The organism is Mycolicibacterium bacteremicum, from assembly GCF_002086115.1.
In the GTDB taxonomy this organism is placed as follows: Bacteria; Actinomycetota; Actinomycetes; order Mycobacteriales; family Mycobacteriaceae; genus Mycobacterium; species Mycobacterium bacteremicum.
The window spans coordinates 1-52,552 of record NZ_MVHJ01000032.1 but is presented as its reverse complement, the minus strand read 5'-3'; the positions used below and the strand labels follow the sequence as shown (position 1 = coordinate 52,552).

General features: G+C 68.6%; 55 protein-coding genes. 22 read left to right on the top strand and 33 right to left on the bottom strand.

From position 1 onward, the window contains the following. Both BST17_RS29750 and BST17_RS24720 read right to left on the bottom strand, forming a co-directional pair. A partial coding sequence (locus BST17_RS29750) for a hypothetical protein (protein WP_234807810.1) occupies nucleotides 1-100 on the bottom strand: 100 nt, incomplete at its 3' end. Next, nucleotides 97-1,323 carry an amidohydrolase family protein gene (locus tag BST17_RS24720; RefSeq protein WP_083061546.1) on the bottom strand — a complete coding sequence of 409 codons (1,227 nt, stop codon included), beginning with the start codon at nucleotides 1,321-1,323 and terminating at the stop codon, nucleotides 97-99. The genes BST17_RS29750 and BST17_RS24720, both read right to left, overlap by 4 nt. Before the next feature lie 86 nt (nucleotides 1,324-1,409). Here BST17_RS24720 and hglS point away from each other — a divergent pair, with 86 nt between their 5' ends. Further along, complete coding sequence (gene hglS / locus BST17_RS24715) at nucleotides 1,410-2,807, top strand: 2-oxoadipate dioxygenase/decarboxylase (protein ID WP_083061545.1); 1,398 nt, start codon at nucleotides 1,410-1,412, stop codon at nucleotides 2,805-2,807. On the opposite strand, the gene BST17_RS24710 is transcribed toward hglS, so the two are convergent. The 10 genes from BST17_RS24710 to BST17_RS24665 all read right to left on the bottom strand — a co-directional run bounded on the left by BST17_RS24710 (nucleotide 2,785) and on the right by BST17_RS24665 (nucleotide 12,254). Continuing rightward, a complete protein-coding gene (locus BST17_RS24710; protein ID WP_083061544.1) occupies nucleotides 2,785-3,771 on the bottom strand; it encodes an FUSC family protein in 987 nt (328 codons plus the stop codon). The genes hglS and BST17_RS24710 overlap by 23 nt on opposite strands. 6 nt (nucleotides 3,772-3,777) lie before the next feature. After that, the gene (locus BST17_RS24705) at nucleotides 3,778-4,266 is read right to left on the bottom strand and encodes a (2Fe-2S)-binding protein (RefSeq protein ID WP_083061543.1); all 489 of its coding nucleotides are present in this window, start codon (nucleotides 4,264-4,266) and stop codon (nucleotides 3,778-3,780) included. Further along, a complete protein-coding gene (locus BST17_RS24700; RefSeq protein WP_083061552.1) occupies nucleotides 4,266-5,147 on the bottom strand; it encodes an FAD binding domain-containing protein in 882 nt (293 codons plus the stop codon). Before BST17_RS24700 ends, BST17_RS24705 begins: the two co-directional genes overlap by 1 nt. Further along, on the bottom strand, nucleotides 5,144-7,477 hold the full coding sequence (locus BST17_RS24695; RefSeq protein WP_083061542.1) for a xanthine dehydrogenase family protein molybdopterin-binding subunit: 2,334 nt from the start codon (nucleotides 7,475-7,477) through the stop codon (nucleotides 5,144-5,146). The genes BST17_RS24700 and BST17_RS24695 overlap by 4 nt, the downstream gene beginning before the upstream one ends. Beyond that, nucleotides 7,474-8,265, bottom strand: a complete 792-nt coding sequence (locus BST17_RS24690) for an ABC transporter permease (RefSeq protein ID WP_234807809.1) — start codon at nucleotides 8,263-8,265, stop codon at nucleotides 7,474-7,476. The genes BST17_RS24695 and BST17_RS24690 overlap by 4 nt, the downstream gene beginning before the upstream one ends. Further along, the gene (locus BST17_RS24685) at nucleotides 8,262-9,107 is read right to left on the bottom strand and encodes an ABC transporter permease (RefSeq protein ID WP_083061541.1); all 846 of its coding nucleotides are present in this window, start codon (nucleotides 9,105-9,107) and stop codon (nucleotides 8,262-8,264) included. The genes BST17_RS24690 and BST17_RS24685 overlap by 4 nt, the downstream gene beginning before the upstream one ends. Further along, nucleotides 9,104-9,883, bottom strand: coding sequence for an ABC transporter ATP-binding protein (locus BST17_RS24680; RefSeq protein WP_407937767.1), 780 nt, complete (start codon nucleotides 9,881-9,883; stop codon nucleotides 9,104-9,106). The genes BST17_RS24685 and BST17_RS24680 overlap by 4 nt, the downstream gene beginning before the upstream one ends. 67 nt (nucleotides 9,884-9,950) lie before the next feature. Next, a complete protein-coding gene (locus BST17_RS24675; RefSeq protein ID WP_083061539.1) occupies nucleotides 9,951-10,934 on the bottom strand; it encodes an ABC transporter substrate-binding protein in 984 nt (327 codons plus the stop codon). A 65-nt stretch (nucleotides 10,935-10,999) separates the two neighbouring features. After that, entirely contained in the window at nucleotides 11,000-11,305 is a 306-nt protein-coding gene (locus BST17_RS24670; protein WP_083061538.1) for a hypothetical protein, read from the bottom strand. Nucleotides 11,306-11,309: 4 nt separating this feature from the next. After that, complete coding sequence (locus BST17_RS24665; RefSeq protein ID WP_083061537.1) at nucleotides 11,310-12,254, bottom strand: LLM class flavin-dependent oxidoreductase; 945 nt, start codon at nucleotides 12,252-12,254, stop codon at nucleotides 11,310-11,312. A 201-nt stretch (nucleotides 12,255-12,455) separates the two neighbouring features. Here BST17_RS24665 and BST17_RS24660 point away from each other — a divergent pair, with 201 nt between their 5' ends. After that, nucleotides 12,456-13,061: an SRPBCC family protein gene (locus tag BST17_RS24660; RefSeq protein ID WP_083061536.1), complete on the top strand. Its 606-nt coding sequence runs from the start codon at nucleotides 12,456-12,458 to the stop codon at nucleotides 13,059-13,061. Nucleotides 13,062-13,068: 7 nt separating this feature from the next. Here the strand turns inward: BST17_RS24660 and BST17_RS24655 are convergent, their stop codons facing one another. Together BST17_RS24655 and BST17_RS24650 are read right to left on the bottom strand one after the other, a co-directional pair. Beyond that, nucleotides 13,069-13,533 carry a RidA family protein gene (locus BST17_RS24655; RefSeq protein ID WP_083061535.1) on the bottom strand — a complete coding sequence of 155 codons (465 nt, stop codon included), beginning with the start codon at nucleotides 13,531-13,533 and terminating at the stop codon, nucleotides 13,069-13,071. Next, a complete protein-coding gene (locus tag BST17_RS24650; RefSeq protein ID WP_083061534.1) occupies nucleotides 13,530-14,267 on the bottom strand; it encodes a GntR family transcriptional regulator in 738 nt (245 codons plus the stop codon). The genes BST17_RS24655 and BST17_RS24650 overlap by 4 nt, the downstream gene beginning before the upstream one ends. A gap of 118 nt (nucleotides 14,268-14,385) precedes the next feature. On the opposite strand from BST17_RS24650, the gene BST17_RS24645 reads away from it, so the two are divergent. The 9 genes from BST17_RS24645 (at nucleotide 14,386) to BST17_RS24605 (ending at nucleotide 23,317) form a co-directional block, all read left to right on the top strand. Then, entirely contained in the window at nucleotides 14,386-15,600 is a 1,215-nt protein-coding gene (locus tag BST17_RS24645) for a cytochrome P450 (protein ID WP_083061533.1), read from the top strand. A 60-nt stretch (nucleotides 15,601-15,660) separates the two neighbouring features. Next, on the top strand, nucleotides 15,661-17,139 hold the full coding sequence (locus tag BST17_RS24640) for an aldehyde dehydrogenase family protein (RefSeq protein WP_083061532.1): 1,479 nt from the start codon (nucleotides 15,661-15,663) through the stop codon (nucleotides 17,137-17,139). A gap of 47 nt (nucleotides 17,140-17,186) precedes the next feature. Next, nucleotides 17,187-17,972, top strand: coding sequence for an acyl-CoA thioesterase (locus tag BST17_RS24635; protein ID WP_083061531.1), 786 nt, complete (start codon nucleotides 17,187-17,189; stop codon nucleotides 17,970-17,972). A 121-nt stretch (nucleotides 17,973-18,093) separates the two neighbouring features. Beyond that, entirely contained in the window at nucleotides 18,094-18,249 is a 156-nt protein-coding gene (locus BST17_RS24630; protein WP_234807808.1) for a three-helix bundle dimerization domain-containing protein, read from the top strand. A gap of 31 nt (nucleotides 18,250-18,280) precedes the next feature. Then, on the top strand, nucleotides 18,281-19,333 hold the full coding sequence (locus BST17_RS24625) for a DUF7847 domain-containing protein (RefSeq protein ID WP_083061529.1): 1,053 nt from the start codon (nucleotides 18,281-18,283) through the stop codon (nucleotides 19,331-19,333). A 3-nt stretch (nucleotides 19,334-19,336) separates the two neighbouring features. Then, nucleotides 19,337-19,936, top strand: a complete 600-nt coding sequence (locus BST17_RS24620) for a DUF4129 domain-containing protein (RefSeq protein ID WP_083061528.1) — start codon at nucleotides 19,337-19,339, stop codon at nucleotides 19,934-19,936. Then, nucleotides 19,933-21,045 carry a DUF4350 domain-containing protein gene (locus BST17_RS24615; RefSeq protein ID WP_083061527.1) on the top strand — a complete coding sequence of 371 codons (1,113 nt, stop codon included), beginning with the start codon at nucleotides 19,933-19,935 and terminating at the stop codon, nucleotides 21,043-21,045. Before BST17_RS24620 ends, BST17_RS24615 begins: the two co-directional genes overlap by 4 nt. Continuing rightward, nucleotides 21,042-21,995, top strand: a complete 954-nt coding sequence (locus BST17_RS24610; protein WP_083061526.1) for an AAA family ATPase — start codon at nucleotides 21,042-21,044, stop codon at nucleotides 21,993-21,995. Before BST17_RS24615 ends, BST17_RS24610 begins: the two co-directional genes overlap by 4 nt. Further along, nucleotides 21,995-23,317 (top strand): DUF58 domain-containing protein, encoded by a 1,323-nt coding sequence (locus tag BST17_RS24605; RefSeq protein WP_083061525.1) that lies wholly within the window; start codon nucleotides 21,995-21,997, stop codon nucleotides 23,315-23,317. Before BST17_RS24610 ends, BST17_RS24605 begins: the two co-directional genes overlap by 1 nt. On the opposite strand, the gene BST17_RS24600 is transcribed toward BST17_RS24605, so the two are convergent. Then, nucleotides 23,314-24,306 (bottom strand): stage II sporulation protein M, encoded by a 993-nt coding sequence (locus tag BST17_RS24600; RefSeq protein ID WP_083061524.1) that lies wholly within the window; start codon nucleotides 24,304-24,306, stop codon nucleotides 23,314-23,316. The two genes, BST17_RS24605 and BST17_RS24600, sit on opposite strands and share 4 nt — an antisense overlap. Nucleotides 24,307-24,333: 27 nt before the next feature. Here BST17_RS24600 and BST17_RS24595 point away from each other — a divergent pair, with 27 nt between their 5' ends. The 3 genes from BST17_RS24595 to lfrA are packed head-to-tail and all read left to right on the top strand — an operon-like array spanning nucleotide 24,334 to nucleotide 27,353. After that, nucleotides 24,334-25,167: an RDD family protein gene (locus BST17_RS24595; protein WP_083061523.1), complete on the top strand. Its 834-nt coding sequence runs from the start codon at nucleotides 24,334-24,336 to the stop codon at nucleotides 25,165-25,167. A 51-nt stretch (nucleotides 25,168-25,218) separates the two neighbouring features. Beyond that, entirely contained in the window at nucleotides 25,219-25,788 is a 570-nt protein-coding gene (locus BST17_RS24590; protein ID WP_083061522.1) for a TetR/AcrR family transcriptional regulator, read from the top strand. Nucleotides 25,789-25,799: 11 nt separating this feature from the next. Then, nucleotides 25,800-27,353 carry an efflux MFS transporter LfrA gene (gene lfrA, locus BST17_RS24585; protein ID WP_083061521.1) on the top strand — a complete coding sequence of 518 codons (1,554 nt, stop codon included), beginning with the start codon at nucleotides 25,800-25,802 and terminating at the stop codon, nucleotides 27,351-27,353. Here lfrA and BST17_RS24580 read toward each other — a convergent pair. From BST17_RS24580 to BST17_RS24570, 3 genes are all read right to left on the bottom strand, one after another. Beyond that, complete coding sequence (locus BST17_RS24580) at nucleotides 27,301-27,747, bottom strand: anthrone oxygenase family protein (protein WP_234807807.1); 447 nt, start codon at nucleotides 27,745-27,747, stop codon at nucleotides 27,301-27,303. The genes lfrA and BST17_RS24580 overlap by 53 nt on opposite strands. A gap of 59 nt (nucleotides 27,748-27,806) precedes the next feature. Next, complete coding sequence (locus BST17_RS24575; protein ID WP_133053579.1) at nucleotides 27,807-29,117, bottom strand: ICP22 family protein; 1,311 nt, start codon at nucleotides 29,115-29,117, stop codon at nucleotides 27,807-27,809. Nucleotides 29,118-29,620: 503 nt separating this feature from the next. Beyond that, the gene (locus tag BST17_RS24570; RefSeq protein ID WP_083061519.1) at nucleotides 29,621-30,934 is read right to left on the bottom strand and encodes a carotenoid oxygenase family protein; all 1,314 of its coding nucleotides are present in this window, start codon (nucleotides 30,932-30,934) and stop codon (nucleotides 29,621-29,623) included. A 66-nt stretch (nucleotides 30,935-31,000) separates the two neighbouring features. Here BST17_RS24570 and BST17_RS24565 point away from each other — a divergent pair, with 66 nt between their 5' ends. The 7 genes from BST17_RS24565 to mftM all read left to right on the top strand — a co-directional run bounded on the left by BST17_RS24565 (nucleotide 31,001) and on the right by mftM (nucleotide 36,829). Beyond that, nucleotides 31,001-31,519 carry a PadR family transcriptional regulator gene (locus BST17_RS24565; RefSeq protein ID WP_083061549.1) on the top strand — a complete coding sequence of 173 codons (519 nt, stop codon included), beginning with the start codon at nucleotides 31,001-31,003 and terminating at the stop codon, nucleotides 31,517-31,519. Between the two features lie 81 nt (nucleotides 31,520-31,600). Then, nucleotides 31,601-32,254, top strand: a complete 654-nt coding sequence (locus BST17_RS24560) for a PadR family transcriptional regulator (RefSeq protein WP_083061518.1) — start codon at nucleotides 31,601-31,603, stop codon at nucleotides 32,252-32,254. 20 nt (nucleotides 32,255-32,274) lie between these two features. Further along, nucleotides 32,275-32,952, top strand: coding sequence for a hypothetical protein (locus BST17_RS24555; protein ID WP_083061517.1), 678 nt, complete (start codon nucleotides 32,275-32,277; stop codon nucleotides 32,950-32,952). Continuing rightward, nucleotides 32,949-33,683 carry a class I SAM-dependent methyltransferase gene (locus BST17_RS24550; RefSeq protein ID WP_083061516.1) on the top strand — a complete coding sequence of 245 codons (735 nt, stop codon included), beginning with the start codon at nucleotides 32,949-32,951 and terminating at the stop codon, nucleotides 33,681-33,683. The genes BST17_RS24555 and BST17_RS24550 overlap by 4 nt, the downstream gene beginning before the upstream one ends. Before the next feature lie 10 nt (nucleotides 33,684-33,693). Further along, nucleotides 33,694-35,187 (top strand): glutamate-cysteine ligase family protein, encoded by a 1,494-nt coding sequence (locus BST17_RS24545; RefSeq protein ID WP_083061515.1) that lies wholly within the window; start codon nucleotides 33,694-33,696, stop codon nucleotides 35,185-35,187. Between the two features lie 20 nt (nucleotides 35,188-35,207). After that, nucleotides 35,208-35,879 (top strand): class I SAM-dependent methyltransferase, encoded by a 672-nt coding sequence (locus BST17_RS24540; RefSeq protein WP_083061514.1) that lies wholly within the window; start codon nucleotides 35,208-35,210, stop codon nucleotides 35,877-35,879. 74 nt (nucleotides 35,880-35,953) lie between these two features. Further along, nucleotides 35,954-36,829, top strand: a complete 876-nt coding sequence (mftM, locus tag BST17_RS24535) for a mycofactocin oligosaccharide methyltransferase MftM (protein WP_083061513.1) — start codon at nucleotides 35,954-35,956, stop codon at nucleotides 36,827-36,829. On the opposite strand, the gene mnoR is transcribed toward mftM, so the two are convergent. The 7 genes from mnoR to BST17_RS24500 all read right to left on the bottom strand — a co-directional run bounded on the left by mnoR (nucleotide 36,826) and on the right by BST17_RS24500 (nucleotide 44,941). Then, complete coding sequence (mnoR, locus tag BST17_RS24530; protein WP_083061512.1) at nucleotides 36,826-37,473, bottom strand: two-component system response regulator MnoR; 648 nt, start codon at nucleotides 37,471-37,473, stop codon at nucleotides 36,826-36,828. The genes mftM and mnoR overlap by 4 nt on opposite strands. After that, a complete protein-coding gene (locus BST17_RS24525; protein WP_234807806.1) occupies nucleotides 37,470-38,786 on the bottom strand; it encodes a MadS family sensor histidine kinase in 1,317 nt (438 codons plus the stop codon). Before BST17_RS24525 ends, mnoR begins: the two co-directional genes overlap by 4 nt. A gap of 8 nt (nucleotides 38,787-38,794) precedes the next feature. Beyond that, complete coding sequence (locus BST17_RS24520; RefSeq protein WP_083061510.1) at nucleotides 38,795-39,991, bottom strand: iron-containing alcohol dehydrogenase; 1,197 nt, start codon at nucleotides 39,989-39,991, stop codon at nucleotides 38,795-38,797. Nucleotides 39,992-40,072: 81 nt separating this feature from the next. Then, nucleotides 40,073-41,566 carry a MadC family VWA domain-containing protein gene (gene madC / locus BST17_RS24515; RefSeq protein WP_083061509.1) on the bottom strand — a complete coding sequence of 498 codons (1,494 nt, stop codon included), beginning with the start codon at nucleotides 41,564-41,566 and terminating at the stop codon, nucleotides 40,073-40,075. After that, a complete protein-coding gene (locus tag BST17_RS24510; RefSeq protein ID WP_083061508.1) occupies nucleotides 41,563-42,516 on the bottom strand; it encodes an AAA family ATPase in 954 nt (317 codons plus the stop codon). Before BST17_RS24510 ends, madC begins: the two co-directional genes overlap by 4 nt. Before the next feature lie 73 nt (nucleotides 42,517-42,589). After that, on the bottom strand, nucleotides 42,590-43,861 hold the full coding sequence (gene mdo / locus BST17_RS24505) for an NDMA-dependent methanol dehydrogenase (RefSeq protein WP_083061507.1): 1,272 nt from the start codon (nucleotides 43,859-43,861) through the stop codon (nucleotides 42,590-42,592). Nucleotides 43,862-44,059: 198 nt separating this feature from the next. Then, the gene (locus tag BST17_RS24500) at nucleotides 44,060-44,941 is read right to left on the bottom strand and encodes an alpha/beta fold hydrolase (protein WP_083061506.1); all 882 of its coding nucleotides are present in this window, start codon (nucleotides 44,939-44,941) and stop codon (nucleotides 44,060-44,062) included. 51 nt (nucleotides 44,942-44,992) lie between these two features. Between BST17_RS24500 and BST17_RS24495 the strand changes: the two genes are divergently transcribed. Further along, nucleotides 44,993-45,610: a winged helix-turn-helix transcriptional regulator gene (locus BST17_RS24495; protein ID WP_083061505.1), complete on the top strand. Its 618-nt coding sequence runs from the start codon at nucleotides 44,993-44,995 to the stop codon at nucleotides 45,608-45,610. On the opposite strand, the gene egtE is transcribed toward BST17_RS24495, so the two are convergent. The 8 genes from egtE to BST17_RS24455 all read right to left on the bottom strand — a co-directional run. Then, a complete protein-coding gene (gene egtE / locus BST17_RS24490; RefSeq protein ID WP_083061504.1) occupies nucleotides 45,600-46,682 on the bottom strand; it encodes an ergothioneine biosynthesis PLP-dependent enzyme EgtE in 1,083 nt (360 codons plus the stop codon). The two genes, BST17_RS24495 and egtE, sit on opposite strands and share 11 nt — an antisense overlap. Then, on the bottom strand, nucleotides 46,679-47,629 hold the full coding sequence (gene egtD / locus BST17_RS24485; RefSeq protein ID WP_234807805.1) for an L-histidine N(alpha)-methyltransferase: 951 nt from the start codon (nucleotides 47,627-47,629) through the stop codon (nucleotides 46,679-46,681). Before egtD ends, egtE begins: the two co-directional genes overlap by 4 nt. Beyond that, nucleotides 47,629-48,315, bottom strand: a complete 687-nt coding sequence (gene egtC, locus BST17_RS24480; RefSeq protein WP_083061502.1) for an ergothioneine biosynthesis protein EgtC — start codon at nucleotides 48,313-48,315, stop codon at nucleotides 47,629-47,631. The genes egtD and egtC overlap by 1 nt, the downstream gene beginning before the upstream one ends. Next, on the bottom strand, nucleotides 48,308-49,588 hold the full coding sequence (gene egtB / locus BST17_RS24475; protein WP_083061501.1) for an ergothioneine biosynthesis protein EgtB: 1,281 nt from the start codon (nucleotides 49,586-49,588) through the stop codon (nucleotides 48,308-48,310). Before egtB ends, egtC begins: the two co-directional genes overlap by 8 nt. Further along, nucleotides 49,585-50,835: an ergothioneine biosynthesis glutamate--cysteine ligase EgtA gene (gene egtA, locus BST17_RS24470; protein ID WP_083061500.1), complete on the bottom strand. Its 1,251-nt coding sequence runs from the start codon at nucleotides 50,833-50,835 to the stop codon at nucleotides 49,585-49,587. The genes egtB and egtA overlap by 4 nt, the downstream gene beginning before the upstream one ends. Nucleotides 50,836-50,918: 83 nt before the next feature. Further along, nucleotides 50,919-51,575, bottom strand: a complete 657-nt coding sequence (locus BST17_RS24465; protein ID WP_083061548.1) for a sensor domain-containing protein — start codon at nucleotides 51,573-51,575, stop codon at nucleotides 50,919-50,921. A gap of 21 nt (nucleotides 51,576-51,596) precedes the next feature. After that, a complete protein-coding gene (locus BST17_RS24460; RefSeq protein ID WP_083061499.1) occupies nucleotides 51,597-52,121 on the bottom strand; it encodes a hypothetical protein in 525 nt (174 codons plus the stop codon). 63 nt (nucleotides 52,122-52,184) lie between these two features. Then, nucleotides 52,185-52,552: hypothetical protein (locus BST17_RS24455; RefSeq protein ID WP_083061547.1), on the bottom strand; the 368-nt coding region annotated here is incomplete at its 5' end.

The following is a 52,552-nucleotide window of genomic DNA, read 5'->3' as shown; positions in this document are numbered from 1 at the left end:
TGTCCATACCGTGTTCCTCGGCAGCAACAGCAAGTTCGACCAACTCCCGAGGCGCAAACTGCTCCGCCGACGCCTTAAAGCCCAGTTTCAGTTCCATCAGCAGCAGCCACTGCGGATGGGGGCAGGGGCCGGCACCGCGGGCTGGGGTGCGCCACCGTGCCAGGTCACCTGACGGGACGGTGGTGGCGTCTGCTCACTGCGGCTCTCGACCAGGGCGACCCCGTCCACGACCACCGCTGCGATGCCCGGAAGGTCGCCGAGGGCAAAGCATTCCAGTCCGTCGCGGGCCGTCGACCCGGTGATCGGCCCCAGCACCACGAAGTCGGCGGGCCTGCCGACCGCGAGTACTCCGGTGTCGAGGCCGTGCGCGGCAGCCGTCTGACCCGTGCCCGCCGCGACGGCGGTCGCGGGGTCCAGTCCGCACACCGATGACAGGAAGCAGATGTTGCGCAGCATCCCGCGCGGGATCACCCCGGTACCGCCCGGTGTATCGGTGCCCAACGTCAACCGATCGATCTGATTGCGCGAGACGAGCTCGTCGACAACGAGTTTGGTCGCCCGGTAGTTCATCGAACTACACACCTCGAGCTTCGCCTCGGGCAGCTCCTCGATGATCGCGACGATATCGGCGTCGGGTGCCGGGATGGGCCCGCCCGAGATGTGGCCGACGATGTCGGGACGCACCGCCGTGACGACATCGCGGCCGGCGACCCTGCTGGACCCGGACCGCGAGACGCCGCCGGAGTGCATCTTGACGGTCATGCCCCGCTCGTGTGCCCACGACATGTACCGCTGAGCTTCGCCGTCTCCCAACCGGTTCCAGTCGTAGAAGATGAACTTCAGTTGGTCGATGCCCTCACGCCGGGCGCGGTCGAAGTGGTCTTCGGTCATCCCGGGCACCAGCAGCACGGTGCCGGCGTTCACCTTGATCCCGGACGGGCGCATCCGCCCGGTGGTGTGCTTGGACGTGATCGCGATGCTCAACACCAGTTCCGGTGTCAGCGCGGTGAAGTCCAGACCGGGAATGTGCAGTTCACCCGCCGAGACCATCGACGTCGACCCACCGTGCAGGTAGTTGTGGAACCAGCCCACCGCGTTCTGCGCCGGAGTCCACTCCCCGAAGGTGGGATGGATGTGGCCGTCGACGAGGCCGGGGATGACGGTGAGACCGCCGGCCGACAGCACCCGATCGGGGTGGGGATGCTCGGCGCCGATGCCGGTGATGATGCCGTCCTCCACCACCAAACTGGTGTCGCGCAGCGGTTCCCGGGAGCGGTCTCCCGGAACGAGCAGACCGATATCGGTGACGAGAAGCGTTGCCATGTTCCCACTTTTCTATCGATTGGATCCAGTATACGATACAGCGATGGTGCCGATTGCGCCGTCGAAACTACGAGGAGGACGCGCCGATGTCCGTCGTCAGCTCATGGGAGATGCGGGCCGAGTTCGCCCGGTCGCTGTCCCGGATGTACGGCGCCGAGGTGCCCGCCTACCTCGACCTCGTCGAGGTAGCCGCCCAGGTCAACCACGATGTGCTCGCCCGCAATGGTGCCGATGCCGAAACCCTGGGTAGCGCAGGCAGAGTGGCCGAGGAACGGCATGGCGCGATCCGGGTCGGCACGCCTGCGGAGATGCGTCAGGTCGCCACCATCTTCGGCGGCTTCGGCATGCATCCGGTCGGCTTCTACGACCTGCGCGACGCGGCGGCCAGCGCGGTCCCGGTGGTCTCCACCGCATTCCGGCCGGTCGATCCGGAAGAATTGGCGCTCAACCCCTTCCGGGTGTTCACCTCGATGCTCGTCATCGACGATCGCCGCTTCTTCTCCCCGGACATCACCGCGCGGCTTGCCGAGTTCCTGGACGCACGCGTGCTTTTCACCGATGAGCTCGTTGCCCTGGGGGCGCGGGCACGATCCGACGGGTGCCTGCCGCGCTCGGAAGCCGACCGCTTCATCGGGCTGGCGACCGCCGCATTCGAGCTGTCCGACGATCCGGTGGACCGATCGTGGTATGCCGAACTCGACGCCATCTCCTCGGTCGCCGCCGACATCGGTGGGGTGAGCACCACCCATATCAACCACCTCACCCCGCGGGTACTGGACATCGACGACCTCTACCAGCGCATGGCTGCACGCGGTATCACGATGATTGATGCCATCCAGGGCCCGCCGCGCTGGGCGGGTCCTGATGTCCTGCTGCGCCAGACATCGTTCAAGGCACTCGCCGAACCGCGTCGCTTCCGTGCCGACGATGGCACGGTGCACACCGATTCGCTGCGAGTCCGGTTCGGTGAGGTCGAGGCCCGCGGGGTGGCGCTGACTAGGTCGGGGCGTGACCTCTACGACACGATGATGGCCGAGGTCGACGCCCGGTGCGCTGCGCAGCCCGATGCCGCCCGGCCCGATATCGCCCAGCAGGTGTGGTGCGAAAACCTGCCCACCTCCTATCGCGAGCTGGCCCTGCGCGATCTGGCCTACTTCACCTTCAGCGTGGCACCCGAAGCGGACCGGCGTGAGCCCGCCGGCCGGGATCTGCCCAGCCTCCTCGGAGCCGGTTGGCTGGTACCGCATCCGATCGTGTACGAGGATTTCCTGCCCCGCTCGGCGGCCGGGATCTTCCAGTCCAACCTGTCCTCGCAGGGCCGCAAGGACACCTCGGTCGCCGGCGCCGATCGCAGCATCGACTGGATGTCGGACATCCTCGGCGTCCCGGTCGCCGATCCGTACCGACTCTATGCCGAGCAACGGCAACGCTCCCTCGACGAGGTATCGCAACACCTGGGGTTCACCGTCGCCGCGCCGGCCTGAGCATCCCTGCGGCCCAGGGCGGCCCGAAGATCACCACGGCCACGATGCCGGCGCCCGCGATGTTCATCAGTAGCCGGACCCCGCCCTCGTACCAGGGGAAGATGGCCGGATACTCGCTGGTGAGCAGTAATACCGGCGGGCCGGTGACGGCCCACCACGTGTAGTTGACCGGGCGCAGCGCCATCGCCAGCAGGAACAGCACGATGATGAGCGCGATGACGACCGGTTGGGCCGGGGTGGCCGCCAGGATCGCCGCCGCCAGCACCGCGCCGATCAGATTGCCCGACAACCGTTGCGCCAGCCGGATGCCTGTGGCGGTGGTGTCGCCCTGGATGGAGAGCACCACACCGGTGACCAACCAGTGGGCGCCGATCACGTCATCGGGCACCGCCGCGGCGGCCGCGGTCGCTGCCGCCACCGCAGTACCGAGTCCGGCCACATGACCCCACGTCGGCAGTGCAGACGACCGTGCGGGTACCGACGGGGCGCGGGATTTGCCGATGGCGGTGACGCCGATGTGGGCCGCGGCCGCCACGGACACCACCGCGGAGCCGACCAGGTACAACGCCGCGGGTGATCCCGCCGTCCGCTCCATGTGCATGGCCACCAGCACCACCGTCAGCGCAGCGGTCGGCCCCAGCCGCGGCACCACCGCTCCGAGCATCGCGGAAAGCACGGTGGCACAGGACAACAGCAGCTCATTGCCGTTGCAGGCGAGCACCGTCACGGTCCCCAGTCCGACCGCCGCGGTGCGCACGCCGATCACCTTGACGGCCTCGTCGACGGCCGCCGGGATTCCCGGCACCGCGGTCAGCACCACTCCCAGGGCGATCGCCGCACCGGAAGCAGACCGCCCCAGGGCGTCACACACCACGAACACCGCACCCAGCGCGACGGCCAGCCACAGCGAAATCCCCCAGGCCGGCGAACCCGTCGACCGGTACAGCTCACGCGCGGTGGGCAATCGGGGCTACTCGCGTACCTCGGCGGCCTCCAGGACCGCGTCGACGATGCCCTGATAGCCCGTGCACCGGCAGATGTTGCCCGACAGCGCTTCCCGCACGCCGTGCTCGGTCAGCGGCTTCTCCCGGTCGGTATCGCGCAACAGCTCGACGGCGGTCACCAGGATGCCCGGCGTACAGAAACCGCATTGCAACCCACGTTGCCGGGCGAAGCACTCCCGCAGGCGCGGTGCCTCCTCGTATTCGTCGAGCCCCTCCACCGTGGTCACGGTGCGCCCGTCCACCTGGACCGCCAACGTCAGGCAGGCCCGCGCGCTGGCGCCGTCGATGAACACCGAGCAGGCACCACAGACACCGTGTTCACACCCGAGATGGGTTCCGGTCAAGCCGATTTCGTCACGCAGGAAGTCGGCCAGCATCAGCCGGGCCGGCACGGCGCGTTCGAACACCTGACCGTTGACGGTCACCGAGATCACCACATTCGTCGCTGTGTTCACTACCACTGTGCTGTCGACTCCTCGAATCGCTCGGAAGCCCGGTGCTGGGCCGCGGTCATCGCCTCGATCAGCGCCGCCGCGCACAGGTGGCGCGCGTAGGCCTCGTCATCGGCCGCAGGTTCGGTCTCGGCCACCCACCCGGCGGCCACGTGCTCCCACAGCGCGGGGCCTGGATGTTCGCCCACGGCGGCACCGCCGGTGAACAACACGGGGCGGTCGGCGGCATTGAGCACCGCGGCCCGGATCTCCCGGACCCGGCCGTCGTCGCCGAGCCGGAGCACCACACCGGCACCGGCCAGTCCGTAATCACCGTGCTGGTGCGCGTATTCGACGAATCCCCAGCCCTGGTCGGGACCGATCGCCGGTATCGAGATCCAGGTCAGCATCTCGTCGGGTTCCAGCGCATTGGTGTAGAAGGAGACGAACATGTCCTGTGCGGCCACCGTCCGTCGTCCCCGGCGCAGCGATTCGACGTGACAGGTGGCCCCGAGCGCCACCGCGGCCAGCGGCATCTCGGCGGCCGGGTCGGCATGGGCGATCGATCCGCCGATGGTGCCCCGATTACGGATGCCGATGTGCCCGATATAGCTCGCCGCGTCGGCCAGCAGCGGTGCGCGGGCCGCGATCAGCGGATCGGTCTCGACCGTGCGGTGCGTGACGAGGGCCCCGAGGATGAGGTCTCCGGTGTCATCGAAGATCCGGGTCAGTTCGGTGAGGCCACCGATGTCGATCAACACCGCCGGCCGCGCCAGCCGGAGGTTCATCAACGTCAGCAACGACTGTCCGCCGGCCAACAGCTTGGCATCGGGGTGGCGGGCCAGCATGTCCAAAGCCTCGGCCACCGAACCAGGGCGCGCGTAGTCGAATTCGGCCGGCTTCACGCGACCGCCCGCGGTGCGTGCATCGCGCGCCACAGCGCGCCGGTGTCGATCGGCGTGCCGGCCACGTGGAATCCCCCGCCCACCGCGTCGTCCACGGCGGAGGCCACCGCTGCGTACACCGCGATGGTGCCACTCTCACCCGCCCCGCGGACCCCTATCGGGTTGACCGGGGTGTCGACGTGCAGGTGGCGCACCGCGACCCGCGGCACGTCGGTGGACAGTGGCAGGTGGTAGGCCGCGAACGTCGTCGACAGCGGATGTCCGGCGGGTGAATAGTTCCACTGTTCGAACAGCGCACCGCCGACACCCTGGGCGACGCCGCCCACGATCTGGCCCTCCACCACCTTGGGGTTGATCTCGCGCCCACCCTCGTGGGCCACCGCGTACCGCAGCACGGTCACGATGCCGGTCCGCCGGTGCACACCGAGGATGACCGCGTGCACACCCATGGTCCAGGTGACGGTAGTGGGACGGAAGACGGCCGTGACGTCGATGGCACCGCCGCCTTCCTGGCTTCCCCCCACCGCCTGCGACCCGGCCAGCTCCGCCCATCCCAGGCTGCGGTCGCCGACGGTGAACAGGCCGTCGGCGTAGTCGGCGGGCACGGTTGAACCGAGCACCGACGCGGCACGCGCGCAGGCCATTTCGATGAGATCACCGGCCGCCTGGTGGATGGCCGAGCCCGCCAGGATGGCCGAGCGACTGGCGAACGTGCCAACCCCTTCGGGTAACCGCTCGGTGTCGGCGGGCACGTAGCGCACCATGTCCAGTGGCACGTGCAGCGCATCGGCGGCAACCTGCGCGAAGACGGTCTCGTGGGCCTGCCCCGCGCTGGCGGCCCCGGCGGTGACCTCCAACCCACCCTCGGGCAGCAATCGGATCCGGGCGGTCTCGTGCGGTCCGCGCCCGGTGGCCTCCAGGTAACTCGACAGGCCGTATCCGACCCGGTGGTCCGGGTACTCGGCCTCGAGGGCGTCCACATCAGAGGGCGGGAGCGCCTCGGTCACGGCGTCCAGGCAGGCCAGGTAGTCGGCCCCGTCATAGCAGATCGGCACGCCGTCGCGGTACGGGATGGGCCGCGCGTAGGGCAGATCGTTGCGAGTCAACAGGTTTCGGCGGCGGATCTCGGCGCTGCTCAGGCCCAGCTCCCGGGCGGCGGCGTCGAGGGTGCGCTCGAAGGCGAAGGTGGCCTCGGGCCGGCCTGCCCCACGATATTGCGCCACCAGGGTCTTGTTGGTCAGCGCCGCGCGGCCCGAGATCCTGGCGGCCGGGACGCGGTAGGGCCCGAGCAGGTGGATGGCGGTGTTGGCGACGATCCCGGCCACCCACAGGCTGCCTGCCCCGATGTCGACGACGAAGTCGTCCTCCCAGGCCAGGATCCGGCCGTCCCGGTCCACCGCGAGCCGCGTGCGGTGTAGCTGGTCGCGGCCCTGTGCGCTGGCTGCGAGGTGCTCCTGGCGGTCCTCCACCCAGATCAACCGGTGACCGGTGCGGCGGGCCAGCACGGCGAGCACGATCTCCTCGCTGTACACGTTGGCCTTGGTGCCGAAGCCGCCGCCCACATCGGGGACCACGACCTTGACCTCCCGGGACGGCCACCCGGTCACCCCGCAGATCGCCTTGCGCACCATGTGCGGCACCTGGGTGGAGGTGACGAGTTCGAGTTGCCCACGGCGCGGGTCATATTCGGCGCGCACCCCGCGGCACTCCAGCGGCACCGCTCCGTGGCGGCCCATCCGGTAGGTGCCCTCGACGACCCGGTGGGCGCCGGACCACGCGGCGCCGGGATCGCCGAAGGCGTAGGTCAGGCGGGCCGCCTCATTGCTGTCCAGATGCTCGAAGAGCACCGGGCTGTCGACGTCGAGTGCGGCTTCGGCATCTGTCACCACCGGCAGCGGGGTGTAGCCGATCTCGATGGCCTCCAGCGCATCCTCGGCGCGGTAGCGGTCCTCGGCCACGACGACCGCGATCGGTTGCCCGATGTAGTGCACCCGTTCGTCGGCCAGGATCGGCAGCCGTTGCTCGGCCAGCACGCAGTCCGTGGCGGCGCTGAAGTCGGCTTCCGGGCGGGTCAACAGCGGTATCGGGACACCGGCGATGCCCAGATCGGTGGCCGTCCAGACGCCGAGGACCCCCGGCATCCGCCGGGCCCGGGAGGCATCGATCGACTCGATCAGCGCATGGGGTTCGGTCGACCGCAGGAAGACGACGTGGTGGGCACCATCGGCGTGGTCGGCGAGGAAGCGGCCACGTCCGGCCAGCAGGCGTTCGTCCTCACGCCGCGGAACGGACTGCCCGATGTAGCCGGCGGCCGGTTCGTGCGCGCTCAATGTATCCGCTTCTCCCACTGCCACAGTGCGATCGATATCGCGAACGACACGGTGATCAACAGCAGGATGGTGGCCACCATGGACGGATACTCGCCGTGGCTGTAGGACTGCAGCACCACTCTGCCCAGCCCGCGACGGGTCGCGAAGAACTCCGAGAGCACCACACCGACGACGGCGAGGCTGACGGCCAGCCGGATACCGGTCAGCAGCGGGCGCCGGATCGCCGGAAAGATGATGTGTACCAACCGCTGCCAGGCGTTGGCCTGCACCGACCTGGCCAGCTTCCAGTACACCCGTGGGATCTCCTGGACACCGGTGGACACGTTGATCAGCACCGGGAAGAGCGCGAACAGCACACCCATGACCACCTTGGATCCTGACAGCGAGAAGATCGGCAGCAGAATCGGGTACAGCACGATCTTGGGGATGCCGTTGAGCATGATGAGCAGCGGCTCGAAGATCAGCCGCAGCTTCTCCGACAGCCCGAGCAGCAGGCCCAGCGATCCGCCGATGGCGGTGCCGATGGCGAACGCCAGCACCACGGCCTGCGCGGTCACCTGCATGTCGAACAGATAGCTCGGGTCGGTCAGGTTCGACACCAGGACCGCGAAGGTGGCGGCCGGCGACGGGATGACGAAGGTGAGGCCGGACACCACTTCCCAGATGACGACCATCAGGGCGGCCAGCGCGATGGACCCGAAGAGCTGACCCTCGAAGAAGGAGCGCAGCCGGCGCGGTGGGCGGGTCTCCGGGGCGGGTACACCCGGTGTGGTCAGGGTCGATGTCACTGTGTTCTCCCTCGCAGTAGCACCCGCTCGACCAGTGCCAGCAGGACGGTGAGCAGACACGACAGCATCAGCACGACCACGATGTAGGCGAACATCGCGATGTTGTCGAACGTCTCGTAGAGATAGCGGATCCGGTAGCCCAGCCCGGCCTGTGCGGTGGTGAACTCCATGGCGATGGTGCCGATGAGCGCGTACACCACGGCCAGCCGCAGACCCGCGACGATGAACGGCCCAGCGGCCGGGATGGCGACCGAGAACAACACCTGGCGCGGTGAGGCGTTCAGCGAGCGGGCCAGTTTCATGTAGACCGGGCGCATGCCCTTGAGACCCACGGTGGTGTTGAGCGCCATGGGTATTGCCGCCATGATCGTGGCCAGGATGATGACCGAGGTGGCATTGATACCGACCAGCACGATCATCACCGGGTAGAACAGCACGAGAGGCACGGCGTAAAAGGACACCAGATACGGTTCGAAGATCCGGCCGACGTACGGCAGCTTCCAGAACAGCAGTCCGGCGCCGAGCCCCAGCAGGGCTCCGAACACCAGGGAGACGGCGACCTCGATACCGGTACGGCGGGCGTCCTCCCAGAACTGAGGCAGCACCATCTGGTTACCCAGTTCGGTGAGAATGGTTGTGGGAGCGGGCAGGATGCTGTCATCCCACAGTCCGGTGCGGGCGCCGAGTTCGCAGATCACGAAGAACAGCACCACCAGACCGGTGGTGGCCAGCGCACTGACCGCACCCTTGCCGAGCCTGCGCCTGGTCGGCGTGGGTGTCGGCTGGTGCGACGGCAGCGTCTCGGCCGGCAGATCGCCCTCGGCCAGGTAGGAGGTCGTCATGTCGTGGCAGCCTCTTGTTGCTTGAACCCGCGCATCGATTCGGCCTGCAGGGAGCCCCAGATCCGATTGTGCAATTCGTTGAACTCCGGTGTCGAGACCACGCCCGCGTCGCGGGTCTCGGGTAGATCGATGTCGACGACGTCGATGATGGTGCCCGGCCGGTAGGACATCACCCAGACCTGCTGGGACAGCAGGATCGCCTCGGAGATGTCGTGGGTGACGAACACGATGGTCTGGTTGGTGCGCGCCCAGATCTGACGCACCTCCGCGCCCAGGAACAACCGGGTCTGCTGATCGAGTGCTGCGAAGGGCTCGTCCATCAGCACCACCTCGGGCTGCACGGCCAACGTGCGGGCCAGTGCCACGCGCTGCCGCATCCCGCCGGAAAGCTGTGACGGATAGGACTTCTCGAAACCGGCCAAGCCGACCAGGTCGATGGCGTCCTTGGCCCGCTTGCGCTGCTCGCCCTTGTCCACCCCGATCATCTGCATCGCGAACCGGACGTTCTCCTCCACCGTCCGCCACGGCAGCGTGGAATCCTCCTGGAACACCACGCCGATCTTGGGGTCCGGACCGGTGACGGGTTTGCCCGCCACGCGCACGGTGCCCGAGGAGGCCTTCTGCAGCCCCGAGATGACCGCCAGCAGTGTCGATTTACCACAACCACTGGGCCCGACGATCGATACGAAGCTGGCGTGCGGGACGTGTTCGGTGACGGACTTGACGGCCGTGACCGTGCCCGACGGGCTGTCGAAGACAACCGAAACGTTGTTCATCTCAATGCCTTGCGGCGTCATGTGCTCTTCTCCGATCGTGCGGGGTCGTCGGTGCCGGTACGGCCTGTCAGAAGGTTGCGCGGGCGTCCTCGGGCAGGTACTGCTGATCCAAAACGGTGGCCCAGTCGACCGGTTCGGTAATCTGCCCGGCGCCCACCATCAGCTCGGAAAGATTTGTCAGGCCGTCCTTGTCGACGGTCAGCGAATACCCCTTCGCCAGGTCCGGGGTGGCTTCGAAGGACGCCTTCATCACCTCTTCGGTGACCCCGACCAGCGGCGCGAGCTCGGCTGCGGCCGCATCCGGGTCGGCGACCAGCCATTCGTTGAGCCGGTCGGCGACCTCGAAGAAGGCCCGCAGGTTGTCCGGATTGGCCTCGGCGTAGTCGTTGTTCACCGCCACCAGGTCGGCGGGCAGATCGCCGAGGATGTCCCGTGATTCGACGAGGACCTCGGCGTTCTCCTCGGATTCCTTGGCGGCGATGAAGGGTTGCATGGCCCACCCGGCGGTGATCTGGTCGGCCTTGGCCGCGGTCCAGTTGTCCCCCATGCCGCCGACAGCCTGCGCGCGGACCCCGAGGTCACGCTCGAGAGCCTTGACCAGAAGTTCGGTGGAGGAACCCGCCGAGCTGAACCCGAGCACCGCGTTGTCCAGGGTCCGTCCGGGCGGGGCGATCCAGGCGAAGTCGTTGAGCTGGAACCACGGTGCGATGACGGTCAGATTCGAGCTGGGCTGCTGAGCAGCCAGCAGCACCGAGGTGTTGCCGGCGATGGCCAGGTCGGCGTCGCCACTGGTGACCACGCGCATCGTGTTGCCGCCCCCGCCGCCGGAGAACAGGTCGACCTCCAGGCCTTTCTCCTTGAACCAGCCCTTGTCGATACCGACCTGCAGGATCGCCATGAAGGGCAGGCTGTCGACGCCGGTGGCCGAGATGCTCAGCGTGTTCGTGCCGGCACCCCCTTCGGGAGCGGCGGACTCGTCGGCGCAGGCCGCCGTTCCGATGGTGAGCAGGGTTGCGATTCCTACCGCAGCACACTTCTTGACGAGGGACATTGGCGACCTCCAGGTGGGTTCTCGGGTGAATTCGGGTCCAGATGGGGTTTTCATGGTGCGGCCGGCTAGTGCCGCGGTCGGTGGCGGCGGGTCCGCCGTTGTCTGCGGCCGAGGCAGCGCGCGATCTCCAGCCCGACGGCAACGCCGGCCATCGCCGCCGCGGCGGTGAGGTTGCCCGGCACCGGCCGGGCGTCGCCCGCGTCACGGTCACCGAACGTGGTCTCGTCCGCAGGGTGCACGGGTTGCGTTGCGGTGGTCACGATTCCGTCGGCGGGTGTGAGGGCGCGGTGCAATGGCGGCGGGGCGCCCGGCACCGGTGCACCGGGCGCGGGGAACCGCACCGGGGGCTGTGCAGATGTGCCGACGGTCATGGACTCAGAGACCCGCGACGATATCGGCGAAGGCACGGATGGTTGGTTCCCTGCTCTGGCCGGGCCGGACGAACGGGACGATCGACACCTGGTTCACGCCGAGGGATTCGATCTCCTTGAGCCGCTGCGCGCACTCGTCGGGGGTACCTGCGAGGGCGAACAGGTCCACCAGCTCGTCGGGAACGAGGTCGGCGTGGGAGGCCTCGGTATCCATGTGGTGGTAGTAGTCATAGGACTCTCGGATCCGACCGATGGCCGCTTCCAGCGCCGGGTCAACCTGGGCCGGCAGCGGACGGATGGCCACCCGCGAGACATGCGCGCGCACCAGGTCGCGCGCCTCGGTGCGGTCGGGTCCGATGGCCGTCGGGGTCCACAACACGATGTGCAGATCGTCGAGGGTGCGCCCGGATTCCTTGGCACCCTTCTCGATGGTGGCCAGCGCGGCTTCGATGAAATGCGGTGCGGTGCCGACCAGCACGATCACGCCGTCGGCGATCCGCCCGGACATCTGCAGGATCTTGGGTGCCGACGCGGCGATGTAGATCGGGATGTCCACCGGCCCGGTCAGGTAATTCAGGTGGTACTCGGCGCCGCTGGTCGGTTCCACCGCCTTCTCCCCGCGAAACAGGGTGCGCAGCTCGGTGATCGACTCTTCGAGTTCGGCGAGCTTCTGCGGCTTGAGCCCCATGGTCCGCAAGGACGAGTCGCCGGTGCCGATACCCAAAGCCACACGGCCGCTGGTAAATTCGGCCAGAGTGGCCCAGGACGAGGCCAGCAGCGACTGGTGGCGGGTCACCGCGTTGGTCACGCCGGTGCCGAAGATGATGCGCGTGGTACCAACCGCGGCCGCCCCCATCACGGTCGACGATTCCCGCCAGATGTTCTGCGAGTCGCCGAACCACACGTTGTCGTAGCCGAGTTCCTCACTCAACCGGACGTAGTCGCACATCGTTCCGACCGGTTCGGTGGGAAAGAGTCCGACACCTTTACTCAACACCTTTTAGGGCCTCTCTTCGGCTTTTCGGGGGTGTGATCGGCCTGCTCAGGCCGTCCGTTGGGTGATACTGTATATCGGATCCAATCATCCCGCAGGGTAACTGCAAGATTCCGTTCTCAGGATCGAAACCCCCTGGTCACCGAGGAGAAAGCCATGCAACTCGTCAACGAGTTCACCGTCGATGCGTCCCTGGACTCGACGTGGTCGGCACTCACCGACATCCCCCGGATGGCGTCCTGCATCCCCGGTGCGGAAATCGAGTCCATCGACGGCGCCGACTTCGACGGCAAGGTGGCGGTGAAGGTCGGACCCGTCGGGCTGACCCTGCAGGGCAAGGGGACAGTGGTCAGTCAGGATGACGGCGCGCACACGATGGTGGTGCGGGGCGCGGCCCGCGACCGCAAGGGACAGGGGTCTGCCGAGGCGACGATCTCCATCGCGGCTCACGAGGATTCCGGTCGAACAGCGGTGGTGGTCACCACCGACCTGGACCTCGGCGGTCGCATCGCCCAATTTGGCAGTGGGGTCATCTCCCAGGTGAGCGGCCGCATCATCAAACAGTTCGTGAGCCGGCTCGACACGATGATCGCCGCACCGGGCTCGACCGGCGGCGCCCCGGCCGACCTGCGCGTTCGTGCGGCGCCGGCAACCCGGGCCCGCATCGCGGTCCCGGCCGGCTTCGCCCAGCTCGGCGCCACCGCGCTCGCCGGTGTCGCGCTGGGCATCGCCGTCGGCCGGGCGGTGTACGCCCACCGCTGAGGAACGATCAATCGTATACTGCCGCAACAAGTTCGAGCTCCACACACGCCCCGCCGGGCAGCGACGCCACGCCGATCGCGGTACGCGCGTGCGCGCCGACCTGTTCGCCGAACACCTCCAGGAACAACTCCGACGCGCCGTCGATGACACCGGGCTGGGCAGCGAAGTCCGGCACCGCCCGGACGTAACCGCGCAGGTGCAGCAGCGCGCTCACCCGCTCCAGGCCGACCGCGGCGTCCACCGCACCGAGCAGGTTGAGACCCGCGATCCTGGCCTGCGCCTTGGCATCTGCGGCCGACACGTGGCCCCCGACAAGGCCCGCCAGACCTGGCCCGGCGCTTGTGCGCGCGGTGGCACCCGACACCCACAACTGACCGCCATACAAGCGCGTCGGGTAGTACGCCCCCTTGGGCGCCGGTGCCGGTGGGATGCACAGACCGAGTTCCACCAACCGATCACGCACGCTCGTCACGCCGACGGCTGCTCTTCGGCGCCGAGCACCCGCCTGAGGTGGTCGATCGAATGCGACCGGTGTTGATGATTGAGCGCGATCACCCTGTCGACGTCTCCCTCGGCCATCGCTTCGGTCATCAACACGTGCTCACAGTTCACCTTCGCCAGATCCAGTAGATCGGCATACAGCGGGCGGTATGGATCAGCCATGTTCCACAGCTGGTTCACGATCCGCTTGGTGCGGGACAGCTCGCTCTGCTCGAAGGTCAGGTAGTGGAACTGCCGATTCGCCACGCCGACGGCGACCATGTCGTCATCGGCCACCGCGCGATCCATCTCGGCCATCAGCAGACGCATCTCGGCGATGATCTCCGGCGCGACCGGTGTGCTCATCGCGTCGCGGATGAGCTCTTCCTCCAGCAGACTCCGCAACCGGAACACCTCGGTCAGTTCCGCGAGCCCGAGTTTCACGACGCGATAGCCACTGTGCGGTTCGTAGGTGACGTACTCCTCGGCCTCCAGACTTTTCAGCGCCTCGCGGATCGGGATCCGCGACATGCCGAGCTGTTCGGCCAACGCCTCTTGGACGATGGGCGTGCCCGGCGCCAGCCGTCCGGACGTGATGTCGTTACGCAATACCTCGACCACGGCCTGCTGGGCGGTCTTCGGGCGCACGAATCCGGCACGCGGCTCCTGGGCCTGCCTGCTGCCGCGTCGGCGAGGCGAAGACCCGATATCGGCTCTGGTCGGCACGCGACCCCCCTTTCGTGGTGATTGGATACTCTATGCGATACGGCGCGGCCGGCCATCTTCCTGAGGCCGAAAATCGAAGTCCTACCGTCCATACTAAAAGGTATGTAACAGTGGGCGGATGGAATCTCGTCAGCTGAACCCGGCCGAGCTCAGCCCGTTCTGGGACGGCGACGTCAGCGCTCGGCTGCGCAACTTCGCCGAGCTGCGCGAACGCAGTGGCGGTATCGAGCACCTCGACGCGCCCGGTGGCGGCGGATTCTGGTCGGTGACCTCCCATTCCGCCGTGCGCGCGGTGACCAGGGATCCGCAGCGGTTCAGCAGTACGGCGGGCTTCTCGATCGACGACATGCCACCGGAGCTGCTGGAGATGATGGGGTCGATCATCGCGATGGACGACCCCCGTCATCAGCGGTACCGCAACCTGGTCAAGGTGGCCTTCGCCCCCCGCGCAATCCGTCAGATGACCGCTTACGTCGGCGAACTCACCGACGGCATCATCGAGACGATCCGGGATGCCCGTGACTTCGAATTCGTCGAGACCGTCGGCGCGCATCTGCCGTTCCAGGTGATCTCGGATCTGCTGGCCATCCCGGCAGCCGACCGTCCGCGACTGCGTGAACTCATCGATCTCATCCTCGGTGCCACCGACGAGGACGTCAGCGACCTGAGCACCGCGGCGACGGCGGTCGTCGAGTTCTTCGGCTACACCATCGAACTCGGCAAGGACCGCAGACGGAACCCCGGTGACGACATCACCTCGGCACTCATGCTCGCCGAGGTCGACGGAAAGCACCTGACGCCACAGGAGTTCGGGTCCTTCGTGCTGCTGCTGGCCGCCGCGGGCAACGACACCACCCGCACCGGCCTGGCCTGGGCGATGCACCTACTGAGCACGCACCCGGATCAGAAGCGGGCACTGGCAACCGATTTCGACACCCTGCAGGCTGCCGCCATCGACGAGATCCTGCGCTGGTCCGCACCGGTGCTCCACATGCGCCGCACGGCCACCGTGGACGCCAGGCTCGGCGCCCACACCATCGGGGCCGGCGACAAGGTGGTCGTGTGGTACCTGGCGGCCAACCACGATCCCGCCGTGTTCACCGATCCCGACGGTTTCGACATCGCACGGCCCAACGCCGGAGACGGTGTCGCCTTCGGCGCCGGCGGACCGCACTTCTGCCTCGGCGCCGGACTGGCTCGGATGGAGATGCGGGTGGTACTCGGCAAGTTGCTCGCGGCGTTCCCGGACCTGCACACCACCGCCCCGCCGGACCTGCTGCGCTCCGTGTTCGTCCATGGCATCAAGAAGCTGCCGTGCTCGACCGGGTGTTGACCCCGCCCCGTCCGCGATGCTAAGCAGGTGCTCAGCATTTCCGGCGACGAAGGGCCACCGATGACATCCACGTTCTCCGACACCGCGCTGCAGTCCGTCCTCGACGATTTGGCGAACCGGCCCGGCACGGGCGAGCTCATCCCCGTCATCGATCCCGCCACCGAGGAGCAGATCACCGAGTTCCGCGACTGCGGTGTGGAGGCGGTCAACGACGCGGTCGCCAAGGCCAAGGCCGCATACCTGTCCGGGGTGTGGACCGACATCCCGGCCCGGCAGCGCGCCAAGGTGCTGTGGAAGCTCGGTGACCTGATCGACGCGCACGCAAAGGATTTCGCCGCGCTGGAATCACTGGACGCCGGCATGCCACCGTTCCAGGCCGAGATGATCGTCTCGACCTGTGCGGAGTTCTTCCGGTACTACGCAGGCTGGTGCACCAAGCTCAACGGCAACAGCTACCAGGTGCAGATGGAGGGCGGCGTCAACAGCAACTTCTCCAATCTGCACGCCTACACGTCCAAGGAGCCCTACGGCGTCGTCGGCCTGATCTACCCGTGGAACGGTCCGCTGTTCAACGCCTGCGCCAAGATCGCCCCGGCATTGGCCGCCGGGTGCAGCATCGTGGTCAAACCCGCCGAGGAGACCCCACTGTCGGCGGTGCTGCTGGAGCGGCTCATCCGGGAGGCCGGCGTGCCCGACGGCGTGGCCAACTTCGTCATCGGCTACGGCGCCACCGCGGGCGCGGCCATCACCGCCCATCCCGATGTCGAGAAGGTCGCGTTCACCGGCTCGACCGAGGTCGGTAAGCAGATCATGCGCGACTCGGCCGACAATCTGAAGAAGGTCACCCTTGAACTGGGCGGCAAGTCGCCCGTGCTGATCTATGAGGACGCCGATCTGGACATGGCCATCCTGATGGCCTCGATGGGCATCTTCGTGCACTCCGGCCAGGGTTGCGTGTGTGGCTCGCGAGTATTCGTGCAGCGCAGCGTCTTCGACCGGGTGGTCGAGGGCATCTCGATGCTCGGCGACAACCTCATGCTCGGCGGCCCCAAGGACGAGGGCGCCATGATCAGCCCGCTGGTCAGCCAGAAGCAACTCGACCGCGTGCTCGGCTACATCGAACAGGGCCGGTCCGACGGCAACGAAATCGTCTCCGGTGGCTACCGACTGGACCGCAAGGGCTATTTCGTCAAGCCCACCGTGATCACCGGTGTCGACCCGGCCACCAGCCGCCTCTACCGGGAGGAGATCTTCGGCCCCGTCGTCACGATCCTGCCCTTCGACGAGGACGACGAGGCCATCGCGATGGCCAACGACACCAGCTACGGGCTGGCCGGCACGGTGTGGACCAGCAATCTGGCCCGCGCGCACAGCCTGGCCAAGCGCCTTCAGGCGGGCATGATCGGGCTGAACTGTCAGCTGACGTTCGACCACAATGTGCCCTTCGGCGGGTACAAGCAGTCCGGGATCGGCAAGGAATTCGGCTACGAGGGTATCGACGCCTATCTCAAGACCAAGAGCATCTGGGCGCAGTTGTAGCCACCCGGGCGGAGGCCGCCCAACCAACCAGTTGATACGGTCCGGTGATGACCGACACCAGTTGGATCGCCGGGCTCCTCGACTTCGAGCGGGACGGTGATGTGTTCATCGCCCCGCAATGGAGCGCCCCCGGCGACCGACTGTTCGGCGGCCTCATCGCCGCACAATCCCTGGGCGCGGCGGGGGCCACAGTCCATCCCGACAAGCACCCGCAGTCCCTGCACGCCTATTTCGTCCGCGGCGGAAAATACGGAATCGACGTCGAGATGCAGGTTGAGCGAACCCGCGACGGCCGGTCCTTCGATACCCGCCGGGTGACCGCCCGCCAGCACGGCAAGGTCATCCTGGAGATGATCGCCTCATTCCAGATCCCGGAAGACGGTGCCGATTGGCACCCGGCGCGGGCGGCCGGCGTGTCCCTGGACGACGCGATCCCCAAGACCCCGGAGCTGGACTCCGCAGACCGGTTCGAGTTGCGCTGCGACCCCGCCGACGACTCCCCGTTCGCGGTCCCGCCGTTCTGGATCCGCACCCGTGACGACATCGAGAACGACCCACTGATCAGGGCCTGCACGCTGACCTACATGTCCGACCTCGGCCCGGTGCCCGCGGCCCGCCCGCCGGGCACTCCGATCGCCGAAGACGTCGGCTTCGCCGCCAGTCTGGACCATTCGGTGTGGTTCCACCGCCCCTTCATCCCGGACCGCTGGCACCGCTACGAGGTCGATTCGCTGGGCAACAGCCACTCCCGCGGGCTGGTGGTCGGCGGGTTCTACGATCTCGACGGATCGCTCATCGCCAACACCACGCAGCAGGCGCTCTGGCGATTGTGAGCAAACTCGCCCAAGACTGGACCCCCGACGGCTTGACCCCGGAGTCGACTGTCAACAAAGATCATGTCCCGTGTTGAGGTTGCCGGAAAGCGAACAGATCGCGGCTGTCGAGGACCGTCTGGTGAAACGATTCACCGGCATCTCGGCCGATACGGTGCGCGACACCGTCGCGACCGCACACCAACACTTCATCGAGAGCACCGTCCGCGACTACATCGCGCTGCTCGTCGAGCGGCGCGCCTTCGCCGCCCTGAATACGGCCACCCCCGCGTCCTGACATCGCGCGCCCGTCCAGGCAGGATGGGTGCATGACGGGCTTCGCGGGCGGATACCAGCCGTACTACCCGCCACCGCAGTACTGCGCGCCGCCGCCGCTCAAGCCGGGCATCATCCCGCTGCGACCGTTGAACCTCTCCGACATCTTCAACGGTGCGTTCGCCTACATCCGCGCCAACCCGAAGACGACGCTGGGCCTGACAACGATTGTGGTGCTGTTGTCCCAGTTGGCGTCCCTGCTGTTGCAGGTCGGCCCACTGGCCGCCGCGGGCGCCCTGGAACCGGTATCCGACGACGCGACCTACGCCGAGTTGGACGCCGAACTCGGTGGGCTGATCGGCTCCCTGGTCGGCAGCCTCGCCGGTGCCGCGGCCACCTGGATCTCGTCGATCCTGCTCAGCGGGCTACTGACCGTCATCGTGGGTCGCGCGATCTTCGGCGCCGGCATCTCCGCGGGTGAAGCCTGGCGGCGGTTGCGTCCGCGACTGCTCGCCCTGCTCGGCGTCACCGCGCTGGAGACGCTCGGTGCCGTCCTGCTGCTGGCGGCCGTCGGCACGGTCATCGCCGTGGTGGCCATCGCGCTCAACGGCTGGGTCGCCTTCTTCGTCGGGGTACCGCTGGTGCTCGCCGCGTTGGTGGCGCTGGCCTTCGTCTTCACCAAGCTCAGTTTCGCGCCCACCCTCGTGGTGCTGGAGCGGCTGCCCGTGATCGCGGCGATCGAGCGGTCGTTCGCACTGGTGCGCAACGACTTCTGGCGCATCTTCGGGATCAGGCTGCTGGCCATGCTCGTCGCCGGCGTGATCGCCGGAGCGGTATCGGTCCCGTTCAGTCTGGGCGGGCAGATCCTCATGATCGCGGCGGGTTCGGCCGCCGCCACCGTCGGCGGGCTGGTGCTCGTCACCGTCGGTGCCGCGATCGGCCAGATCCTCACCGCCCCGTTCACCGCCGGGGTCGTGGTGCTGCAGTACACCGACCGCCGGATCCGCGCCGAGGCCTTCGACCTGGTGCTGCAGACCGGTGCCGGTCACGCCCCGGCCGGGCCGCAGGATTCGACCGACCACCTCTGGCTGACCCGGCGTCCCTGACCCGTGACCGGCCTGAACATCGACGGCGACGCCGCCCACGACGCCGCCCAGCGCGAACTCATCAAGCCCATCTATCCCCGGCCGTCTCTGACCGATCGACTGGCCGGCTGGTTCGACGAGCTCCTCTATAAGGCGTTCACCAACGGCGACTGGCTGCCCGGCGGCTGGATCACCCTGGCGCTGCTCAGCATCTTCGTCATCGCCGCCGCTCTCGTCGGGTGGCGATTGGTCCGGCGCACCATGGGCTCGGCCCGCAACGCCGGCGCCCCGGTGCTCGGCGACCAGACCCGCACCGCCGCCGAGCACCGCGCACAGGCACAGACCGCCGCTGCCCGCGGCGACTGGGCCACCGCCATCCGGCACCGACTGCGCGCCGTCGCGCGCGAACTCGAGGAAACCGGCGCCCTTGACCCGGTACCCGGGCGCACCGCCACCGAGCTGGCCCGCGCAGCGGCGGCCGCCCGGCCCGACCTCGACGATGAATTCCGTACGGCCACCGACACCTTCAACGGGGTCAGCTACGGCGCCCGGCCGGGCACCGAGGCGGCTTATGTCCAGATCGCCGGGCTGGACGACCGGTTGCGCGGGGCGCGGACCCGATGACCGCGCAGCGTCGGCGCACCATGTGGTCGGTCGGGTTGGCCCTCGCGCTCATCGTGGCCGTCTCGGCGCTGAGCGCCTATCTGACCGCGCCCCGCCGGGGCGGTCTGCTCGAAGCCGCCTCGACCGCACCCGATGGCGCGCACGCGCTGGTCACCCTGCTGGACGATCACGGCGTGCAGGTGGTGGTGGCCGACGACCTGGACGCGGTCGCGGCCGCGGCCCGTCCCGACACGCTGATCGCGGTGGCGCAGACGTTCTTCCTGCTCGACGAGAGCGGGCTCGAGCGGCTGGCCACGCTACCCGGGGACCGCCTGCTGATCGCCCCCGCATCCGCCACCCGGGAGGTGCTCGCGCCCGGAATCGAGCTCGACGACTCCGTGCAGTTCGGTGGACCGCCGGACTGCGACCTGCGGGAGGCCGTCAGCGCCGGCGATGTGCAGTTCGGCATCAGCGATGCCTACCGCCGGGCCGACGACCTGCCGGCGACCCGCTGCTATGACGGCGCCCTACTGCGCTACCAGGACGGCGGGCGCACCGTGACCGTCGTGGGCAGTGGTGACTTCATGACCAACGCCGGCCTGCTCGGGCAGGGCAGCGCGGCCCTGGCCATGAACCTCGCGGGCACCCACGACAGGGTCATCTGGTATGCGCCGCAACGGATCGAGGGCGAGACGACCGGCGACGGATCGCTGTTCGACCTGCTGCCCGCGCAGGTCGAGTGGGCGGTCCTGCAGATCGGCGTGGCGGTGCTGCTGGTGGCCTGGTGGCGGGGACGCCGACTCGGACCGCTGGTCGCCGAGAGCCTGCCGGTGGTGGTGCGGGCCTCGGAGACCGTGGAGGGCCGGGCCCGGCTGTACCGGTCCCGGCGGGCCCGCGACCGTGCCGCCGACGCGCTGCGCACCGCGACACTGGCCCGGCTGCGTCCGCGCCTGGGGCTGGGCCCGCACCCGACACCCGCCGCGGTCTCCCAGGCCATCGCCCACCGCACCGGTATCGATTCGAATGCGCTGTCACACAGCCTGTTCGGGCCGGCCCCGGAGAACGATGGACAGTTGCTCGCGCTCGCTCACCACCTCGACGACATCGAAAGGCAGGTCGCACAGTCGTGACTCAACCCGAGGCCGTACGGGAAGCGTTGCTCGCCCTGCGCAGTGAGATCTCCAAGGCCGTCGTCGGTCAGGACGCGGTGGTCAGCGGATTGGTCATCGCGCTGCTCTGTCGGGGGCATGTCCTGCTCGAAGGCGTGCCCGGGGTCGCCAAGACGCTGCTGGTGCGCAGCCTGGCCGCAACGCTGCAGCTGGACTTCAAGCGGGTGCAGTTCACCCCCGACCTGATGCCCGGTGATGTCACCGGATCCCTGGTCTACGACGCGCGCACCGCCGAGTTCGAGTTCCGCGCCGGTCCGGTGTTCACCAACCTGCTGCTGGCCGACGAGATCAACCGGACCCCACCCAAGACGCAGGCCGCGCTGCTGGAGGCGATGGAGGAACGTCAGGTCACCGTCGACGGGGAAGCACGCCCCCTGCCGGATCCGTTCATCGTGGCGGCCACCCAGAACCCGATCGAGTACGAGGGCACCTATCAGCTGCCCGAGGCCCAGCTCGACCGATTCCTGCTGAAGCTGAATGTGCCGTTGCCGCCACGCGAGCAGGAGATCGCCATCCTGCACCGGCACGCAACCGGTTTCGACCCGCGCGACCTGTCCGCGCTGGCCGCGGTCGCGGGTCCGGCCGATCTGGCCGCCGGCCGGGACGCGGTGCGGCAGGTGCTGGTCGCCGACGAGATCCTGACCTACATCGTCGACATCGTCGGCGCGACAAGGTATTCACCCGCGCTGCAGCTGGGCGTGTCACCGCGCGGTGCGACGGCGCTGCTGGCCACCGCCCGCTCGTGGGCGTGGTTGTCCGGTCGCAATTTCGTCACACCCGATGACGTCAAGGCCATGGCGCGGCCGACATTGCGGCACCGGGTGGCGTTGCGCCCGGAAGCCGAACTCGAGGGTGCCGATGCCGACGGCGTGCTGGACGGGATCCTGGCGTCGGTGCCGGTGCCACGCTAGTGATCCTCACCGGCCGAGCCGGCCTGCTGGCACTGATCGGGGTGTTGCCGATCATCGTGTCCCCCTGGCCGGCAACGATGTTCGCAATCGTCACCGGGTCGATCGTGGTGCTGGTGATCGCCGATGCCGGGCTGGCCGCGAGCACCGCACACGTGGAGCTGCGACGTGATGGTGACACCACCGCGCGGTTGGGACAGCCCGTGCGCGTCGCACTGGAGATCGCCCATCGGGGCGCACGCCGGTGGCGTGGCGAGATCCGGGACGCCTGGGCGCCCAGTGCCCGCGCCCGGCCACGTTCCCAGCGGCTGGACATCGCAGCGGGCGGCCGCACCCGAATCGTCACCGAACTCGCGCCCGTGCGGCGTGGCGATCAGCAGGCGGCGCGGGTCACCGTCCGGTCGATCGGCCCCCTCGGCCTGGCCGGACGCCAGCGGACACTGCGCGCCGACTGGCAGGTACGGGTGCTGCCGCCGTTCCTGTCCCGTAAGCATCTCCCCTCCCGGCTGGCCAGGCTGCGCGAGCTCGACGGCATGGTGCCGGTTCTCATCCGCGGCCAGGGCACCGAATTCGACGCGCTCCGTGAGTATGTCGTCGGCGATGATGTCCGCTCCATCGACTGGCGGGCCACCGCGCGGCGGGCCGACGTCGTGGTGCGGACCTGGCGGCCGGAGCGGGATCGCCGGGTCGTCATCGTGCTCGACACCGGCCGCACCTCGGCGGGCCGTATCGGGGTGGATCCGTTGTCCGCGGATCCGGCCGGCTGGCCCCGCCTGGACTGGTCCATGGACGCCGCTCTGCTGCTCGCGGCGCTGGCGTCCCGGGCCGGTGACCACGTCGACTTCCTGGCCCACGACCGCGTCACCCGCGCCGGCCTGTTCGGCGCCGCGCGCCGCGAGTTGCTGGCCCAGCTGGTCTCGGTACTGGCCCCCCTGCAGCCCGCCCTGCTCGAATCGGATGCCACCGCGATGGTGGCGGCCGTGCAGCGACGGGTGCGCCGGCGTGCGCTGGTGGTCCTGCTGACCGACCTCAACGCCTCCGCGCTCGACGAGGGGCTGCTGGCGGTGCTGCCGCAGCTGGTGGCTCGGCATCAGGTGCTGGTCGCATCGGTGTCCGATCCGCGGGTGGACATGTTGGCGGCGGGCCGGGCCGATGCCGCGCAGGTGTATGACGCCGCGGCTGCCGAACGTGCACGCAACGACCGCCGCGCGATCGCCGACCGACTGCGCGGGCACGGTGTCGACGTCGTCGACGCCGCGCCGGAGGAACTGGCCCCGGCACTGGCCGACCGGTACCTGGCGATGAAGGCCACCGGCCGCCTCTAAGCGGTGGGTACGACGTCGGGCGCGTCCTCGATGTCCCCGGTCTCCCCGGCCCGGGAGGCCCTGCGCCCGAAGTAGGCCACGTAGCTCAGGAACCCGATCTCGGCGGCCACCCCGATGGCGATGCGTAGCCACGTCGGCAGTGGCGACGGCGTCACCACCGCCTCGATCACCCCGGAGATCAGCAGCACCACGACAAGCCCGCCGGCCACCGAGACCACCGCCCGGCCGCGCTCGGCGAGCACCTGGCCGCGGGGCCGGTCCCCCGGTGCGATGACCGACCAGCCCAACCGCATCCCCGCGGCCGCCGCCAGGAACACCGCCGTCAGCTCCAACAGCCCGTGCGGGGTGATCAGCCCCAGGAACAGATCGCCCTTGCCGGCGCCGAACATCAGGCCGCCGGACACCCCGACGTTGGCGGCGTTCTGCAGGAGCACCCACGGGATGGGCATGCCGAGCAAGACGGCGAACGCGATGCACTGCGCGGCGACCCAGGCGTTGTTGACCCACACCCGCAGGCCGAACGACCCGGCCGGACTCTCGCTGTAATAGGACTCGAAGTCGTGATTGATCAGCTGTTGCAACTCGGCCGGGGTGCCCAGGGTGGCACGTACCTCTGGGCTGCCGGCCACCCAGAATCCGATCAGGACGGCCACGAACAGGAAGCCGACCGCCGAACCGAGCCACCAACGTCGGCAGTCGTAGGCCACCACCGGGAAGGACACCGTCCAGAAGCGGAGGAACTCCCGCCACAGCGGGGCGCGCTCGCCGGTGACCGCCGCCCGCGCCCTGGCCACCAGCCCGGACAGCCGGCCGACCAGAACCGCGTCGCCGGAAGCGCTGCGCACCACCGACAGCTGGGTCGACACCCGCTGGTACAGGTCGACGAGTTCGTCGATCTCGGCGCCGGACAGCGTGCGCCGCCGCTTGAGCAGCTGCTCCAGGCGATCCCACGCCGGGGTGTGGGCGAGCACGAACGCGTCGACATCCACGCCCGCGATCCTAGTAGCGTCGCCATCATGGTCTTCCAGCCAGAACCCGTGGTCACCGGCGACGCGGTCGCACTCGACGTGTCGATCGCGCAGTTGCCGGTCCGGGCCGCCGCCGCCCTGATCGACATCGTGGTGATGGGTGCCGGCTATCTGATCCTGGCCGTGCTGTGGGCGCTGACGCTCGCCGACGTCGACCCGGCGCTGTCGGCAGCCGTGCTGATCATCTTCCTGGTGCTTGTGTTGGTGGGCTATCCGGTGATCTTCGAGATGGCGTCCGGGGGCCGCTCGCTGGGCAAGATGGCGCTGGGTCTGCGCGTCGTTTCCGACGACGGTGGTCCGGAACGCTTGCGCCAGGCGGTTTTCCGGGCACTGGCCAGTGTGATCGAGATCTGGATGCTGACCGGCGGACCGGCGGTGATATGCAGCATGATCTCGCCGAAGGGCAAGCGCATCGGTGACGTGTTCGCCGGCACCATGGTGATCAGCGAGCGAGCGCCCCGACTCGCCCCACCGCCCCCGATGCCACCCGGCCTGGCCTGGTGGGCCGCCACCCTGCAGCTGTCGGGGCTCGCGCCCGAGCAGGCCGACATGGCGCGGCAGTTCCTGTCCCGGGCCGCGCAACTTCAACCGGCGATGCGTGCGCAGATGGCGTACCGCATCACCGGTGAGGTGGTGTCCCGGATCTCGCCGCCTCCGCCGCCGGGGGCACCCGCCGAACAGATCCTGGCGGCGGTGCTGGCCGAGCGGCACCGGCGCGAACTCGCCCGCCTGCAGGTGACCCCACCCGGTTGGCCGCAGCCGGGCGCTCCCACCGCCGGGGCGCCGGCCCCATCGCAAGGCGGCTTCGCCCCACCCTCTTGATTTTGAGACATCGGTGTCCCATTTTGGGATATTTGTGCTATCTTTAGCGTCATGAGTGTCCACGACATCGCGGAATCCGGCGTGCGTAACCGCACCCGGCGCGCGATCGTCGCGGCAGCCATCGGCGTCATGACCGATAACCCGACCGCGCCGCTGGGCGATATCGCCGAGGCCGCCGGCGTCGGGCGCAGCACCCTGCACCGGTACTTTCCGGAACGGACGGACCTACTGCGCGCGGTCGCGCTGGAGGTGCACGCCGCCAGCAATGCCGCCATCGAAGCGGCCGACCCGACCAACGGCCCGATCGTCCCGGCCCTGCGCCGGGTGGTGGAGAGTCAGCTCGACCTGGGCCCGATCATGCTGTACGTCTACACCGAACCGCTGATCCAGGCCGACCGCGAACTCGCCGCGTTCCTGGACACCGGCGACGAGGTGATCACCGAGATACTCGCGCGCGCAACGGCAGATCGGCCCGCATACCCACCAGGGTGGTCGCGGCGGGTGTTCTGGTCACTGCTGCTCAGTGGCTACTCCGCCGTCCGGGACGACGGCATCCCGCGCCATCAGGTCGTCGACGCCATCATGAACAGCCTCACTCAGGGCACCATCACCTCCGCTTAAGGATCTTTGCAATGACCACCCATTCCGGTGCGACCGCATCGGTGACATCACCGGCGACCACACCGCGTCGCGCCTGGCTGGCGCTGGCGGTTCTCACGCTGCCGGTGATGCTGATCGCCATCGACAACACCGTGCTGGCCTTTGCGCTGCCGGCCATCGCCGAGGACTTCCGTCCACCGGCGGCCACCCAGCTGTGGATCGTCGACGTGTACTCCCTGGTGCTGGCCGCCCTGCTGGTCGCCATGGGCAGCATCGGCGACCGGATCGGCCGACGCCGGCTGCTGCTGATCGGCGGCGCCGGATTCGCCGTCGTATCCGCGGCCGCCGCGTTCGCTCCCAGCGCCGAGATGCTGGTGCTGGCCCGCGCGGTACTCGGCTTCTTCGGTGCCATGCTGATGCCCTCGACGCTCTCGCTGATCCGCAACATCTTCACCGAGGCATCGGCCCGACGGCTCGCGATTGCCATCTGGGCGTCCTGCTTCACCGCGGGCTCCACCCTCGGGCCGATCGTCGGCGGTGCGTTGCTGGAGCATTTCCATTGGGGTGCAGTCTTTTTGATCGCGGTGCCGATCCTGCTGCCGCTGCTGATCCTGGCCCCGAAGCTGGTCCCGGAGTCCAAGGACCCCAATCCGGGCCCACTGGATCTGGTCAGCGTCGCGCTGTCGTTCATCGCGATGTTGCCGTTCGTATGGGCCATCAAGACCGCCGCCCACGACGGTCTGTCGGTGGTCGTGGTGGCCGCGTTCGCACTGGGCATCGCTGCCGGTGTGCTGTTCGTCCGGCGCCAGACCCGCAGCGCCACACCGATGCTCGACATGGCGCTGTTCAGATCCGGCCCGTTCACCTCCTCGATCCTGGCGAACTTCCTGTCCATCGTCGGACTGATCGGGTTCATCTTCTTCGTGTCCCAGCACCTACAGCTGGTGCTCGGACTGAGCCCGCTGATGGCAGGCCTGGTTACCTTGCCGGGTGCGGTGTTGTCGATGATCGCCGGCATCTCGGTGGTCAAGGCCGCCAAGCATTTCTCGCCGCAGGCGCTGATCGTGTTCGGCCTGGTGTTCGTGGCGGCCGGCTTCATCATGATCCTGCTGTTCCGTCACGACCTTTCGGTGACGGCTGTGATCGTGTCGTTCCTGGTCCTCGAGCTCGGTGTCGGAGTGTCGCAGACCATCTCCAACGACACCATCGTGGCATCGGTGCCCGCGGCGAAAGCCGGTGCGGCGTCGGCGGTCTCCGAGACCGCCTACGAGCTGGGCGCGGTGGTCGGTGCGGCCACCCTGGGCACCATCTTCACCGCGTTCTACCGGGCCAATGTCGAGGTGCCCGCGGGGCTCACCCCGTCGCAGACCGGCGATGCCGCCGAGAGCATCGGCGGGGCCACCTCGGTGGCCCGCGATCTGCCGCCGGCGACGGCCGAGAAGCTGCTGGAGTCCGCGCACACCGCGTTCGACTCCGGTATCGCGCCGACGGCCTCCATCGCCGCGGTCCTCGCGCTGACCGCGGCGGTCGTCGTCATCGTTGCATTCCGGCGTACGCCAGCAGCGCCGCACCCAGCAGACCGGTGACCGTGCGGACGTGGTTCCATGCGGTCCACGGGCCCAGGTAAGCCGGCCAGTCCAGGCCGGCCTCCAGCCGGTTGTTCAGCGGCACATTGAACCCGATGGTGACGATGACCGGAACGAGCGCCAGCAGCGCGCCGGCGATCAGCACGGGATCACGCTGTGAAACGGCGATTACGGTGAGCACCACTGCCAGCAGGCCGGTACCGAGGAACAGCACCAGAAACGGCGCATTCGCTTGAGCCTCGGCGTTGATGCCACGCATGGCGGTCGCCGCCTGGGCGGGGTCGGTGCGGTCGAGGCCGCGCATGACGAAGGTGGAGAACGCATAGAACAGGCCGCCGACGGCCGCACTGGCGACCGCGGTGACGAGAGTCAGTACGAGCACGGGGCTGGTCACGGTAAGAAGTCTCCCCCGCCGAAGCGACGGGGGAGACTTCTCTGTCGATATGTGCCGAGTCAGGCTGCGGCGCGCGAACCCGAGTCCGATGAGTCCGAGCCCGAACCGGACTCGCTCTTCTTCGAGTCGGACCCGCCCTTGTCGGAGTCCGCCTTGCCGGAGTCCGCCTTGTCGGAGTCCGCCTTGCCGGAGTCCGTCTTGTCGGTGTCCGTCTTGTCGGTGTCCGTCTCGCCCTTGTCGCCGGACGCAGCGTCGTCCTTCAGGTCGCCCTTCGGGTCGTCGTCGGCGTCGGTGTCCGTCTCGTCCGCGGCACCCTCATCAGCACCGTCGGTGTCGGACGCCGGCTCCTCCTCGGCCACCGGCTCCTGCACCGCGGGCTCCTCGCCCACCGGCTCCGCGACGGGTTCCTCGGCCGCGGGCTCCGTGGCGGCCGGCTCCTCGCCGACGCTCTCCTCGGTGTTGCCGACCGGGGTCACGGCCGGCGCCCCGCCATCACCGGGCGTCTGCACGCCGGGGACGGAGATGGTCACCGTGTCCGCGGCCGCGGTGGGAAGGCTGGTGACCTCGGCGGTGCGGGTTGCGGTCGCCGGCTGACCTGCCTTCAGCGCGTCGACGATCACGCCGCGGATGTAGGGCACCGTCTGGACCATGAAGTCGCTGATGTGGGTGATCGCATTCAGCAGCACATCGGCCACGCCATTCTGCAGGGCGTTGATCACGTTGATCGGATTCAGCGTGCCGATCGACTGCAGCACCGACTCGGTGACATTCACGAGGTTCTGCAACACCGGGGTGGTGCCGACCGGGAACCCGATCCCGATGAAGGTCTGGGCCAGGGCCACGGTGAGCGCGAGCCCGGACTCGAACGCCGCCGCGACCAGTTCCTGCCCGACCGCAAAGGGCCGTTCGAACGCCGCCTGCAGCGGCACGGTGACGCCCGTGATGAAGTTCAGGATCGGGTTCAGCCCACTGGCGACGAGGCTGTCGATGGCGCCGTTGACATCGCCCGTGCGCAGGATCGCTCCGGCCGCCTGCAGCGCGGCCGGCAACCCCTGGACCAACTCGGTCAGTGCGGCACCGCCGCCGTTGACCGCGGCCAGCAGCTGCCGGACGGTGTACTCCTGATTGGCGAAGATCTGCCGCAGGATCGGGAAGGGATCGGCGAACTCGGCCTGCAGCGTCTCCCGAATCAGGTCGCCGGCGGCATTGACCACCGGGGTGAAGACCGTGATCGGGTTGTCGATCGAGGCGGTGAGGTTGACCGCGGGCAGGTGCAGATCCGCCCGTGGCGCAATCGGCGCCACCGCGATCACGCTGGCCCCCACGAGTGCGACACCGACTGTGACATACGGCTTCATCGTCAGTTGCATGGACATTCTTCTTTGCCATCCCTTCACACAGATCCCCCGGACCGGACAGAACTTACCCATAAGTAAGTTGTCGTCAAGGAAGATCTGCGAAGTTTCAGGAACTGACAAATTGCGCGCGGCGACAGGTTGCGCTTTCGTAACGTAGCTGGTGAAGGCGTGTTTCACGCGTGCTCGCCACGGCAGCAAACGAAGTCATTCGCTACGGCAATAATCCCGGATGGGATCGAATGGCTTTACCTCTCAACCTTTCGATACGCCTGTAACGAATTTGCCATGCCGAGTTACTCACCAGTACTGACCTGCGTGATCTGTCGCACAATGCCAATGGTCAGTGGTTTACACCACTGCGGTTACTGTCCAAAGTCGGCCGCACATCATCAGACACTGGACGCACCCCGATATCCATATTCAGCAACGCGGGGGTCGGCAGAGCCGGGTGTAGCCGCACCGCGGCGCGGGGTCGACGCCGCTGCGAATCGCGCGTCTCACATGGTGAGACGCCCTCAGGCCGGCACCCAGTTGCCGTGGAAGCCGAACGGCACCCGTTGTGGGAGCGCGATGGTCGCCACCGGGTCCCCCGCGAAGTCCGAGGCATCCAGGATCACCAGATCGCTCCCGTCCCGGACCGGATCGTAGACATAGCTGATGTACCAACCGTTGCTCTCGTCGGCGGGTCCCGGGCCGGGAACGAAGACCGCCTCCCCGGACACCGCGGGGCCGAACGAGTGCGTCACCGCCGCGCCGGTGTTCAGGTCGTGGCGCACCAGTTCGGTCTGGCCCACCGAGACGGCATACCGGGCCGGCATCCCGGCCAGCCGGTCGTCGATGCGGGGGAACTCGACGGCCAGATCATCGAGCTGGCGCTCGGCCACTGCGCCGCGGATTAGATCGATGCGCCACTCCCACATGACCGCGCGCTCGGCGAACCCACCGTCGGTGCGCCACAACTCTGGATACCGGGCTGCCTGCAGCACAATGGAATTCGCGTCGTCGAACGCGTTGGCCACATGGAAGACATAACACGGGTCGATGTCGAACCAGCGGATCTCACCGAACGGGTCATCGCGGCGCAGCACGCCGAGCCGGGCCCCGTACTCGTCGTTCCACCGGAAGGGCATGTCCCCCTCCCCATTGGCGGCCACCGCCACGTCGAAGACCACCGGCAGATCCATGAAGACGACGTGCCCGGCGGTCATCGCGAAGTCGTGCATCATGGTCAGCGCCTGCACATCGACCGGGCGATCGATGATCAACTCGCCGTCCGCGGCGACGCGGTGATACGTGACGTACGGGGCGGTGAGACTGCCGTAGCCGAAGAAGTGCATCTCTCCGGTGGTCGGGCAGATCTTGGGATGGGCGGTCATGGAATCGGTGAGCTTGCCACCGAAGTCGTACGCGCCCAACGTCTCCAGCTCTTTGCCGATTTCGTAAGGGAACGACGATTCGACCAGGGCCAGCGTGCGCCCGGCGTGATTGACGACGTGGGTGTTGGCGACCGCCGCTCGCAGGTTGCGCGATCCGTCGGCGTTGTACAGCGGGAAAGGCTCGACGAAGCTGTCCGTGCGCACCCACCGGTTGCGGTACCACTTGGCCGCCCCGCCCTCGATACGGACGCCGTGGATCATGCCGTCGCCGGCGAACCAGTGCCCGGTGGCCGCACGCGGATTCGGGCCGTTGCGCAGATACCACCCGTCCAACTCCGGCGGGATGGCGCCCCGGACGGGCAGGTCGTATTCGGTCAGTTCGTCGGCGACGGGCGCGTAGTTCCCACGCCGGAAGAAGTCACCGGTCTCGGGCAGTGCGGAGGCTGTGGTCATGGATCCACCATCACATTCCACTAGTGACATGTCAAGAGTGGAATGTACAGCCGGTACGATCCGGTCATGAGTTTGCGAATGGCGGCGCTGGGCATGCTCGCCCAGCAGCCGGGCAGCGGGTATGACCTGCTCAAGCGGTTCGAGGTATCGATGGCCAATGTCTGGCCGGCGACCCAGAGTCAGCTCTACGGCGAGCTGAACCGGCTCGCCGATCACGGGCTCATCGAGGTCACCGAGATCGGCGCGCGCGGTCGCAAGGTGTATCAGGTGACCGAAGCGGGTCGCGGGGAACTGTTGCGGTGGATCACCAATCCGCAGGACGACCCGCCCTACCGCAGCCCGGAACTGCTGCGCATCTTCCTGCTCGGCGAACTGCCGCCCGCCGAGGCCGCCGCGCATGTGCGTGGCCTCGCCGAATACGCCGAGTCCGAGTTGGCCAGGCTGACCGCGCTGCGCGACAGCCTGAGGTGCGCGGAGACCGAGGGCGACTTCTTCGGACTGGCCGCGCTGCAGTACGGGCTGCGTTTCCAGGCCATGCAGGCCGAGTGGGCGCGGTGGCTCGAATCGGCCATCTCCGATATGTGACGTTGCATCCCGATAGTTTCCGATATATCGTCAACGTATCGGAGGCGCATTCCGCGCCGCCCATACAAAAAGGAACAACCCATGAACACCCCCTTCACTCCCTTCGCCTCACCCGGCCCCTTCGGATTCGACCGTCGCCATGCCCGGCGTGAGTTCCGGGACCAGATCCGGGCTCAGGCCGGTGGCCCGCAGGGTCCCTTCGGTCCGGGTTTCGGCTTCGGGCCGTCCTTCGGACCCGGCTTCGGCTTCGGTCCCGGCGGTCCGCGTGGCGGCCACCGCGGACGCGGCGGCCGCGGTCGTGGCCGGCGCGGCGACGTCCGCACCGCGATCCTGGCCCTGCTCGCCGAGCGACCGATGCACGGCTACGAGATGACCCAGGAGATCGCCGCGCGCAGCAACGGTCTGTGGAAGCCCAGCCCGGGCTCGGTGTATCCGACCCTGCAGCTCCTCGTCGACGAAGACTTGATCGTCCCCACCGAGACCGAAGGCAGCAAGAAGACCTTCGAACTCACCGACCAGGGGCGCACCGCGGCCGAGACGATCGAGACCCCGCCGTGGGAGGAGATCGCCGACGACGCCGACCCCAATGAGGTCAACCTGCGGGCCGCACTGGGCCAACTGTTCGCCGCGGTCGCGCAATCCGCCCATGCCGCGGGCGAGGAGCAGCAGCAACGCATCCTGGATATCGTCAACAACGCACGTCGCGAGGTCTACCAGATCCTCGGCGAGGAATGACTCGCTAGCATCGGGTCACGATGAACACCAACACCCTCGTCACCTACCTGGTGCCCGTCGTCGTCGCGATCCTGACCGCGGCCGGTGGCGTCGTCGGCGTCAGCTTCCGCGACGCGGACGCCTACGACCGGCGGCGCGGGATGTGGCTGTGGATGTTGGTGATCGCAACGGGCATCGTGACCATGGCGGCGATGGACACCGCCTCCGGTGTCGGTGCACCGATCTCCGCGGCCGGGCTGACCGTGTCGGCCTGCGCCGCGGCGGTCGGCACCCATTTCCTTTGGCGCCGTATCGTTCCCGACTCCGAACCGCGCACCGTCCGGCTGGCCCGGATCGCCATCGGCCTGGCGGTCGCCGTCATCGTCGCGTCGGTCGCGCTGACCTACGTCGCCGGCAAGGGGTGCCGGCAGGCCGAACCGCTCATGCGGACGGCCTGGGTCGAATCCGGTTACGCCCAGCCCGGCATGCCCGGCCAGGGACCGACGCCGGGTGAGGTCGCCGACTGGGCGAAGCGCATCCGGGCCGATGCCGACAAGGTGACCGCGGGCGGCGTCGGACCCCGGGCGCAGCGCCTGGCCGATGTCGCCGACGAGATCGCCGCCGCCAACGCCGACGGTGACTGGGCACGCCAGGCACTCATCAGCACCGAGTACTTCGATGTTCTCGGAACGTTTCTCAGACAGTGCCAGCCCCAATGACCGGGATCGAGGACATGCCGCGTGGTGGACCCCACGCGTCCTGTCTCGACCGGTTGTTGTGGACCGGGCGGCAAGAGTATCTGGACCGCACCGACGTGGATCCGTCGGTCAAGCGCAGCGTCGTCGACGCGCTGGACTGGACCGGACGCGTCTTCGGCAACCACGAGCAGTACGCCCACCTCGCCCTCGCCGAGATCGCCGAGGTCCCCGACCCACGCATTCTCGAACTCGGCGCCGGGCACGGGAGGCTGTCGGCCACGCTGCTTGAGGCCCACCCGAGCGCGCATGTCACCGTCACCGACATCGAGGCGGACTCGGTGGCCGCGATGGTCGCGGGCCCACTCGGCGCGCATCCGCGCGCGACGGTGCGAACCATGGATGCCACCGCCATCGACGCGCCGGACGCCGGGTTCGCACTCGCGGTCTTCGCGCTGTCCCTTCACCACCTACCACCGGCCGCGGCGGCCGCGGTGCTGGCCGAGGGCACCCGGGTGGCCGACAAGTTGCTGATCATCGACCTCCCCCGGCCGCCGGCCCCGCTGCACGTCCTGCGGTTGGCGAGCATGCTGCCGCTGGCGCCGTTCATCCCGTTCGTGCACGACGGCCTCATCAGCTCGTTGCGCAGTTACAGCCCGGCGGCCCTGCGCGCATTGGCCGACCACGCCGGCGTGGACATCGAATTACGCAGCAGTCTGTTCGGACCGCAGATCGCGATCGCCACCCGGGTCTAGTCTCGACGCTGTGGGCGAAGAGGTTTCAGGCACGGAGTTCAGCCGCGCACAGCGCCGCGAGTACCGGCGCAAGGTCCAGCTGTGCCTGGACGTGTTCGAAACGATGTTGTCGCAGTCCAGTTTCGAGTTCGACCGACCACTCACCGGCATGGAGATCGAGTGCAACCTCGTCGATGACGACTACCAACCGGCGCTGCGCAACCGCGAGGTGTTGGCCGCGATCGCCGACCCGGCCTATCAGACCGAACTGGGCGCCTACAACATCGAGTTCAACGTGCCGCCGCGGCCGCTGCCCGGCCGGTCGGCGCTGGACCTGGAGGCCGAGGTCAGGGCCAGCCTGAATGCCGCCGAGGCCAAGGCCGACGCCCACGGCGCACACATCGTGATGATCGGCATCCTGCCGACCCTGCTGCCGGAGCATCTGCAGTCCGGTTGGATGAGCGATTCGACGCGCTACCAGGCTCTCAACGACTCGATCTTCACCGCCCGCGGTGAGGATATCGACATCGACATCGCCGGACCGGAACGGCTGTGCCTGCAGTCGGCCGATATCGCGCCCGAATCCGCTTGCACCAGTATGCAACTGCACCTGCAGGTGTCACCGGCCGACTTCGCCAAGAACTGGAACGCCGCCCAGGTGCTGGCCGGACCGCAACTCGCGCTCGGCGCCAACTCGCCCTACTTCTTCGGCCACGAGCTGTGGGCCGAGACCCGCATCGAGTTGTTCGGTCAGGCCACCGACACCCGGCCCGACGAACTCAAGACCCAGGGCGTCCGTCCCCGGGTGTGGTTCGGTGAACGCTGGATCACCTCCATCTTCGATCTCTTCGAAGAGAACGTCCGGTACTTCCCGTCCCTGCTGCCGGAACTCTCGGACGAGGATCCGGTCGCCGAGCTCGCCGCCGGCCGCACACCGCAGCTGTCCGAACTGCGCCTGCACAACGGGACGATCTACCGCTGGAACCGGCCCGTGTACGACATCGTCGGCACGGGTGCCGACGCCAAGCCCCATCTCCGGGTCGAGAACCGGGTGCTGCCCGCCGGCCCGACGGTGGTCGACATGCTGGCCAACTCGGCGTTCTACTACGGCACGCTGCGGGCGCTCACCGATGACGACCGCCCGCTGTGGACGAAGATGAGTTTTGCTGCGGCAGAGCACAATTTCAACGCCGCGGCACGTCACGGCATGGACGCACGGCTGTACTGGCCGGGCCTGGGCGAGGTGACGCCCGACGAGCTGGTGCTGCGCGAGCTGCTCCCGCTCGCGCACGAGGGGCTGCGTCGCTGGGGGGTGGCCGCCGATGTGCGGGACCGCTTCCTCGGAGTCATCGAGGGCCGGGCGAAGACCGGACGCAACGGCGCGGTGTGGCAGACCACCACCGTGCACGCGCTCCAGGAGCGCGGGCTGGCGCGGCCGGCCGCGCTGGCCGAGATGCTGCGGCTCTACTGCGAGTCCATGCACTCCAATGCACCCGTGCACACGTGGGAGACACCCACGCCGTAACGGAGCGTACGTTGGATGTCATGGCCTCCGAGGTACTGGATTGGGACAGCGCATACCGCCAGGATGGCCAGTTCCAGGGGTCACTGCCATGGGACATCGGCGAACCACAGCCCGAACTCGCGGCCCTGATCGCCTCGGGTGCGGTACGCAGCGATGTGCTCGACGCCGGCTGCGGGCATGCCGAGCTGTCACTGTCCCTGGCCGCCGACGGATATCACGTGGTCGGGCTCGACATCTCCCCGACGGCCATCGCCGCGGCAAACCGTGCCGCACAGGCCCGCAACCTGCGCAACGCCGCCTTCGCCCAGGCCGATATCACCACGCTCACCGGTTACGACGGGCGATTCAACACCGTGATCGACTCCACGCTGTTCCACTCCATCCCGGTCGAGCACCGGCCCGGTTACCTGCGTGCGGTGCACCGGGCCGCCGCGCCCGGGGCGACCTTCATCGTGCTGGTCTTCGCCGCAGGCGCCTTTCCCGCCGAGTTGGAGACCAAGCCGAATCAGGTCACCGAGGCCGAATTGCGCCACGCCGTGTCGGCGCACTGGACCGTCGACGAGATCCGACCCGCCTTCATCCATGCCAACATGCCCAGCGGTCCCGGGGCACCCTTCGAACTCCCGGCCCACGATCGCGACGACAAGGGCCGCACCAAGATGCCGGCGTTCCTACTTCTGGCACACAAATGACTGGCCGATCGGGCAGGTAAGACCGCCCGTTCGGCCGTGGGCGGCGCCGGCGTCGGTCAATAGCGTTGTGCACCATGACGGTTGCAGCGCTCGGCCCGGCCAGGATCGATCCCCTGGCTTCGGCGCAGGCCGGCTCCTGGAGCGGTGCCGGCGTCCAGGTCCGGCGACGCCGCGACGGGCACCGGTGGCACCCCGGTTCGGTGTGTACGCCCCGGTTCTGTGCGCGCCGCGATGACGGCCTGCTCATCATCGAGCACGACCTGAGCGCCGACGAGCTCTCCGATGGCCTGGCCGTGCTGCTGACCGAGGAGCTCGGACAGACCGGAATCCTGTGTGGTCAAGCTGATTTCGAGGCGGTCTTCACCGGGATCGTGCGCTCCACGGTGCCCGGCGGTCTGGCTGCCTGGGTGCGCTTCTACCGCAATTCGCTGTATGCGCTGGAATCCGGGGGCGCGGCGTTCTCCCCGATACATGACCGGGCCGCCGGGCTGGTCACCGGTGCCCGATTGCTCGACCTGGGTTCGTGTTTCGGCTTCTTCCCACTGCGGATGCGCCGGCTCGGGCATCAGGTGGTGGCCACAGACCTGAGCGGCCCGACCATGGCTCTGTTGGACCGGGTGAGTACGGCGCTGGACCGCCCGGTGCAGACTCTGGTCTGTGATGCCGCTCGGGTGCCGCTGCCCGCCGGTGCCGCCGACACCGTGACCGTCCTGCATCTGCTCGAGCATCTGGGCCCGGATGCCGGTGCCGCGGTCCTCGACGAGGCGCTGCGCCTGGCCCGCCGACGGGTGGTGATCGCGGTGCCGTTCGAAGACGAACCGCAGATCTGCTACGGCCACGTCCGGACGTTCGACATGGCCGCCCTGCGTGAGCTCGGCGCCCGGCACCACGGCGTACACGCCTCGGTGTTCGAGCACCACGGCGGCTGGCTGGTGCTCGACCGGGACTAGATCAACCCGCGTTTACTGGCCGCGTAGACCGCCTCGGCCCGACGGCTCACCGCCAGCTTGCGCATGATGTTGCTGACATGGAACTTCGCCGTGGTCGCCGAGATGAACAACGTCTCGCCGATCTTGGCGTTGGACAGTCCCGCCGCCAACAACCGCAGCACCTCTATCTCGCGATCGGTGAGCTGCTCACGCGGCTCGGAGCGCCCACTGAGGGAGCGCACCACCGCCGCCGCGCTGCGTGAGTCAAAGGCACTGTCGCCCACCGAGATGGCTCGGATCGCGCGGACCAGTTCGGTGGTGTCGACATCCTTGACCACATAGCCGCGGGCGCCGGCGTGCACGGCGCGGACCACCAGATCCTCGTCCAGGAAGGTCGTCAGTACCAGCAGACCGAGATCGGGGTGGGCGGCAGAGAGCTTGCTACACAGCGACAAGCCCTCGAAGTCCGACCCGGCGGACAGTTTGAGATCGAGCAGCACGACATCCGGATGTACCGCGTCGACCATCGCCTCGGCCTCGGGTTCCGACGATGCCTCCCCGACCACGACGAGGTCGTCTTCACGTTCCAGCAGGGAGCGCAACCCCTGACGCAGGATGGCGTGGTCGTCGACCAGTGCCAGTCTGATCACCCGTGTCAGCGTCATCGGCCTGTTCCTTCCCTGGGAATGGTCGCGGCCACCCGGACCCCACCGATCCGCGACCGGTGCACCGTGAAGCTGCCGCCGTGTTCGCGGCAGCGGGCCAACATGTTGGCCAGTCCCCGGTGGTGGCCGTCGACGTCGGCGGCGTCGGCCAGCCGCAGCATCAGTCGCAGCTTGTCCGGATCACCGGTGCCGTCATCGGAGATGGACAGAGCCACCGCCGCCGGGCCGTACCGCAGCCGGACGATGGCTCGCGTGGCCGCGCCGTGCATGGCCGTGTTGAACAGCGCCTCCCCGGCCACCCGCAGCAGCGCATGTTCCACGGCGCTGGGTAATTCGGCCACCGCACCCTCCACCTTGAGTGTCACGCGCAGATCCTCGGGCATGTGCACGGTGGCCAGCTGTTCCAACATCTCGGGCAGCGTGGATCGGCCGGCGTCCTCGGGGTGGTTCAGGGCATAGATCGCCGAACGCAACTGTTCGGTCGCCGACCGGGTCAACGTCTTGGCGATGTCGAGGCGCTCGACCAGGTCGGCGTCCCCGCCACGCGATCCGATCTCGCTGCGGCACACCTCGATCTGCATGCCGGCCGACAACACGGTCTGGGTCACGCTGTCGTGCAGCTCCCTGGCGATGCGGTGTCGCTCGTTGTCGAGTACCTGATGTCGTTGCGCCGCACCGAGTTCACGCTGGGTGGCCAACAGCTCGGCGTTGCGGGCCTCGGACTGCGCCAACAGCGCCTGCGAGCGTTGGAACAGCTCGCAGTTGTGCAGCGCGACCGCGGTCTGGCTGGACAGGATCCGCATCACCGTCTCGTCGGTGGCGTCGAGGCTGCGGTGCGTCGGGGTCCACGCCGCGAAGGCACCGATCACCCCGCCGTCGAGCTCGATCGGAACGTGGGCATGGTGCGGTTCGATGACCGGCAGCCGGAACTGCGCCAACTGGCCGCGCAGAATATCGTTGAGCCGGTTGAGAACCGCATCCGGCAGGTGCGGCACCGGATGGTCGGCCCCCGACAGTCCCTCGAAAGAGTAGGCGCGCCCGTCGGCATCGAGGATGAGGTGGCGCGGCCGGGCTTCGGGCAGGGCACCGTCGGCCAGCGCCAGCAACACCCACTCGGCGCCGAGGTGCACCCGGGCCGCATCGGCGGCCGCCCGCACCAGCTTCTCCGGCCCGTTGACGGTCTGCACCAGCGCCCGCGAGATGGCGTCCAGCGCAGCGATGACACGTTCGGTGCGCTGCGCGGCGACCCGGAATTCCGGGTAGAAGGTCGGTTTGCCGGAGCGGACGCCGGTGAGCCGCTCGAGATCGGGCATCCGGGCCCTCACAGCGCGGCCCGGAACAGTGCCCGCAGTTGGTCCTCGTCCGCCGACCGCGGGTTGGTGGTGATGCAGGCATCGGCCATGGCATTGCGCGCCAGCACCGGTACGTCGTCCGCACGCACGCCGAGGTCGGCCAGGCCGCGCGGAACGCCGACCCGGCGGGCCAGGTCCTGTAGCCGATCCGCCAGCGCCAGCGCAGATTCCAGTTCGGGTGCCCGTGCGTCGGCGATACCCAGACAGGCGGCGATGGTGGCGAACGGTGCCGGATCGGCTTCGGCGTTGAATCGCACCACGTGCGGCAGCAACACCCCGTTGATGACGCCGTGCGGCAGGTCCAGCAGCCCGCCGACCTGGTGGCTCATCGCATGGGCCGCCCCGAGGATGGCGTTGGTGAAGGCCAGGCCGGCCTCCAGTGCCGCCTGCGCCATCAGCACGCGCGCGCTCAGTTCGTGCGGCCGCTCGATGGTGCTCACCAGGTTCTCGGTCACCATCACCACCGAGCGCAGCGCGTGATGGTCGGTCAGTTGGTTGTGTCCCAGCGAGACGAACGCCTCGATACCGTGGGTCAACGCATCCAGTCCGGTTGCCGCGTTCAGCCATTCGGGCATCGTGGTGAGCAGCCGCGGATCGATGACGGTGATATCGGGAACCAGGGCGCGGCCCAGAATGGTGATCTTGGTGTTGCGGGTGGTGTCGGTGACGATGCAGAACTGCGAGACGTCGGCACCGGTCCCCGATGTCGAGGGCAACACCACCAACGGCGGGATCGGCATGGTCGCCTTGTCCACGCCGGCATAGTCCAGGATGTTCCCGCCGTTGGCCGACAGGATCGCGATGCCCTTGGCCGCGTCGATCACCGAGCCACCACCGAGGGCGATGAGAACGTCACAGCCGTGCGACCGGTAGAACTCGTGGCCCGCCGTGATCTCGTGATCCTTGGGATTCGGCGTGAGCGCACTCCATACCTGCGCCCGCACTCCCTGGGCATCCAGGTGGCCGACGAGCTCGTCGACCCAACCCGCCTCGATCAACCCCGGATCGGTGACCAGCAGCGGCCGCACCCCGCCCAGCCGCAGCGCGGCGTGCGCCGCCTCGGCCATCGAATCGATGCCGAAGACGATCTCGGGTGCGTGGAACTTCAACAACCGGGTCGGCACCCGGTCGGCCAGCGTCGCACTGCTCTGCTGTGTGATCCACATAACACGCCCAGCCTACGTCGCCGACCTGCCCACCCAATGTGCAGCTGGGCAGGTCGGTACCTACCCGATCGGGTAGGTACCTCAGGACAACGCGTGCGCCAGTTCGGCTGCCCTGGCGGTCAGTTGCCGGGCATCGGCGGCGACCACGACGTGGTCACACACCTGCGCGTAGTCCGGCATCGCGCAGGTCGCCTGGCGCCAGTACCGCTGCGGCTCCGGGGTCACCCAGGCCAGCCGGTGCACCCGCCGCCGCAGCGCACGGAGCCGGTCCACCCCGGGCGGCAGCCCGCCGCTGCGGCCGTCCCCGACGACAAGCACCGCGGTGCGCCGGTCCAGGGCGTCGGCCTGCGCGCCGAGCAGCTCGTCGAAGACCTGGCCGTAATCGCTGCTGGCCTGCAGGTCCAGCTGCCCCTCGGCCAGCACCGCGGCCAACGCGTCGTCACCGCCGGCCCGCAGCAGGATCTCGGTGACGTCGACCGGACGGTCGACGAAGGCCATCACCCGGCAGCGGTGCGCGCGCCGGTGCATGGCTTGGGCCAGCCGCAGCGTGAATGCGGTGACCGGACGCACCGACAGCGAGACGTCGGCGATGATCAGCAGCCGCACCCGGTCGGGCAGCGGTGTCCGGTGCATCAGATGGAACGGAACGCCACCGGTTCGCAAGCTCGCCCGCACGGTGCGGCGGATGTCCAGCCGCCCCGGCGCGCGTTCGCGGGGCCGCGGGCGCGGCGCGCCCCGCATGCGCCGCAGCACCTCGTGGCAGGCCAGGTCGATATCGGCGACCCACCCGTGCCCGGGGGCGAGGTCGGACTCATCGAGTCCGGCGGTCAGTCCGCTGCGTCGCGCCAGGGCCGCCACGAAACTCTCCACGGCGCGGGTCAGCTGTTGCAGCTGCTCGGTGGTCAGCGGTTCGCCCGCCTCGGTCCCGTACGTGCCGGCCGGGTCATAGGCATCCAGCCAGGCCAGGATGGCATCGGGGTCATCGAAGCTCAACGACCCGGCGACGACGGGTCCCACCGAATCGGCGAGCGCACCGGCGGTCGCCGAGGCGGCCCGGTCGACTTCGACGGTGTAGCGCATACCGCGCCGTCCGCCGTCGGATTCGGTCGAGACGGTCAGCTGGTCGTCGGCCCCGGTGACGCTGTAATCGTCGTCGTCCTTGTGCGGGTTGAACCCCTTTTCCGCCTCCGGCGTGTCGAACCGATCGCCCACCTCGGCGGCACGCTCGTTGTACTCGGCGTATCGGCCGATATCGGTGTCCTCGTCGATGTCGAGGTGGTCGGGCAGGCCCGAGCCGGTGTGTGCACGGCTCGGGCCCGCCTCCAGATCGTGGTGTCGGGCCCCGGTGGTGGTGAACATGGCGTCGAAGGCCCGGTCGAATCCGCGTTGCTCCCTGTCATATTTCGCGCAGGTCGCCCGCAGTGCCGCGCGCAGCGCGACCTTGTCACGGGCACCGAGCAGGCCCAGTACCCGGCGCACCTCGATGACCTCGGCAGCCGACGTCGCCACCCCGGCTCGGCGCAGCAGCTGCCCGAAGGCCGCCGCGGCGCTGTCCAGGATCTGCGCGGGTGTCATCCGCGGCCACCTCTACCGCGGAATGCCGAGGTCGTGGTGTTCGCCGGCCTGCTCGCGACCGTGTCGTGTGCGGGGGACGGCGTGGCGTCCGGTTGCTCGTTGTCCAAGTGCCGCAACGCGATATCGCGATCAGTGGTGAACTTCACCAATGCCGACAGCAGCACCCGGTGATCGGCCGCCTGCCCGAGTAATGCCGCCGCCCGGGCGCTGTCGATCACCTCGGAGATGGACGGGCTCTTGCGCAGCGGAAGGTCGCGCAGGGTGCGCGCGAGTTCGACCATGTCCGCGACGATCCCGGGCTCGACCTGCGGGGCGCGAACCCCGACGATCTCGCGTTCCCGTTGCGGCGTGGGGAATCCCAGGTGGTAGTGCAGACAGCGACGTTTGAGCGCGGCCGACAGCTCGCGGGTGTCGTTGGAGGTGAGCACCACCCATGGCACCGAGCGTGCGGTGAAGGTGCCGATCTCGGGGATGGTCACCTGACGTTCGGCAAGGACCTCCAGCAGCAGCGCCTCCATCGCCTCCTCGGTGCGGTCCACCTCGTCGATCAGCAACACCACCGGATGTTCGGAGAGCACGGCGTCCAGCAGCGGCCGCACCAACAGGAAGTCCTCGGTGTAGACGTCACCACCGTTGCCCATCTGCACGTGCAGCAGTTGCTTGGCGTAATCCCATTCGTAGAGCACCCGATTGTCGTCGAGGCCTTCGTAGCACTGCAACCGGATCAGCCGGCGGCCACCGGCCGCGGCCAGTGCCTTGGCGAGTTCGGTTTTGCCCACACCGGCGGGGCCCTCCAACAGCAGCGGGCGGTCCAACGCGGTGGCCAGATGCACCACGGTGGCCAGATCGTCGTCGACGACGTAGTCCTGCTCGCGCAGTGCATCCGCGAGTTCGGTTGCGTTGGAGAAGGATGTCGGTTGGTCTCGGGTGGGTAGCGATGCGGTGCTCACGGCAGCCTCCGGGTGAGGTGCACGGCAGGGACCGGCCGAGGTGGACGGAAGCGGCCCCTGCCGTGGCACCGGATCAGTAGGACGAGTTGATGGCGTGTCCGACGACCGGGATCATCGAATCGACGGTGACCTCGCGCGGATTGCCCGGGGTGCACCAGTCGTCCTGGATGTGCTCGGAAATGGCGAGCACGGTCTTGTCGTCGCCGAGGATGACGTCGCCACGGCCGGTGTACTTGCCGGTGTTCATCCGGTTCTTGTCGTAGGAGTCGGTGCGGACGGCGGAGAAATTGTCCGGGATGCCGACGTCCTGGGACAGCCGGATCGCGGCCTCGACGGCGGCGTCGGCCGCCTGCACGGTGGTCATGTTGCGGGTGTCGACACCCATGGCAGTGGCCAGTTGCGCGTACCGCTCGTAGCGCGCGGGCAGGTTGTACTCCCAGACCCGGGGCAGTGCGATCGCGTTGTTCAGGCCGTGGTGGCTGTCGAAGAACGCGCTGACGGCGTGGCTGATGGAGTGCACGATGCCCAATCCGCCGGAGTTGAACGCCTGCCCGGCGATGTACTGGGCGTTCATCATGCCCTCGCGCGCCTTGAGGTTGCGTGGTTCGAAGACCGCCTCACGCAGGTGCTTGGCAACGAGTTCCACCGAGTACAAGGCGTTTCCGAGTGACGGCGCGAAGTCCAGCCGCGACACGAACGGCTCGCTGCCGTGGGCGAGCACGTCGAAGCCGCAGTAGGCGGTGAAGTGCTGGGGGCAGGTGTAGTAGAGCAGCGGATCGTCGATCGCCAGCGTGACGATGGTCGCCTCGTCGAAGCCGACCCATTTGTGCGGGTGCTCCATGTCGGAGGTGTCGGTGATGACATAGGCCCACGACGTCTCCGAACCGGTTCCGGCCGTAGTGGATACCGCGATATGCGGCGGGTTCTGCTTGTTGGTGGACTTGGCGAAACCCTCGAACTCGTTGATGTTGCGGCCGTCGTGGGCGATGACGACGCGGGCACCCTTGGCGGCGTCGTGGCTGGACCCACCGCCGATGGAGATGATGCTGTCGCAACGCTCCTGCTGGTACAGGGCCGCGGCCTCCATGACGTTGTAATCCTTGGGGTTGGACTCCACCTTGTCGTAGAGCACGACCTCCACACCCTGGTACTCGATCTTGCCGGTCAGTTCTTCGATGATGCCCGAGCCGCGCAGGCCGGTCGTCATCAGCAGGGTGCGCTTGAAGCCCAGATTCTTGGCCTCGACGCCGATGATGTCGTGCGCGCCCACACCGAGCAGTGCGCGGGGGAAGGGGTGGAATTCCTTGATCGGAAAATCCCAAATCTGGTTCAGCTCAATGGCCATCGGTCGACTCCTTGCGGTATCGGACGGGCTGGACACCCTCCTGGACACCACCGTGGCCCCGCGTGGCCCGCGTCACAATGACTTCGCGCCACTACCCGCCGTCCGGCACGTCGAAACTGTCCGATCGGGTAGGCCGGCGCCCCCACAGGAGGCGGGGATCCGTTTCCCGTCACGCCGTGCCGGGACCATCCCGCAGAACTAGCGCGTCGCCCAGGCCCGGATCGCGGCGACGAATTCCTCCGGCGCATCCGATTCGACGTAGAGGCCGGCACCCTCCACGATCACGGTCTGATGGTTAGGGAACTCCCGCTCCAGCCGCTCGCGCTCCTGCGGCCGGAAGGCGATATCGGCGTCGCCCCAGAGGATCAGTGTCGGTAATCCGGATAGGTCGGGGAGGCCGGACTCGACCTCGGCGAAGAAGTTCCTGCTCGCCAGCACCCGGCCCGGAAGTACCGCGCAGGCCTGCCGTCGCGCCGGGGTGTCCAGCGCCCGCCGGTAGTGCTCCATCTCCGCCGCCGACGGCGTCCGGCGGCGATGGCCGACCGGAATGAAAGCATTGACAAGCAGATTCCGCTGCCGCACCAGAAGCCGGGTCAGCGGATTACCCATGATGTGACCGAACGCCTCGAAGTGCAGCACGCCGTTGACCGGCCATGCCCAGGTGTTCGCGAGGACCAGGCGATCGAACACAGCGGGGCGCGACTGCGCGGCGGCCAGTCCGATCACACCGCCCCAGTCCTGACCGACCAGGGTGACCGCACTGAGTTCCAGTGCATCGATGAAGCCGGCCAACACCGCTGCGTGCTGCTCGGGCAGGTGGCGATAACCGGGCTTGGCCGTCGACAACCCGAATCCCGGAAAGTCGAGGGCAACACAGCGGTACTCCTCGCTCAGTGCGGAGATGACATCGCGCCAGAGGAACGACCAGGTCGGATTGCCATGCAGCAGCAGCAATGTGGGGCCGGACCCCTCGTCGACGTAATGCAGGTCGTGTCCGTCGACACCGATGAAATGGCTTTCGAACGGAAACAGGGTGTCGTCCACCCAGTCCGGTCGCACACTCCGGGCGGTATTTTTCATGCACCTGAACTTCTCATATACACTTGATTTTCTCAAGTGCTAGGGAGACTGATGCGTAGTTACGGCCAGTACTGCGGTCTCGCCCGGTCGTTGGAGATCGTCGGCGACAGATGGAACCTGCTCATCGTGCGGCAGCTGTTGATCGGTTCGGCGCGCTACCGCGACCTGGCCGCCGGCCTGCCGGGGATCGCGACGAACCTGCTCGCCGACCGGCTCCGCGATCTGGAGGCGGCCGGCGTGATCGAGCGGCGGTTGGCCCACGGCGCCGCCGTGGAGTACGCCCTCACCCCGTGGGGCGCCCAATTGCGCGAGCCGATCGAAAGCTTGATCCGGTGGTCGACTCCCCTGATGATGCGCGGGCCCGACGGCGACACCTTTCGCCACGAATGGCTGACCATCGCCATCCCCGCTCTGCTCAACGCCCGCGCGAAGGTTCGCCGCGCATCGGCCATCGGGCTTGCCATCGGCGAGCCGGCACTACAGCTCAATGCATCCCGCTCCGGGTTCATGGTCGGCCTACCCGATGGCCGTGAGCTCGCCGCCACCCTGCACGCCGCGCCCGAGTACATCCTCGGGTTGGCCGCCGGCGCAATCACCGTCGACGACGGCCTCGTGCTGATCGACGGTGACGAAGCCGTCGTCCGCGCGATCTTCGACGCTACGAACTGACCGCGACCAGTGCCGCGGCGAACCGCTGCAGATCCTCGGCCGCGCCGTCGACATGCGGGGACACCCGCAGCACCGCCCGGTCCATCTCGTTCGGCGCCCGCACCACCTCACATGCCGTGGTGATGATGGCGTGCTCGGCGATCAGCCGCGCCCGCACCGGTGTCGGTTCGGCACCGTCGAGCGGCCGCAGGGTGGTGATCGCCGAGGGCTCATCGACCGGCTCGACCACCTCCCACCCGGGCACCTCGGCCAGCACCGACCGCGTCAGGGCGCCGACCTCGGCCAGGCGCCGGCGAACCTCGGCCGGGCCGGCCGCCAGGTGTTCGCCCAGCGCCAGCGAAAAGCCAAGCCGCGAGCCGATATTGGCTTCGTGTAGCTCCAGTGGCGCCCACCGCGGCGTCAATCGGCGGTACAGGTCGGGACGCACCGCAAGGGCACCGACGCCGCGCGGTCCGGCCAGCCATTTCCGCGAGGACGTGTACAGCACGTCCGCGCCGACGGCGCAGTCGACGTGGCCCAGGCCCTGCGCGGCGTCCACCGCCAGGGGCAGCCCGAGCTCCCGGCACACCGCTGCCAGCTCCGCCAGCGGTTGGACGACTCCGCGGTGACTGCCGAGCACCGTCAGATGTACCAGCGCCGGCGGGTCGGCCCGCAGGACCGCCGCCGCCTCCTCGACCCGCAGCCGGCCCGTTTCGTCAACCGGGAGGAGTCGCACCTCGAATCCGTTGGCCGCCATGATGATTAGGTTCGGTCCGTACTCACCGGTCAGACAGGCCACCGTGCGCGGACCCGGCCAGCTGCTCAGCAGCAGGTCCAGTGCATGGTTGGAGCCGGTGGTGAAGACGACCTCGGCGTCCGGCAAGCCGGCCAGCAGGCGTACCGCGGCCCGGCCGGCATCCAACGCCGGCGCCGCCGCCTCGCCGGCCACATAGCCGCCGACCTCGGCCTCGTGTCGGGCATGGGTGGCCGCGGCATCGATGACCGCATTGCTCTGCCGCGAACATGCCGCGCTGTCCAGGTGCAGACCGGCCACCGGAACCCTGGCCTCGCGCCAGCGGTCGGCCAGGGTCATCTGACCGCCAGCGACACGCCGAAATCACCTGCCGGATCGGTCCACCAGTGCGTGCGGCGCAGTCCGGCGCCAGCCAGTTCCGCGGCGACACCGTCGGGTCGGAACTTGCTCGACACCTCGGTCAGCATCTCCTCGCCGGCCTCGAACTGCACGCTCAGGCCCAGCTCCCGCACGTGGACCTGCTGGGCGGTCGTGGACCGCAGCCACATCTCGATACGCTCGGCGTCGCTGTTCCACTTCGCCACATGGGCGAACGCGTCCAGGTCGAAGTCGGCACCGAGCTCGCGGTTCACCACGGCCAGCACGTTGCGATTGAACGCGGCCGTCACACCCGCGGCGTCATCGTAGGCGCGCACCAGCCGGTCGACGTCCTTGACCAGATCGGTGCCCAGCAGCAGCGAATCACCCTCCTGCATCGTATTTGCCACCGCGGCAAGGAAATCGGCGCGTGGACCGGGGGTCAGGTTGCCGATCGTCGAGCCGAGGAAAACGAACATCCGACGACCCACCTTCGGGATGATCGGCAGGTCCTGCTCGAAATCCCCGCATACGGTGTCGATGTCGAGACCGGGATACTCGCTGCGCAACGCGGTCGCCGCAGCGTCGAGCACGCTGGGATCGACGTCGAACGGGATGAACCGGCGCAGGGCACCGCTGTCGCGGAACGCGTCCAACAGCAGCCGGGTCTTCTCCGAGGTGCCGCTGCCGAGTTCCACCAGGGTGTCCGCACCCGAGGCGGCCGCGATCTCGCCGGCGTGCTCCCGCAGGATCCTCGCCTCGGTCCGGGTCGGGTAGTACTCCGGCAACCGGGTGATCTGATCGAAGAGGTCGCTGCCGACACTGTCGTAGAACCATTTGGGTGGCAACGTCTTCGGAATCTGCTGCAGGCCGTCGGAAACGTCGCGGCGCAGCGCCTCGGCCAGATCGGCGGCGGATTGAGTGGGCATCATTGTCCTTCCAGTGCAGTGAGGGACAGTCCCGCCGCGGACACCTCGATGAGGTGCCGGTCGGGGATGTCACGCCAGGTCGGGTCATCGTCGTAGGGTTCGCTGGCCAGCACGACGCCGTCGGGCCGTTGCAGCGCGAACAGGGTGTCGCCCCAGGTGGTGGCGAGCAATCGAGAACCGTTGCCGGCCAGGATGTTCAGGCGTGCCCCCGGATCCCGGGCTCCGACCTCGGCGATGGTCGCGGCGAGCGCATCCATGCCGCGGTCGAAGATGTGGGCCGCCAGCACCGCGCTGTCCACGGTGGATTCGGCGGTGTGCGCCGCCGGCAGCACGGCGCGGTCCACCACCCCGTTGTGCGACAGCAACCAGCTGCCGTCGCTGAAGGGCGCCGACGCGGACGGTTCGATGGGCATCCCGATGGTGGCCGAGCGGACGGCGGCCACGATGCACCCACTGCGCAGGGTCGGGGCGACCGAGGCGAAGGAGGAGTCGCCCCACAACGGCTTCTCGCTGCGCCAGCGCCGCGGGCCGTCGTCGAAGAATCCGACACCCCAGCCGTCGGCGTTGACGGTGCCGTGTTTCTGCCGCCGCGGCGCGTAGGACTGCACCAGCAGCCCGCTCGGCGGGTCGAGCACCAGCGACGAGGCGGTCACCGACGCGCCCAGCCACCCGAGATGTCTACACATCCCAGGCCAACCGCACACCCGAGAAGATCTGCCGCCGGATCGGGTGGTCCCAGTTGCGGAAGCTGGGCCGCAGGATGTCGCCGGCCACGGCCCACGCTCCGCCACGCAGTACGCGGTAGTCACCGGTCGGCGGATCGGTCTCGAAGAACGGAACGGTGTACCGGTCGTAGATCATCGGGGTGAACCCGGGCCACGGCCGCAGCGGCGACGATGTCCACTCCCACACATCGCCGAGCATCTGCTCCACACCGTACGCCGACGCGCCGTCCGGGTAGGCGCCCACCGGGGCGGGGCGCAGCGCAGCTCCGCCCAGGTTGGCCCGCTCACCGGTGGGTTCGGCTGCGCCCCAGGGATATCGGCGGCGCGTGCCGGTCGCCGGGTCCCAGGCGCAGGCCTTCTCCCATTCGACCTCGGTCGGTAACCGGGCCCCGGCCCAGGCCGCATACGCCTGCGCCTCGAAATAGGTGATGTGCTGCACCGGCTCGTCACCGGGAATGGTCTCCCGGTGGCCGAAGCGGGTGCGGCTGCCATCGGCGTTCCAGAACTCGGGGGCGATCAGCCCGGCCTGTTCGCGATGCGCCCAGCCGCGGTCGGACCACCAGCGCGGGGTGCGATACCCGCCGTCGTCGATGAAGACCTGCCATTCGGCGTTGGTGACCGGGACACGGCCGATCCGGAATGCATCGACGTCGACGGTGTGCGCGGGGCGCTCGTTGTCCAGCGCGAACGGTTCGTCGGATGCGTCGACACCCAGGGTGAACGGGCCCGCCGGGACCAGCACCGACGTGCCTGCCACCCCGTCGCGGCCGGCGGGCAATGCCGATCCGGTGGACAGGATCGGCGGTCCGGAGCGCAGGTTCAGCGCCTGCAGCATGGTCTCGTCATGCTGGTTCTCGTGCGAGATGACGAGCCCGAACGGGAACAACTCGGTGCTTCGTTCCAACACGTCGAGGGTGCGGTTGCGCACCTCGCGGCAATAGGCGCGGGCATCGGTCGGCGGCAGCAGCGGCAGATCGACCCGGCTGGCGCGGGTGTGCACGAAGGCGTCGTAGAGTCTTTCGACCGCGGGCGTCAACATCCCCGGGGCGTCCGGGTTCCCGCCACGCAGCAGCCAGAATTCCTCCTGCTGGCCGATGTGGGCGAGGTCCCACACCAGCGGGCTCATCAACGGGTCGTACTGGCGCAGCAGTTCGGCGTCGTCGAAATCGACGAGGGCCAGCGTGCGGTCACGCGCCCGGGTGAGTTCCGCGGCCAGCAGGTCGGGTGAGGTCACTGATCACCTTTCGCGAGTTCGGTGATGGCCGCCGGGATGCCGTACCGCGCGGCCCGGTCGGCGAAATCGTCGGCCGGACAGCGACCGGCGCGGACGTTGGTCAGCAGCCGGTCCACCGCGTCGGCCAGCGACGGCGGTGCGTACTGCGCGGCGGCACCCACGCACTGCACAGCGGCGGTGTGCAGCCGCGGGTCGGCCAGGCCCACCCGCGCCGCCAGATCCCACTCCGTGGCCACCGATGCGGTTGCCGCCCGGGCGATCTCGGCCGCGTCCGGATTGTCCAGCAGCGTCGCCAGCGTGAAGGCCACCGCCGGCCACACATCGTCGGGAACGCTGTCCAGATACCGGATCTCCAGCCAGCGGCGCGGGCGCACCGGGGGGAACAGCGTGGTCAGGTGATAGTCGAGATCCTCCGCGGTGGGCCGGCGCCCCGCGAGCACGGCCCGTCCGTCGGCCCAGTCCGCGAAGGAGACGAACTCAGTCGTCGCGACCGCCTCGGGACTGCGGACCAGCATCACCGGCGCCCGCAGCGCGTAGTGCGCCCAGTCGGCCGTCGGGTCATCACCGCGGTCGCCCAGCACGGGGCCGCAGCGCGCCGAATCGAGCTGCCCCCACACCCGTTGCCGGGTGCTACGCCAGCCGGTCAGCGCACCGTGCAGCAACGGGGAATTGGCCGACAGCGCGATCATCGTGGGCCCCAGTGCGTGCGCCAGCCGAACCCGGTCGGCCCAGCCCGCGCGGGGCCCGGCCTCGACATTGAGTTGCACCGACGCGGTCGAGGTCATCATGGCGGCGCCGGCCGCACCGGTGCCGGTGGACTCGAAGAACCGCTCCATCGCCTGATACCGCGCGCCGGGGTTGACCCGGTGGGCCGGTCGCAGCGGGTCGGCCCCCAGCAGCACCAGCGCGAGGCCGTGCTCGTGGAAGTGGCGGCGCAGCACGTCGCGGTCGGCGGTCATCGCGTCGATGGCGGCGGTGACATCGGCGGCGGGCGGGCCCGACAGCTCCACCGCACCGCCCGGCTCGACGGTGATGGCGCTGCCACCGGGCAGCTCCGCGACGCCGGCGATGACGGCGCTGAGCTCCTCCCAGCCGGGCCGGCGCATCGGATCGGTGATGTCGAAGCAGTGTGCCTCGACCTCCAGGCCGACCGTTCCGACCGGTCCGTCCTGCAGGCATGCGGCGGCGACCGTGGCGGCTGCCTGCCCGGACGGGCAAGCCACATCCCACGTGGTGGTGGTCGTCATGGAACCACCCCTCCTCGGTAGTGACCCTCAGTCACTCAATCTTCCAGAAGGGTCTGACAAATTCCCAAGGTTTTTGATCGCGGTTATTGCCCCAGGGTGTTCTGCATCGCCCCGGCCAGCACGTTGACCGCCGGTCCACCATTGCCGGGCTGACAGACTTTCGCCTGTAGCAGAACATTTTCCCGCAATCGGGTCTGCGTGAAGCACCGCCGATCAGTACCCGCCTCCTGTTTCACCCAAACCGCATCGGTCGGCGTCGTCTCGCCGGCGGTGTAGGTCCACACCTGCGTACCGAAGTTCTCCAGGTGCATGGCGGTGGTCTGTCCGGCGCAGCCGGTGGTGCGGTCGGTGAGGCGGTGGTAGGCCCGGTTGGCCGCATCGGTGGTGGCGAACACCCCGACCGCCTGCTTGACCAGATGGGTGGTATCCGTGCCGGACGTCTGCGCCACGGCACCGTTGAACGACGCCAGGTCCGGGTCGGCGTAGACATCGGGCAGGCCGATGTCGGCCCAGTTGTTGCAGGCCGGATTGTCGACATAGAAGGCCTGACTGGGCGCGGTGAAGTCGGCCTCCCAGCCCAGCGGCGCACCGACGATGTTGCTGACCGATCCCTTCGGCAGCACCGCGTAGGAGACCACCCCCGGATCGGAGGGCCGGGCGGCGGCGACCGGCGTCGCAACGGTCATGAACAGGGCCGCGGCCGACCAGGCGGTCACGGTGGCAGCGGCGGTCAGTCGCATGGCATCGATCATGCCAGCGCGTCAGAACAGCGTCTGGGTGCAGTACGTGCGGGCAGGCGCCGGATAGGGCCAGGCGTAGGAGCCGCTGGCGTCCGGGCAGGCCGACTGGTCGCGTACGTCGAGCCGCTGGGTGATCTGCACCAGGACGCCGTGGCCGCGATCGCGGCAATCGGCCTTCTCGACCAGGCCGATCGGCATCTCCATCAGATAGCACTGGTTGGCAACCAGGTTGGGCACCAGGCACAGCCGCGCCGTCGACGGGTCGGCGTACTCGCTGGGCAGATGCTGGTATTCGTCGGTCGGGCACTCCCCGGTGGGGCCCGTGGTCGCACCGACGGTGTAGCTGGGGTCGGTCCGGCAGGACACCTCGGTGGCCCGCGCCGGCGCGGGTGCCGGCGCCGCACCCGCATCGATGCGGACACAGTCGCCGACGGCGAACACCGTGGCCGCCGCGATGTCAGGACCGCGACCACCACACCCGGCCAGCGCGGTCGCTACCACGAGAACTCCGATCAGCGCGGCAAGGCGCGAAGTTCGGCGTGTCATGGTTAGCGACACTCTCACGACTGGGCCGCGAGTGCCAAGAGTTACGGATGTTTCTCAGAGTTTTCAGCGCGGGATGGTGGTGGGGCCGGGCGCCGGACCCTCGCCCTGCCCGGCCGCGGGTCCCCGTTCGAAGCCCGGACCACCGGGACCGGCGGGCCCACCCGGTCCGCCGCCGGGGCCGCCCGGGAAGAAGATGTGCGGCGGTCCCATCGGCGGGCCGCCGCGCTGCAGCATCTCGATCTCATGCCGTGGCCCACCATGCTGCCGGTCCCCGCCGCCACCGGCGCTCTTGCCGAGCACGAAGCCCGAGAAGAAGATCACCGCCACGACGAAGACCGTGCCGGCGACGATGCCGACCCATGCAGCGATCTGGCTCACGCGGCTGCCACGGTCCCGTTCCACCCGCTCGGCCGGGGGCGGAGGGGGCGGAG

Bases quoted from the DNA above. Each gene is read 5' to 3' on its own strand.
- BST17_RS24720 (WP_083061546.1), bottom strand. From the start codon at position 1,323: ATGGCAACGCTTCTCGTCACCGATATCGGTCTGCTCGTTCCGGGAGAC.
- hglS (WP_083061545.1), top strand. From the start codon at position 1,410: ATGTCCGTCGTCAGCTCATGGGAGATGCGGGCCGAGTTCGCCCGGTCG.
- BST17_RS24685 (WP_083061541.1), bottom strand. From the start codon at position 9,107: ATGACGACCTCCTACCTGGCCGAGGGCGATCTGCCGGCCGAGACGCTG.
- BST17_RS24680 (WP_407937767.1), bottom strand. From the start codon at position 9,883: ATGAACAACGTTTCGGTTGTCTTCGACAGCCCGTCGGGCACGGTCACG.
- BST17_RS24675 (WP_083061539.1), bottom strand. From the start codon at position 10,934: ATGTCCCTCGTCAAGAAGTGTGCTGCGGTAGGAATCGCAACCCTGCTC.
- BST17_RS24670 (WP_083061538.1), bottom strand. From the start codon at position 11,305: ATGACCGTCGGCACATCTGCACAGCCCCCGGTGCGGTTCCCCGCGCCC.
- BST17_RS24665 (WP_083061537.1), bottom strand. From the start codon at position 12,254: ATGTGCGACTACGTCCGGTTGAGTGAGGAACTCGGCTACGACAACGTG.
- BST17_RS24660 (WP_083061536.1), top strand. From the start codon at position 12,456: ATGCAACTCGTCAACGAGTTCACCGTCGATGCGTCCCTGGACTCGACG.
- BST17_RS24645 (WP_083061533.1), top strand. From the start codon at position 14,386: ATGGAATCTCGTCAGCTGAACCCGGCCGAGCTCAGCCCGTTCTGGGAC.
- BST17_RS24640 (WP_083061532.1), top strand. From the start codon at position 15,661: ATGACATCCACGTTCTCCGACACCGCGCTGCAGTCCGTCCTCGACGAT.
- BST17_RS24635 (WP_083061531.1), top strand. From the start codon at position 17,187: ATGACCGACACCAGTTGGATCGCCGGGCTCCTCGACTTCGAGCGGGAC.
- BST17_RS24625 (WP_083061529.1), top strand. From the start codon at position 18,281: ATGACGGGCTTCGCGGGCGGATACCAGCCGTACTACCCGCCACCGCAG.
- BST17_RS24615 (WP_083061527.1), top strand. From the start codon at position 19,933: ATGACCGCGCAGCGTCGGCGCACCATGTGGTCGGTCGGGTTGGCCCTC.
- BST17_RS24595 (WP_083061523.1), top strand. From the start codon at position 24,334: ATGGTCTTCCAGCCAGAACCCGTGGTCACCGGCGACGCGGTCGCACTC.
- BST17_RS24590 (WP_083061522.1), top strand. From the start codon at position 25,219: ATGAGTGTCCACGACATCGCGGAATCCGGCGTGCGTAACCGCACCCGG.
- lfrA (WP_083061521.1), top strand. From the start codon at position 25,800: ATGACCACCCATTCCGGTGCGACCGCATCGGTGACATCACCGGCGACC.
- BST17_RS24575 (WP_133053579.1), bottom strand. From the start codon at position 29,117: ATGCAACTGACGATGAAGCCGTATGTCACAGTCGGTGTCGCACTCGTG.
- BST17_RS24570 (WP_083061519.1), bottom strand. From the start codon at position 30,934: ATGACCACAGCCTCCGCACTGCCCGAGACCGGTGACTTCTTCCGGCGT.
- BST17_RS24565 (WP_083061549.1), top strand. From the start codon at position 31,001: ATGAGTTTGCGAATGGCGGCGCTGGGCATGCTCGCCCAGCAGCCGGGC.
- BST17_RS24560 (WP_083061518.1), top strand. From the start codon at position 31,601: ATGAACACCCCCTTCACTCCCTTCGCCTCACCCGGCCCCTTCGGATTC.
- BST17_RS24555 (WP_083061517.1), top strand. From the start codon at position 32,275: ATGAACACCAACACCCTCGTCACCTACCTGGTGCCCGTCGTCGTCGCG.
- BST17_RS24550 (WP_083061516.1), top strand. From the start codon at position 32,949: ATGACCGGGATCGAGGACATGCCGCGTGGTGGACCCCACGCGTCCTGT.
- BST17_RS24540 (WP_083061514.1), top strand. From the start codon at position 35,208: ATGGCCTCCGAGGTACTGGATTGGGACAGCGCATACCGCCAGGATGGC.
- mftM (WP_083061513.1), top strand. From the start codon at position 35,954: ATGACGGTTGCAGCGCTCGGCCCGGCCAGGATCGATCCCCTGGCTTCG.
- mnoR (WP_083061512.1), bottom strand. From the start codon at position 37,473: ATGACGCTGACACGGGTGATCAGACTGGCACTGGTCGACGACCACGCC.
- BST17_RS24525 (WP_234807806.1), bottom strand. From the start codon at position 38,786: ATGCCCGATCTCGAGCGGCTCACCGGCGTCCGCTCCGGCAAACCGACC.
- BST17_RS24520 (WP_083061510.1), bottom strand. From the start codon at position 39,991: ATGTGGATCACACAGCAGAGCAGTGCGACGCTGGCCGACCGGGTGCCG.
- madC (WP_083061509.1), bottom strand. From the start codon at position 41,566: ATGACACCCGCGCAGATCCTGGACAGCGCCGCGGCGGCCTTCGGGCAG.
- mdo (WP_083061507.1), bottom strand. From the start codon at position 43,861: ATGGCCATTGAGCTGAACCAGATTTGGGATTTTCCGATCAAGGAATTC.
- BST17_RS24500 (WP_083061506.1), bottom strand. From the start codon at position 44,941: ATGAAAAATACCGCCCGGAGTGTGCGACCGGACTGGGTGGACGACACC.
- BST17_RS24495 (WP_083061505.1), top strand. From the start codon at position 44,993: ATGCGTAGTTACGGCCAGTACTGCGGTCTCGCCCGGTCGTTGGAGATC.
- egtE (WP_083061504.1), bottom strand. From the start codon at position 46,682: ATGACCCTGGCCGACCGCTGGCGCGAGGCCAGGGTTCCGGTGGCCGGT.
- egtD (WP_234807805.1), bottom strand. From the start codon at position 47,629: ATGCCCACTCAATCCGCCGCCGATCTGGCCGAGGCGCTGCGCCGCGAC.
- egtC (WP_083061502.1), bottom strand. From the start codon at position 48,315: ATGTGTAGACATCTCGGGTGGCTGGGCGCGTCGGTGACCGCCTCGTCG.
- egtA (WP_083061500.1), bottom strand. From the start codon at position 50,835: ATGACGACCACCACCACGTGGGATGTGGCTTGCCCGTCCGGGCAGGCA.
- BST17_RS24465 (WP_083061548.1), bottom strand. From the start codon at position 51,575: ATGCGACTGACCGCCGCTGCCACCGTGACCGCCTGGTCGGCCGCGGCC.
- BST17_RS24460 (WP_083061499.1), bottom strand. From the start codon at position 52,121: ATGACACGCCGAACTTCGCGCCTTGCCGCGCTGATCGGAGTTCTCGTG.